Below are 57671 nucleotides of genomic sequence, written 5' to 3'. Positions count from 1 at the left end.
TTCTCATTATATTAATAATGAGAATCAATTTCAATTATATTTTTCATTTTTATTTATTCCATACAAAAAAGCACAGATGACTATACAATCACCTGTGCTTTTTTATTACTTTTTAAAAATACCAAACGGCTTTCCAACTGGTAATACAACTTTACCGAAGTGTGTATTTAACACTGCTGCTGCTGAACCATAGAAAGATAATAATGAAATACATAGTTCAGAATACGCTGCTAAATTATGCATTGCATGCGGCATAACACCTAAAGTACTTAATGAAAGACCAATAAATAAGAAATCAATAAGGACGAAAATCATAAATAATACTTTATGTGTTTCCATTGCACCAATTGTCATAAAGATTGTGAAAATCAAATATCCAATAAAGGCTACACCCAGCTGTTTTGAATCTGCAGCTTGTGCTAATTTTTCGCCAAATACTCCAAGTTGAATTAACCAAGTCATTCCAACACCTAACCAAAATAGGCCGTATGCACCGAATGCTGTTGTACCGAACGTATTGTTATGCTTTGCATCGTGAATGCACGCAAAGATTTGTGCAAATCCTCCTAAAAAGATTGCCCACGGTAATACAAGTGAAACGCCATCTGTTAAGCCTAACTTTTGAGATGATGCTACAAGTGTTACCATCGCTAATCCAAATAGACCAATTCCAGATGGATCTGCTGTTGTCATTTTCACATGATGTGTAGTAGATTGATTGCTCATATAAACCTCCTGATTATAAACATACTCGAATACAATACTTAAATCAGAAGACTATGTCAATGGTTTTTTTTGTATGTTGTCAGACCTTACTTTTTATAATGATTGAATATGCTTCCGACCACTTCATACGGTTTTATATTCACTTTTTCCAACTCGTGTATCGGCAACCACAACGGAATATAACTCCCTCTATCTTTCAGCTTGAATTCTTCAGCTTTACCACTTCCGAAAACTCCATCTATAATATGGGCATTAAAATAATACTCCGTACCTTTATACTCCACCTTTGCAATCAGATGCTCCACTTTTATATGTACCCCTAATTCTTCATAAATTTCTCGCTTCGTTGCTTCTTCAGCTGTTTCTCCTTCTTCAATTCTTCCGCCTGGAAAAACATAATATGTTTCCCCTTCTCGAATACGTTTTATAAGAGCAATTTTCCCTTCCTGCACAATGATAGCCCCGCCGCGATTTCTTATCATTTTATTACCTCAATACGAATCGCAACTGTTCCCCACTTTTTTTCTTGTTCTTTCGTATATATTTTGTATGTACTTTCTAGCATTTCCTCTAAACTATCATTTTCACAATCCAATAATTTTTTATCAATTTGTTCGTACATTGCTTTAAAGCTTTCGTATCGTTTTATTTCCGTCACTTTGACAGTAATCGTTGCTGCTGTCGTAAGGTTCGTAAATACAATATGATCGCCTTGTTTTATAAGTTGACGTTTTGCATCGTATAAACGTACTTCATATACTTTTTTTCCTGATTTAATTGACTGAAAAGGTTTATTATATAATCCCATTTTGTATATCATTCATTCCACTCCCTTTTTATTCGTTGCACCTACTAATTGTGTATTACCAATTCATACAACACAGTTCGACTTATTCCAAGTTGCATATAATGTTCCATATCCATTACTTGCTTTAGAGAGGATGCTAAATTTGTTATGTTATTTTTAAATCAAAAACCTGAATATAATAAATATGATATTGGTGATTATACTTATAGTAAAGTAGGTCCAACCATTTTTTCTTGGAATGATGAAACGAAATTAAAAATAGGTAAGTTTTGTTCATTAGGAGAAGAAGTCGTTTTCATACTTGGCGGTGAACATCGCGCAGACTGGATAACAACTTACCCATTTAATGCATTTTTTAATGAAGGAGCACATATTACTGGTCATCCTTCTTCAAAAGGTGACATCGTAGTCGGCAACGATGTATGGATTGGTTATCAATCCTGCATTTTATCTGGTGTTACAATTGGTAACGGAGCCATTATTGGGGCAAAGAGTGTTGTCACAAAAGACGTACCTCCATATGCAATTGTAGCTGGTAATCCTGCAAAATTTATTCGATATCGTTTCCCGCAAGAAACGATTGACAAACTAGAGAATCTTGCATGGTGGGATTGGGATATTTCTGTAATAAAAGGAGCCATTCCATTTCTACTTTCCAACAAAATCAACGAGTTTTTTACCTCGCCCGAAAATGAATCTATGTGATTAATACCAAAAGAGCATCCTGAAAGAATAGGATGCTCTTTTTTGTTTTATTTTTTATGTTCGTGCAACTGATTACACGGAGAACATTGAAATGGAATTTTATCTAAGCAATTAAAGTTTGTTTCACAAATTTGTTCGATCGTTGGAGCAAATAGAATGATAACCATATTACTTTCTACTATTTGTGTAACAGGTGGCAATACTGTTCCTACTTGATGTTCGAAACGAATACTCGCTTGATTTATATAATTTCCTGAACCACTTGGCGCGCTCTGAACTACTACTTGGAACGAGACTGTGCGTGCTTCACCTGGATTTAAACTTCCTATAAGAAATCCTGATACTGGATTTACATTTGGCACTAGCGTATTATCAACCTTTACAGTTCCAAGAACAAATCGAACACTACTATCTAACATATCTTGAAAACGAATATTTTGTATGATAGTATCCCCCGTATTTGTAATAACTGTCGTAAACGTAATAACATCTCCTATTGTTGCTGTTTGATGATCCGCTGTTTTTACGACTGTCGTTGAGACATTTTGAGGAATAAACGGGATAACAACTGTATTGCTATCACCTTCAACTACTACAGGCGATTCATTTGGATTCACAGTTGCAAACCCACTCGCTGTCGCTGTATTTGTAACTAAGTTATTGATTTGCCCTCCTGTTATTACAACTTGGAAATTAATAATAGCTGCATCATTTGGCTGAAAATCACCTAACGAAATACCAGTATTCGGATTAGCAAATGGAAAAGGTACATCATTTACTGTTACCGTGCCATTTATAAATAACGTATTCGGATCAATGATATCCGTTAAAACAATATTCGTCACAGGAACTGTACTATCATTTATAACAGCAATTCCGTAAGTGACAACATCTCCTACCATCGCTACTTCAAAGTTTGCTCCTTTTGCAACAAATAAGATTGCAGTATTTACTGTTACAATAACTGTATTACTCGTGTCCATCACTGTAACTGGCGGCTCTCCTGGTACTAAAATATATTCTGCTGATGCCCCAGCAACGTTCACTACTGTACCACCATCTGGAAAACTCATAATCGTAGCTTCATATGTTACAATCGCCGTCTCACCGACTGGAATGTCTAAAATCGTAAATCCAACCTGCGGATTTACTCCCGGACGCGCTACTCCATTTATCGTTACACTATTTGGTACAAAAACAGCTTCCGGAGATAGTACATCAATAAATTTAACATTCATTGCATCAGCCGTACCAGTATTTAATATGCGAACACGGTACGTTACCGTTTCTCCTACTCCAACAATTGAATGATCTACTTCTTTCAGCATATCTAAACTGCCTCTATTTACTGGTGTGACTGTCGTATTACTTGAATTCGTAATTGTAAACGGTGGTTCTCCTGGAATCAATTCGAAATCACCAGTTACTCTCGCTGTATTCATAATGCTACTAGAAGGCGGAATTGCGATTACGTTTACTTCAAATGTGATTAATAAGCTATCCCCTACTGCAAGATCAGGTAATGAAAAGCCTACAAAAGGATCTAAACCTACTTGTGGAATCCCATTTATTTGCACACTTCCTGCAACGAATTCTAAACTAGGCGATGGGACATCAATAAACTGAACATTCGTCGCAGTTACCGTTCCCGTATTTGTAACTTGCACACTATACGTTAACGTATCTCCTAATCGCGTTGCTTGCTTATTCACGGTTTTTATAACATTAAAGCGCCCTCTATTTACCCTTGTTATCGTCGTATTACTCGGTTCAGTTACTACAACAGGTGGCTCTCCTGGCACTAAAGTAAAGTTTCCTGTTATATTTGCAACGTTCGTAATTGTTCCTGATGACGGGATGGTTGTAACTATCGCTTGAAACGTCACTATAACGGTTTCACCAACGAGTATATCTCCAACTCCAAATCCAGTAATCGGATTTAAGTTTGGTTGCGAAACTCCATTTACCGTTACACTACTCGATACAAATGACGCTCCTGCTGAAATTGTATCAATAAACTGAACATCATTTGCTGTTACTGTTCCTGTATTCGTTATTTGAACCGTATACGTTAATACATCTCCAACGAGAGTAGCTGCTCTATTTACTTGTTTAATAACATTAAATCGTCCTCTATTTACAGTTGTGAGCGTTGTGTTACTTGGCTGATTTACTATAACTGGTGGTTCTCCTGGTACTAATATAAAGCTTCCAGTAACATTTGCCGTATTGGCAATTGTTCCGTTTGATGGAACACTAACAACGGTTACTTGGAATGTGACTTCTACACTTCCCCCTGGATTTATATCTGGCAGCGGGAATCCATTATTAGGATTGAACCCAGGTTGTATCACACCACCTATCGTTACACTATTCGGCACGAATGCTATAGAGGAAGGTAATACATCACTATATTGAACATTCGTCGCCGTCACTGTTCCCGTATTTTGAACTACTGTCGTATATGTGATTGTATCGCCTACTGCAACAATCGGCTCACTTACTGATTTTAAAACATTCAAACCAGATTCATTTATTTCGGTTAATGTCGTGTTACTTGTCGTCGTCTCAGTAATAGGCGGTTCTGTTTCACTTACAGCAAATGTAGCGGTAACGTCTACAAAGTTAACAACTGTACCACCTTCTGGTATGCTCGTTACCATCTCTTGATATGTGACAAGCACAAAATCATCTACAGGTATATCTGGAACTGTAAAGCCGATGAACGGATCTAATCCCGGTGCTGGTACCCCGTTTATGCTCACACTTCCCGGTACAAATGCTACACCCGCGGAAGTAGTATCTATAAATTGAACATTCGTCGCTGCCACTGTTCCAAAATTAAAAATCAATACATCATACGTTAAAATTTCTCCTACAATCGCTACTTCTTTATCTACTAGTTTTAACGGAAAAATAAACGCTATATTAATTGTCGTAACGACTAAATTTGTTAATATCGTTTCCGTAATCGGTGGTTCCTGCGGATTTGGTTGTGAAGTAAATGTAACGTCTGCATCATTTAATATGACTTCATTATCTGGAATTTCTGTAATCGTCACTCGGAACGTTACCTCAATACTTCCACCATTAATTAATAATGGAGTAACTGTAAATCCTATTTCTGGATTTACACCAAGTTGCTGCACCCCACCTATCGTTACACTATCTTCTACAAATGTCGTTCCTTCTGGTATGACATCTTGGAAGAACACATCTGTAACAGGTATAATTCCTACGTTTGAAATTAGCACGGTATACGTTAATACATCCCCAACCGCTCCAGTTGCAACGTCAACTGTTTTTGTTGCTGTTACTTCACCAGGAGGAGGTAACGGTATCGTAACTACTGTCGTATTACTTGAATTTGTTGTTGTTACAGGGGGCTGTAAAGGATTTAATAAGAAAGTAGCTGTTGCAGATGCGGTGTTTAGTACGGCTCCACGCGTGGATGGTGCAACTACTGTTACTTGGAACGTTACAGTCAATGATGTGCCAGCAGCTATATTAGGAAGCGTAAAACCTATATTTGGATCAAATCCAGGTTGAGGAGTTCCATTTATCGTTACACTATTTGCTACAAATGTTGTTTCTGAAGCAATTGGATCAATGAAAGAGACATTCGTCGCTGTTACCGTTCCATTATTTCTAATGACAACAGAATACGTGTAAATTTCTCCAAGTGCCGCTTGTTGTACAGATGAAGATTTTTGTATATTTAACTGCGCTGTGTTTACTTGCGTCACGACGAAATTGCTATTCGTAACAGTTGTTATTGGAGGATTGGCTGGATTTATAAGAAAACTTGCAGTAACGTTCGATTGGTTTCTTATATTTCCACCACTCGGAACGCTCGTCACTGTAACTTGAAACGTAATCGTAGCCGTTTGCCCGACAGGAATATTTGGTACTGGGAAACCTGCCATAGGATCCGCGCCTTGCTGAACGACTCCATTTATCGTCACACTATTTACTACAAACGCAGTACCAGACGGAATTGGATCTTGAAAAATAATATTCGTTGCAGGAACAGTTCCTGTATTTTGAATACGAATCGTATACGTTAACGTATCTCCTACACCTGCTTGTGGTGTAGTTACACTCTTTATTACATTAATTGATCCTACATTCACTCGTGTCACAACAATATTACTAATCGTTACAATTGTAATTGGCGGCTGCAAAGGACTTACTTGAAAATCAGCTGTTACATTCGCATTATTCGGAAGAACTCTATTTGGTGGTACACTCGTGATCGTCACTTGAAAAGCAACTGTTACCGTTCCTCCTAATGGAATATTAGCAAGCGGAAATCCAGTTGTTGGGTTTAAAACTGGTTGAGACGTTCCGTTTATTGTTACACTATTTGCTACAAATGTTGTTCCAGATGGAATTGGATCAAGGAATGATACATTTGTTGCTGCTACTGTTCCACTATTTTGTATACGAACTGTATACGTTAACGTATCCCCTACACCTGCTTCACTAGCACTTACGCTCTTCATTACATTTAACCCTGAAGAATTCACCACTGTCATAACAGTATTACTTGGCACTGTTACAGTAATTGGTGGCTCTGTTGGATTTACAAGGAAATCTCCAGTGACATTCGCATTATTGACGACATTATTTCCTTGGGGAATTTCATCAATTAATACTTCAAACGTAACAATTACACTCGTGCCAGTAGGCAAATTATTTAATGGGAATCCAAGTTCTGGATCTGCCCCTTCTTGTAAAACACCATTAACCAATACACTATTTTCAATAAATAAAGTCCCTTGCGGAATTGAATCTTGGAAAAACACATTTGTAGCTGTTACACTACCTGCATTAATTATTTCGATTGTATATACTAAAACATCCCCTACCGTTGCAACATCCGTATTCACTGCCTTCACAACTTCAAAGTTCCCTGATTGTACTGTTGTATTCACAACATTACTCGGAACATTGATTGTTACTGGTGGTTCACTCGGATTCACTTGAAAACTCGCTGTTACATTTGTTTGATTTAAAATATCTTCATTTTCTGGATCCTGTACAATTAATACGTCAAATGTGACTACAACTGTTTGAGCCGCAGGAATATTTGGAAGAGAAAATCCTGTATTTGGATTCAATCCACTTTGTGGTACTCCATTAATTGTTACAGAATTTGCAACGAATGAAACAGCGGAAGGAATAGGGTCTTGGAAAAATACATTTGTTAACAGTACGTTTCCTGTATTTTGGACGGCAATTGTGTATGTTAAAGTATCCCCTACCGCCGCTTGCATTGTATTCACTTCTTTTATTACATTTAAACCGCCTGTATTAACTTGTGTCACAACTGTATTCGTTTGTCTATTAATCGTTATCGGTGGCTGATTCGGAATAACGACGAAATTAGCAGACACATTTCCACGATTTGCAATCGTACCTCCTGATGGTGTAGATGTCACTCGTACTTGAAAAGTCACTGTCCTACTTCCGCCAGGAGATATATTCGCTACGGTAAACCCAGTCGCAGGATTTGCCCCAGGTTGTGAAACCCCATCTACAGTCACACTATTTAGGATAAAAGTCGTTCCAATTGGGATTGGATCTTGAAAAATAACATTCGTCGCAAGTACATTCCCGGTATTCTCAATTGTAACGGTGTACGTAAGAACGTCATTAACTGTCGCAAAAGCTCTATCTACTGTTTTTCTCGTTCTTATATCAGCTATATTAATTGTAGTAAATACAGTATTACTTGTCGCTTGGCCTGAAATTGGTTGCTGACCAGGCACTGGAATAAAGTTAAATGTTACACTCGCACGGTTTGGAATTGGATTTACAAGAGGATTAGATGTTACTCGAACTTGAAAGCGCACTACAGTCGTTTGCGAAGCATTAATACTTCCAAGATTAATACTACTTGCCGGATTTGCTCCTGGACGCGCTACTCCATTTACCGTAACACTATTTGTTATAAACGTTGTTCCAGCAGGTATACTATCAACAAAAATAACATTATTTGCAGCGACATTCCCATCGTTGGTGACATTCACTGTGTACGTTAATACATCATTAATTGTTGCCGTCTGTAGATCTACAGATTTTTGTAAACTTACATTTGCGCGATTTATCGTCGTCTGTACTGTATTTGAAGAAGCTGTACTTGTGATAGGAGGACTTCCAACAAAAGGACGGAATTGGTATGACACCATCGCACGATTTGAAATTGGATTCGGATTCGGGAATGACGTAACTCTCACTTGAAACGTGACAACTCTTTGAGCATTATTCGGTATCGTTCCTAAATTAATTCCACTAGCTGGATTGGCGCTCGGCTGAGTTACTCCACCTACTGTAACACTGCCTGCTATAAACGTAGTTCCATTCGGAATACTGTCTTGTAATACAACGTTTTCTGCACTTCCTGTCCCTGTATTCGGAACAGTAATCGTATAGGTGAGAATATCACCTACTGCTGCAACGGTTTTATCAACAGATTTAACAGGATTTATAATTGGCCCTGTCGCATCAATTTGAACACCAAAACCAGCTGCAGCATATCCATCTCCATTTGTAACGAAGCGAACAGTCGCTGACGTTTGATTATTTACTAATGATGACGAGGCATCTACATTCGTAATATCCCATCCTTGTCTTCGGACGGCTAAAGCTATCCCTAACGGCTGATTCAAATTTCCAAAGGTGCCAGTTGTATCTAAATTCCCACTATCATTACAAATTTGTGACTGAAAGAAATTATTTGCGGGATTTCTCGGTCCGAATAAAGCAACTGTAGCATTCGCATTCGGTCCAAAGCGAAGTTGATCTCCAACAATGTTAGAATCACCTTCTTGAGCAGTTACAAGTACTCTTCCTGTAACAGAACCTGTAGATGGAGTTGCGAAACCTGAAATAGTAGCATCAACTGGTGGTGATGAAGCATCAATAATTTCTTGGCCTGCATACACTGACAAATTCCGAAGTGGTAAACTTGTATTTTGATAAACTACCTCAAGCGTCCAACCAGCTGAACGACTGACCGTTGGATCAGCAGAAGTTCTTGTAGCCGGTACAGCACCCGTTGTATATGTTCCCGCTCCCCCTGTATTAACAAGATTCGTTACGTTAGCTGAACGTACGTAATAAAACTGGTTCCCTACTGAACCTTGCTGCGCAGTTGCAGGATCTGGTGTAACAGAAAACGTTCCTGCCGGTGTTGTAAATGTAATGTTATCATTTAAAAAAGCTGAAACATCCTCTGTATCGGTCCGGTATGTGCCGGCCCATACTAGTTCTGCGTATAAAATACTACTCCCTGCCGGAAGATTCAAAATTGCACTTGAAGAATTTAATGGCCAGTCATTCGTCGTTCCTGCTGGGAATCCAGGTACTTGGAGCGATGTATTTACCGTTGTAAATACATCAATCGTACCGAAATTATTATTTGGTGCAGGCGATGTAGGACTTAGTCCTAACGTGTTCCCAGTGAACGTGACGGCACCAGTTACTGTTGTTGTAAAGCGATTCATAAAAGGCACACAATCATCTCATTTCAATTATAGTAAAAAGTGCTCTATACTATAAAATGTAGACAAACTATACAATGTACGTTGTCCAACAAAATTCCACATATATGGAGAGGAGTTTACTACACTATGCGCTACGTTATCATAACAGGAACTTCACAAGGTTTAGGTGAGGCAATCGCCACACAATTATTAGAAGAAAATACAACCGTCATCTCTATTTCTAGAAGAGAAAATAAAGAGCTTACTAAACTCGCAGAGCAAAATAACAGTCATTGCATTTTTCATTCCTTAGATCTTCAAGATGTACATAAATTAGAAACTAACTTTAACGAGATCCTTTCATCTATGAAGGAAGACAATATATCATCTATTCATTTAATTAATAATGCAGGCACGGTTGCACCAATGAAGCCAATTGAAAAGGCAGAAAGCGAGCTTTTCATTACAAACGTTCAAATTAATTTACTTGCACCGATGATTCTTACCTCTACTTTCATGAGATATACGAAAGACTGGAAAGTAGATAAACGTGTTATAAACATTTCATCTGGTGCAGGAAAAAATCCTTATTTTGGATGGGGCGCTTATTGTACAACGAAAGCTGGTGTAAATATGTTTACACAGTGCGTAGCAACCGAAGAAGCAGAAAAAGAATATCCAGTAAAAATCGTCGCTTTTGCACCTGGTGTTGTTGATACAAGTATGCAAGCACAAATTCGTGAAACAAATAAAGAAGACTTCATAAATTTAGACCGCTTCATCGCACTAAAAGAAGAAGGAAAACTACTGTCACCTGAATACGTTGCGAAAGCAATTCGTAGCTTACTAGAAACTGAGAATTTCCCGCAAGGTGAAGTCATTCGAATTGATGAATAACAAAAAGGCACGCTCTAATAGCGTGCCTTTTCATTTTATTTCTCTAAAAATATAAGTACAGACTCCGCAATTTTTTCATAACCAATTTCTTGATAAATTTTATTAGACGTAGGGTTTGCTAGATCAGTATATAACGTAGTCGTCTTATATCCTTCATCTAACATACGTTGACTAAGTGCAGCGACACAAATAGATGCGTACCCTTTTTTCCGCGCTTCTTTCGGTGTATATACGAAATTAACTGTTATATTGTTTGTAGTTGGTCTCGTTTTTGCAGCTACAGAAACAAGCTTCCCATCTACTTCTAAACCAAATAGACGACGGTTCGTAATTAATGTATGAGCGGTTTGTTTCGCTTCTTCTTTCGTAGTAGGAAGCCTTACATCTTCGCAAAATTGATAAATCCACTGTTCTATTAATGGTAGCTCATCACTACCTATTTCTCGAAAATCCACATCCTCGGTCCACTTCTTCTTAACTTGTTGTAATGCATACACACCTTGCTCCATTACAACATTCGTTTTCTTATTTTCTAACACGGCAGTCTCTTCCGCTAATTTCTGTACAATTTTCTTATTACCAATCAATCCAGGAACATTTGAATATACTTTCGTTAATTTTTTTGCAAGTTCCACGATATCCTCTTCCGCAATTTCAGACGTAGCAACAATGATTTGTTTCTTTTCTTCTGTTTGAAGAAATACAACTACAATTTCTTCCTCTTGTTTTGCTACCCCCATAAATATCGGTTGTTGGACCATTTGTAATACACCTAATATGAGATTATTTTCCTGCTCATTCTTTTCTAAAAATGGTGTAACCTCTTCTTTAAAATTAAGAATCTCTTCGTATACATGTAATTGAATCATCGACAATCTCTTCCCTCTATTTATAGTTTCATTAAGTATTGGCGATTAATTCATTAAATCCCTCTTTTACGATTCAATACTATGCGAAGTTAACATATTCAAATCAGTTTCAGCTTGTAAAATTCTCTGTTTTTCTTTTTCAAATACCTCTTCTTCTTTTTGAAATGACTCTTTTCGATTTTTAATCATACGCTCCATTTCTTTTTTACTCGGTCCACCGTATACATTTCTTTTTTGAATAAATGCTTCTGGCGATATAATTTCATTCCACTCTTTTTCCAATAAATGTATTTTGAATTTTTCTTGTAAGTATATATTTACATCTTTTAAATGTAATTCATGCAGCTCCTTTTGCTGCTCCAATGACATATTCGCAATAACACTCGCTGCATGATGCGCATGCCGAAATGGAATGCTATAGTTTTTTGTTAAAACATCTGCGAAATCAGTTATCGTAATTGCATGTTTATAAGAACGACTTTTCAACGTTTCTTCTTCTACTTTCATCGTTCGAATCACTGCATTCATAATACAAAAAACACGAATGGTCTTTTCAATTCCTTTATATAAATACGGCTGCAAATCATCTTCTGTATCGACAATATCACCAAATGGTGTATTATGAATCATTTGAAATACTGTAAATGCTTCTCCTAAAGCGCTACTCGTAATCGCACGGGCGTGTTCAATGGAAACTGGATTTCGCTTTTGCGGCATAATGCTACTTATTTGTACATATGGCTTTGCAACAGTAATACCATCATATTCTTTCGTCGTTAATAATAAAAAGTCATGAATCCATCTGCTCGTATTCGTCATAATTACCATAAGTAACGAGCTAACTTCTAATAAATAATCCGCTCCAGCAACAGCATCATATGAGTTCTCAATTACATTTGTAAACCCAAGTAAATTGGCAACTCGCTCTCGTTTAATTGGGAAACTTGTTGTGGAAAGAGCGGCAGCTCCCATTGGAGACTGATTTATAAGTTTGTACGTTCGTTTCATTCGTTCTAAATCTCTCTGCATCGTATCATAAATAGCTAACGTATAATGACCAAATGTTGTGGGCTGCGCTGGTTGTGTATGTGTATAAGCTGGCATAATCGTTTCCTTATGATCAGCAGCAAGTTGTAGTATACTTTCTTGCAATAACAAATGATGCTCCATTAGTCGTAGTACATATCGCCTTAAACTCATACGATACATCGTTACACCCATATCATTTCTACTTCTACCAATATGCATATTACTTACAAAATCGCATTTCGCTTCTTGAGAAATTAAATGTTCGACTAGAAAAAAGAGATCTTCATGCTGCTCTGTATATAGCAATTGATCTTTTGGAATTCCCTCTATCTTTTTTAGTGCGTGTAATATAACTTTAGCTTCTTCCTTTTTCATTAAATTTTCTTCAGTCAGCATTGTAATATGTGCTTTATGCACTTGAAACATATCTTTTAATAAGTAATTTCGTTGAAAATGAAATACATGTTGTAATACACAATCCACATATGTTTTCCCAGGGAAATCAGCGCCTTCACTCTTTATAAACTCTTCTTTACTTTGTTTCATCACCTTTTCCCCTCTCACTTAAGTATTACTACCCATCATACCCACAGAGAGTAAAAAAGTGCTTGTACATAAAAATAAACTCGGTGCTCTCTGCACCGAGTTTACTTAATAAAAGTCGCATCATACTTATCACTTTGCAACACTTGGAAATGTAAGTTTGCTAAATGTTTCCGTATTTCTGCACTGTCGTCCTCATTTAAATTATTGGCTAAAAACACTATTTCTGTACAGTTCCCGCGTTTATCCATCGCATAAACTGCTTTTGTAACTGTCCATGGCGTATAACCATTCTTTTGCCCTGCATGTCTAAATGTTTTACGGTATTTTTTAGCACTCATATCCGTTTCAACGATATTAGCCCACACTTTTTCTTCGGCCTCTGTTAGGCCACCTTTATGATTTGCCTTTTGAAGCAGTACCATATAATCGTTTGCAGAAGCTGCTGGTAATCGATCTGACCAAATTTTATCGTAACGTTCCTCTAAATAAAGAGGTATTTCCTTCTGTAATAATGGCCCCTTCTTTTTTAAGCGTTCATGAATAATCATGGCATATTCACGATATTGTTCTTGAGACATTTCTTTTAACTTTTTCTCTATTTTATATTTCGGAACATGTAGTTCTTTATGCAAATATCCAGGGATGTATAAAGATGAAACAATCGGAAATAGCGGCTGATGTGCTGAAAGGGATAAACTTTGTAAATTTCGATTAATATTATCTAACCCTAACACTTCCATTAAATATTCAGCATTCGCATTCGAACTAAACTTAACCATTCCTTTTGCCACTTCTTCTAAAGAAACTGCCTCTTCTGTTATCTTGTCTGTCTTTTGCAAATACCTTTGCCATCTATCTTGTGCACCGCCATCTGTATTCGGCACATAATAACGATTTATATCATTAATGGAAACGAAACTAGATGGATCAATTTTTCCTTCCGTAACTTGTTTCGTATATTCAAGCGCCACAATTAACTTCATCGTACTAGCAACTGGCAATACAACATTTGGATTTACAGAATAAACAACTTTATCATTTCTCTTCACGAGAAGCGCACTATTTTTTTCATCTTTATGTTCTTCAATAAAGGATGCGATATACTGTGCATCATCATTATTTGAACTCCACACTTTTTTCACTAAAAAATTACCCGATATTAGCAAAACGAAAATACCCACAATCACTGCGCATACTATAGTTTTTTTCAAGTAAAATTCCTCTCCTATTGTATAACTCTTCTCTATCTATCTATCTCTTACAAACAAAATAATGGAGATGATTATTTTAGTAATCATCTCCATTATTTTAACTTGTATTCTCCTATTATGTCTACGTCATAATTTTCACGAAGTCTTCGAGAAATTTTTTATAATGTAATGACCAACCAATTCGCACCCAATTCTTTAAAGATTTTGCATCAGGTTGTGGACGGAAATCAGCAATACTTTCTCCCTTTGCAATCCCTACTGTATCCACATCGACACGACGGTACACATAATCCAAAATAGACGGATTCGCCGCAACCATCATTGTAACAACGTCATGTACTGGGCTACCTGTTATTTTCGGATTTAACTTTTTATACGCTTTATAATAATACGTAAATATCGGTTCAATTAATTTATTAAAATTCGTTTTAGAGTGTTTCGTAATATATTTCACCATTTCTGGCGTAATAATTGCTTCAGATGTAACGTTAAGTGGCACTAATGTCAAATTCTTGGCATTTTGCATAACTAATTGTGACGCAATCGGATCACCATGAAAATTCGCCTCTGCGACTGGTGTCACATTGCCGGGCATTAAAAAAGCACCACCCATTATATAATATTCTTTCACATACTTCATCATCGGCTTTTCTAAAATAAATGCTGTCGCTAGTGTCGTTGACCTACCAGCATCAACAATGATTAATTCTCCTTTATACTTTTCAAGAATATCAAAAAAAGCACAAAAAGGTTTTATATTTGGCGAAAAAGCTTTTGGAGGTTTAATTGGCCCTAAACCGTCTGCCCCATGAATTTCTGGATAATACGTTGTAACATCTCCGGATAAAGGAATTTTCGCACCATTAATAACAGGTATATCCTCCCGCCCTGCCATTTGCAGCAAATATGCTGCATTACTTGTCGCCTTTTCTTGTGTTACATTTCCATATCCGGTTACAACACCAACAATATCAATATCAGGATGCATAATTCCATACATGATGGCTAAAGAGTCATCAATTCCTGGGTCTCCCAAAAATAACACTTTTTTCATCGACCTCAACTCCATCCCCTCAATTGTTATTAATTTATGAATAACCTTACATATACAGAATAAAAAAGAATAAATTCACACAAAAAAACGTAGTCCTCTATAAGGACTACGTTCTTCCTCTAACCTATACTGTTTTTCTTCACAGCACTCATACTTCCAATGATATAAGCGATAAACGCAAAACAAATTGGGAAGACAACTGTATGTATACCGAACGGATTTGGATAGAAAAGATGAATACACATATATGAGCCTACCCCAACTAAAATAGAGGCAAGCGCTCCTGTTGCATTTCCTTTTCTCCAATATAACCCTAATACAATTGGCCAAATGAATGCTGCTTCTAATCCACCGAAAGAAAATAAATTTAACCATATTAAAAAATCTGGTGGTTTAATTGCTGCTGCATAAACGAGCAGCCCTACGATACCAGTAATCCACAAACTTCCTTTTCTGATCGTACTGTCTGCTGCATCTTTATTTATGTAATTTACGTATATGTCTTTAATAATTGATGAACTTACAAGTAACAATAACGAGTTTACTGTAGACATAATTGCTGCCATTGGCGCGGCTAAAAAAACTCCGGCTAACCAAGGTGGCAACACTTCCATCGCGAGTAGCGGCATTACTTTATCTGGTACCGTTATACCCGGAAGTACGACTCGTGCAAATACACCTGTTAAATGCATACCAATCATAATTGTACCTACAACAACCGTTCCAATTATTAACGCTTGATGCATAGCTTTTGAATTTTTATAAGACATGGCACGCACGCTAATTTGCGGTAAACCAACAACACCAATTCCAATTAAAATCCAAAATGATGTCACATATGATTTCGTTAAACTACCATCCGCTCCGAATGGTGTAATTAAATTTGGATTGATTTGAATAAGCTCCTGCATAATCTTTTCAATTCCACCACCAGCAATGACAGTAGCAATTAAAATGATTGTCGTTCCAACTAACATAATGATTCCTAATAACGTATCTGATAAAGCAACTGCACGAAACCCACCAATTAATACGTACACAAGTACAGAAAAAGTAAATAAAAATAGTGCTGTTGTATAAGATAGACCCGTTAGCGATTCAATTAATCGTCCACCGCCGACCCACTGAGCTACTGTTGCTGAAAATAAGAAGATAATTATACATAACGCAGAAAGTATAACAACTGCTTTATTATTGTATCTTCCCTTTAAATAATCGATAAGAGTAATAGCTTCCATCTTCCTAGCGATAATTGCAAACTTTTTACCGATAACCGTTAAAACGATATACCCTGTTACAACTTGAATCGCAGATAATAATACCCATCCGAGGCCCATATTGTACGCAATACCTGGACCACCAATAAAGCTACTAGCACTACCGTACGTAGCAATCATTGTCATCGCTAATAATAAACCGCCAAGTTCACGCCCACCAAGAAAATATTCTTGTAAAAATTTATTATTAGCAGTCGCTTGTACGCGTCTTGAAGCATATACACCAATTAAAAACACAACGATAAATGAAATTATCATTGGAATGATTACATACCAATTCATCTATTATTCCTCACTTTTTTCTTCCTCATCGAGTGAAATATCTTGAAATACAAAACGAACAACTAAACTAAGTAAAATAACCATAACGACAAATCCAACGATACAGCTATAAAAAAACCATGCTGGAAAACCGAATACATATGTATATTCACTTGGATTTTCACTACCAAGCCCATAAGCAAATCCGTACCATATTATAAAATTAATAATAGCAAGTCCAAGGCCAATTAACGCTTCTCTATGGGCGATTCGAAAGCGTGGATCATCATGATAATCCTTCATTTTTCTCCCTCCTCTCACGATGTATTATTGTACCATTGTTCTTCTAGTTTTTCCTACTAGAAAGCAAAAACAAGCAGGATTTTTTATAATCATATAGAAGACTCTCTTACATTACATATTTTTTACAATTGTAACACAAATGAAATTTGAATTTTCAGTATTTGTTAATTATGATTAAAATTAGAGGCTTTCCATCTAGTTCCCACATCCTTGATTTCGGAATAAACGCCGTCTCGTACTGCGTTTACATTATATTTTCAAGGGGGTTATACAATGAGTCAACTAGCTGTAAATCTTCATGAAAAGGTAGAAAAGTTTCTTCAAGGTACAAAAAAGTTATATGTGAATGGATCTTTCATCGAAAGCGCTTCCGGTAAAACATTTAAAACACCTAACCCAGCAACCGGCGAAACACTTGCTGTCGTTTCTGAAGCGGGTCGCGAAGATATTCATAAAGCTGTCGTTGCAGCTCGCATGGCTTTTGATGAAGGCCCTTGGTCTCGCATGAGCACTGCTGAGCGAAGCCGTCTTATGTACAAGTTAGCTGATTTAATGGAAGAACATAAAGAAGAGCTTGCACAGCTTGAAACGTTAGATAACGGAAAGCCAATTCGTGAAACAATGGCAGCAGACATACCACTTGCAATTGAGCATATGCGCTATTATGCTGGCTGGGCTACGAAAATCGTTGGTCAAACAATTCCTGTTTCCGGTGACTACTTTAACTATACACGCCATGAGGCTGTTGGTGTCGTCGGTCAAATTATTCCTTGGAACTTCCCTCTTCTTATGGCAATGTGGAAAATGGGAGCAGCGCTTGCTACAGGATGTACAATCGTTTTAAAACCTGCAGAACAAACTCCACTATCCGCTCTATACTTAGCTGAATTAATTGAAGAAGCTGGATTCCCGAAAGGTGTTATTAATATCGTTCCTGGATTTGGTGAATCAGCTGGACAAGCTCTTGTTAATCATCCACTCGTTGATAAAATTGCATTTACTGGTTCTACTCCAGTAGGTAAACAAATTATGCGACAAGCATCTGAATCATTAAAACGTGTTACTTTGGAGCTTGGCGGTAAATCACCAAATATCATCTTGCCAGATGCTAATTTATCTCGCGCGATTCCTGGTGCACTTTCTGGTGTTATGTTTAATCAAGGACAAGTATGCTCTGCTGGATCACGCTTATTTGTTCCGAAGAAAATGTATGATAATGTCATGGCTGATCTCGTCCTCTATTCAAAAAAACTAAATCAAGGTGTCGGTCTTAACCCTGAAACAACAATCGGTCCTCTCGTTTCCGAAGAACAACAAAAACGTGTAATGGGCTACATTGAAAAAGGAATTGAAGAAGGCGCTGAAGTACTTTGCGGAGGAAGTAATCCATTCGACCAAGGCTACTTCGTTTCTCCTACAGTATTCGCTGACGTAAATGACGAAATGACGATTGCAAAAGAAGAAATTTTCGGTCCAGTTATTTCTGCAATACCTTTTAACGATATTGATGAAGTAATTGAACGTGCAAATAAATCACAATTCGGCTTAGCGGCTGGTGTGTGGACAGAAAATGTTAAAACAGCACACTATGTTGCAAGTAAAGTACGTGCTGGTACTGTATGGGTAAACTGTTATAACGTCTTTGATGCAGCATCTCCATTTGGAGGATTTAAACAATCCGGTCTTGGCCGTGAAATGGGATCTTACGCATTAAATAACTATACAGAAGTGAAGAGCGTTTGGCTCAACTTAAATTAATGAAAAAAGAACCTGGCCTATCCGGTCAGGTTCTTTTCATTATGTATTCCTTTAAACTTGTAGTCCTCCGCTCACATTCAATACTTCTCCTGTAATATAGGATGCGTATTCTGATGCTAAAAAGGCAGCTGCGTTCGCAATATCTTCTGGCGTTCCAATTCTACCAACTGGAATCGCACCGACCATCTTTTCTTTCACTTTATCTGGTATCGTTTTTGTCATATCTGTATCCATAAATCCTGGGCAAATCGCGTTACACGTAATGCCGAAACTTCCAACTTCTTTCGCTGCCGTTTTCGTTAAACCTACAACGCCTGCCTTCGTAGCCGCATAATTTGCTTGACCTATGTTTCCTTCTCTACTAATTGAAGATATATTAATAATGCGTCCATACCCTTGTTGTCTCATGTAAAGAAGCGCTGGTTGCATACAATAAAAAACACCTGTTAAATTTACTTGCAGTACTTGTTCCCATTCTGGTTTCTCCATTTTATGTAACATAGCATCTCGCGTAATTCCTGCATTATTTACTAAAATGTGCAGTGTACCAAATGTTTGGACAGCGTATTCAATTAAGGACTTCGCATCATTTTGATTACTCACATCACAACGATACTGCTTCACTTCATATCCTTCATCTGATAATTCACGTGTCGTTTTTTGTAGCTTCTCTTCATTTACATCGCTAATTAATACTTTAGCCCCTAGTTTTGCATAAACCCTTGCAATCTCTTTTCCAATTCCCTGTGCAGCTCCTGTTACTACAGCTGTTTTCCCATTTAAAAACTCCATCCCTATCCCTCATTTCTATTACTTATACTGTATATTTCGGCTCTTTACTTCCCAATTCCTCTTTGTATAAAAAAGTCTATTTGTGTCAAACTAACTTTGCAACGTCGCATAAAACACAAGGAGATTGTGTCGAATGAACAAAAAAAATTTCAAGCAAAACAAAGCTGCTGATGGCATTGATGTTGAGTTCTCTCGTGAACTCGCTGACCACAATGACTTAGAAGCAAACGCACGTGCAAATGCCGCTGATGCACGTCAAAAACGCCAGTCAACAGAAAAATAAGGAACGCACAACCTTATTCTTTTCAACAGGGACCTACTACCCAACAAAAATAAACCGAGAGATATCTCTCGGTTTATTTTTGATATTGTTTTATATAATGTGCCAAAGTAAGTAGCGGATATATATGAGCGTAGCTATGGTAATAAATATAAAACCCACCTGGTAAACCTGTTCCGGTAGGATATTTTTCATTCACATAAGGATTCGCAAGCAAATATGAAATACCTTTTCGAATAGCTGGTGTTTCTTTATCATAGTAAGAAATGAGAGCATCTAACGCCCATGCTGTTTGGGATGGTGTACTGAATGGTAAAGTAACGAACTTTTTTTCCACACTACTGTGGCACGATTCCCCCCACCCACCATCTTCATGCTGTATATGTTCCAGCCATAAAGCTGCTCGTTTCATTGATGGATTGCTAGATGGAATTCCGAGTGACCGTAAACCAGTCATAACAGCCCACGTACCATATATATAACAAATCCCCCATTTCCCATACCATGATCCATTTTCTTCTTGCACATTCATTAACCAATTTATCGCACTTTGTTTTTGTTTCTCAGGCAATTCATTTTGCGCGTATGTCCCGAAAAGCTCTAACACTCTTCCTGTAATATCTGGTGTAGAGGGATCTGTAATCATATCGCTTGCATTTTCGATTGGTAAATTTGCTAATAAATTACTCGTCACACCTTTTTCAAACGCTCCCCAACCACCATCATTATTTTGTAATCCTTTAACCCAATTGACCCCTTTCTTCCAAGCATTATCTACATTTTCGTTCCCTCTACTTCTTGCCAACGCTCTTAGCACAGCTGTTGTATCATCGACATCTGGAATTGTCGTATTCACATCCGAAAAACCCCAACCGCCTGGAGTCAGCGCCGGAGCATGTACGCTCCAATCAGCTTTTTTTGTATGCTGTTTTTTTAATACATACGCTGCTGCGTGTTGAATCATCTTATTATCTTTCGAAGTGTAGGCCTCTTGTAACGTATAGCTGAGTAAAGCCGTATCCCATACAGTTGAAGGAGAGTTTTGCAAATGATTCCCTCTTTCCATCTTCCATATATAAGATGTTATCCCTGCTATAGCTTTTTGAATCATTGATGATTGAAGAGAATGTCCTAACGCGAGTAAAGCATAAATCATATAAAATGAGGCAGTTGCGTAACTATATAACGTTCCATTTTCATCAATACGCTCTTTCATAAAACGTTCGACTTCCTCATATCCTTTATGGTGTAAAGAAAGTGGATACGATATGATTTGTTTTACATCACTTAATAACGTTTGAAACAACGGAGACCGCTCCTCCCGAAACCATTCCCCGCCCCCGCCTGCGATATGATTTAAATTTGGCAGTAACTTTTTTCCTACTCGAAATCTTTTATTTAAACAAACCATCATCGGAATTAAATGGATACGTGCTGAGCTACTCAATTCAAATATACTGAGGGGTGAATCATTTTGCAGAAACATAATAGGTGTTGGCAAATGAAAAAGCGAAGGGTATTCATATTCTCCATGAATTGCTAATAAAAACTTCGTCATAAAATGAGCACGCGCCACGCCTCCACGTTCCTTAATAAACATTTCGGCCCGCCTCATATTCGCATCTTCTTTTGTATATTTTTTTGAAGCTAGTAAGGCAGCATAAGATTGAATTGTAGCAGATAAATTGCCACCCACTTCATCTTCATACAATTTCCATGTTCCTTCATTTGTTTGAAGTGATGCTAATCTTTTTACAAACGGTTCTATTTCTTTATCTCTACCTAATAATTTTAATAAAAAAATCATATGGCAATCTGTTAATGGTGCTCCTTCAAAACAAAACTGCCACGTACCATCTTGCCGTTGCATCGTTTGAAGTGCAGTTGTTCTTCTCGCTATTTCTTCATGCACTTTTTCATATAATAACAAGTTACTCACCCACCCTTTCGAAATCCGTATAACGATATTCAAAAAGGTAGCTAAATATGTATGAAAACAAAGAAAAACAGAACATATAAAATGTTCTGCTCATAAGCAATATCCCACTCCGACAATAATCCCTACTAAAGCACCGACTACTACTTCATACGGTGTATGCCCGACAAGTTCATTTAACTTCTTATATTCTGTTTGTCTACCGTGAAAGAACTCATTCAATATTTTCGCTTGTTTACTAACTGCAAGTCTTACTCCTGAAGCATCATACATAACAATTATTGCAAAGATAGCAGCAATAGCAAATAAGGTACTTTCCACACCTTCCACAACGCCAACACCTGTCGCAAGTGCTGTAACAGTTGAAGCATGAGAACTCGGCATCCCACCTGAAGCGAAAAACTTTGCAAAATCAAATTCACCCGTTTTGAATAATTTAAAGACTACTTTCGTTAATTGTGCTAGAAACCATGAAATTACAGCGGCCATAAGCGGATCATTATGTAAAATTGTTTCCACGTTCTCAGCTCCCTACTGACTATAATGGAAATCTATATAGTATCAGTATAAAGAAAAATGCGTAGAAAATACTACGCATTATGATACTTTTGCTGATTTATTTTTTATAAATTTCGGTTGTTTCTGCACTAAAAACTTTGTTTTCGCTATTGAAAACACAAATAATGCAACCCATATACAGAAAAACGCCATCATATGAGTAGATGTGAAATGTTCACCAAATACAAATACACCTAAAATTAAACTAATTGTTGGTGCAATATATTGTAAAAATCCTACCATATAAAGCGGAATAAGTTGTGCTCCTTTTGCAAAGTAAAAAAGTGGTAAAGCAGTAACAATGCCCGCTCCTATTAATAGTAACGTTGATAACATGGAAATAGATCCAAATGAACCGAAGCCATGTGCTCCAGTCATAATAAGATAAATAACTGCAAACGGCGTCACTAACATCGTTTCCATCGTAAGACCAATTGTCGCATCATAGTTTAACAATTTTTTCGTTAATCCATATAATCCAAATGAAAAGGCAAGTGATAAAGAGACCCACGGAATAGATCCGAAACGGACTGTTAAAATGATAACCCCTACTCCAGCTAAACCAACTGCAACATATTGCCAAAAGTTTAACTTTTCCTTTAAAACGACTGTACCAAGTAAAATACTAATAAGCGGATTAATATAATATCCGAGACTTGCTTCAATGACATGATTATGATTAACGGCCCATATGTAGACAAACCAGTTTCCACTAATCAAGACTGAAGCTATTGTTAATGACATTAATAATTTAGGTCGTTTAAAAAGATTCACGAACTCCCCAATAAACTGACGAAATCTCTTCGTAACACCTAATACAAGTAACATAAAAACGAACGCCCAAACAATGCGGTGTGCTAATATTTCATCTGCGGGAACTTCCTCAACCCATTTCCAATAGATTGGTAGGATTCCCCACATCGTATAAGCACCCGCCGCATATATAATCCCTTTTTTTTGCTGTGCTGATTGACTCCCCATCTTCCCTTTTCTCCTCTTCTCATTTTTCTCCATTATACGGTCCCGCATGCTCACTTTACCAATAATCAATCTGCAATTCTTTCGACATTTCTCATACAGCAAAAAGTAAACATGCTGTTATAACGACAAGTAACGGTATACCGAAAACAAATTTCTTTTTATGTGTTTTATGATGAAACATATACATACCGATCCAAGCACCAACTGCGCCTCCAGCTGCCGCTGATAAAAACAACGTACTTTCTGGCGTTCTCCACTGTTTCTTCTTCGCTTTTCGTTTATCAAGCCCCATAAGGCTAAAAGCTATAACGTTAATAATAATAAAATAAATCCATTTCATCGCTTTCTCTCCCTATGAAAAATTCGCTTAATCGTAACATGAAAAAACGATGGAAACAACTTAAGAACGCTTTTTATTAACTAGTTACCTTCATGTTTATATAACCAACTAAAATCGCAGTTAAAGCAATTAAATAGAAAGATGTTATGAGCAGAATTTTATATTTCATTCCCTTCCCCCACTACCATATCATCGAAAAAACTTCTCTCAATCTCTTTTTCATCAAAATGAAGAACTGCCATTAGCCCTACATATAAAGAAACGAAATTTAGAAACCATTCGCCATTTTCATCTTTGTTAGCTAAACATTTAAATATCTCTTGAAATTGCATACGCTCATCTGCAGCAACAACCGGACGCACACCAAAATATTTCAATACGAGATTCAGCTTCAGCTGCACGGATAATGATAAAATATATTTTAATAGCTCCGTATAATGAGCAACATTTTTTTGACTATATAACTTCACAAGTTTTTGATGTAAATTAGAAATCGATAATTCTGCTTCCGTCACTTTTGTTGCTTCTACCATTTCAATCATCTTTTTCATATCCATTACATTTACCCCCTGTTACAAAACATAGGCCAAAGCGTATTTATTTGATAACTAGCAATAATTGAGTATTTCTCATCTCTCGTTCTTCTTCACTAACTAAGTCATACTTTTTTAAAAGATGAAAGATATCGTTTAATATCTCCTGTGAATGATTACATTGCAAAAATCCTTTCAATCCTGTAAAAATCACTTCCGGTAAAAAACTCTTCTGACTTTCAAGCTTATTCATTACATCTTCCATAGAATGATCGATATTACACGCCATAAAAAAATCCCTCCCCTATCCTTTATAAATAATATCCTCCGCTAACGATGTAAACACTTCTCCTACAAGAGAGTCTTCATCATATACAGATGAACCGTTATTTTCTTCTCGTTTTGCAAAAGGCACTTGCGCAATCACTTCTGTTTGCAATTGTTCTGCAAGCATTTCGCCGCCACCTTTTCCGAAGAGATAATTTTTTGATCCATCTTGTTCTTCATAATAAGCCATATTTTCCACAATACCTAAAATCTCGTGTTTCGTATGTTTTGCCATAACACCTACTCTAGATGCCACGAATGACGCTACATTGTGTGGTGTTGTAACGATAATTTCTTGCGCCTGCGGGATCATTGCTGCAACATCAATAGCAACATCTCCTGTACCAGGTGGTAAATCAAGAAGTAAATAATCTAATTCTCCCCAGTGCGTATTCGCAAGGAAATTTTGAATCCATTTATTTAACATTGGCCCGCGCCACATAACCGGGTTATTTCCTTCCGTAAAAAATCCCATCGACATGATTTTCACACCGTGACTAACGACTGGAATTGCTGTTTGATCAATCATCGTCGGTTTTTGATTCGTTTCCATCATAGCTGGAATGCTAAAACCATATATATCTGCATCTAATATCCCCACTTTTTTGCCCATACGAGCTAAAGCAGTTGCAAGATTAATTGTCACTGTTGATTTTCCGACTCCACCTTTACCGCTCGTTACAGTAATAAATCGTACCCCTGAATCAAGTCGAAGCATGCTCGGCATACCAGTTTCTGTTCTTGTATCTTTCTTTAACTTCTCTGTTAGCGCAGCTCGTTCTTCTTGTGTCATAGAACCAAATGTCAAATCTACCTTAGATGCACCTATCGCCTGAAGAGACTCTTCCACATCTTGTTGAATTTTTGCTTTTAATGGACAGCCTTGAATCGTTAGCACTACTTCAAGTTTAACCTCTGTTCCATTCATTTGTATATTTCTAACCATATTTAATTCTACAATACTTTTGTGTAACTCCGGATCCTCTACATGTTTTAATGCGTTCATTATTTGCTCTTGCGTAATCATAGCACTCATCCCTTCTCGTATTCGAATTTATATACAACAGCTTCTTGGCGAAATAGCTTATTATCCCCCGCTAACAGGCGGAATGAATGCGACTATATCTCCAGCTTTTATCATCTCTTCATCCGTTACAAATTCTTCATTAACAGCCACCATCACTTTATCAAGCGATTGTAAACAATAACTTGCTTTGAGCCATTCTTTTAATTGCTCCACTGTCATTTCTTGTTTTTCTAAAATTACGAATCGATCCGATCCGACTTCCTCACGCAAATTTGCGAACAATAAAATTGTAATCATCTTCTCATTCTTCCTTCTTCGGTTTTCCTTCTGGATATGCCGTATTTTCAAGTTGATCTCCAATCCACATCGTTCCATCTTCCCAAAATTCTTTTTTCCAAATTGGGACAATTCGTTTTATACGTTCAATCGCATATTCATTCGCTTCATAAGCTACTTTACGATGCGGTGATGAAACTGCAATGACTACCGCAATATCCATGATTTCTAGCCGCCCTACACGGTGTGTAATTGCAACTATTGCGTCCGGCCACTTTTCATTTATTTCTTCACCAATTCTTGTAAGTTGTTTTACTGCCATCGGTTTATATGCTTCGTACTCTAAATGTAGCGTTCGTTTTCCTTTTGTAAGTTCTCTCACCGTACCAATAAATGTTGTAATTGCACCTGCTTCTCTTCTTGCGACTTTATTCGTTACTTCTTCAACTAAAATCGGTATATCTACAATTTCAAATAGTGCTTGTCCCATTAGAAACACCTCTCACTTTATCCCGCTTTAACGGGCAGTAAGACCCTCCACCTCAAAATTCAGCGAAAGCAAAGAAGTTAGTTGGGGGTCGGGCTGCCCATAAAAGTCCGATTGATTCAACTAATAATCAGTGGGGATGAAGAAACCTCCCACTGATTAAAGTTTCACTTTAGAAAATGTCCAAGGCCATTCACTACCTCCATTATCTTCCAGCAAAAGAACATCTACGAACATATCTTTTTTATAACCTCTCGTACCACCTGGAAGTACAATAAATATATTTGTCTCTGCTAGGGAAGAAACCGAGCTAGATTTATCAAACCCTGACGGATAAGCAATTAATTGCCCTTCGTTATATGTCAGTTTTGCTCGCACAAATCTTGTAAATGGATTTGGTTTTAAAAAATCTTCTCCTAATAACGCTTTTTCTCTTTTCAGATGTGCTTTTTCACTAAACATATACGTCCGAATACAAGGTCTTACAAACAATTCAAATCCTACGTAACAAGCAGATGGATTTCCTGATAAACCAAATAATAACTTGCCATTTAATTGCGCTACAGTCGTAACACTCCCTGGCCGCATTGCAACTTTATTGAAAAGAACAGAGGCACCTAACTTTTCGTAAATAGCTGGTAAATAATCGTAATCTCCTACTGATACTCCGCCTGTTGTAATGAGCATATCTACTTGGCTTAACGCTTCTTTTACAGCTGTAAAACATGTATGAAAATCATCGCTAAACTTCCCGAAATATTTTACTCTGCCGCCCGCTCTTCGAATTTGAGACAATATCATATACGTATTACTATTTCGGATTTTCCCTGGCTGTAATGAATCATTTACATCCAGTAATTCACTACCGGTCGCTAACAATCCAATGACAGGCTTTCTCGCCACTGGTACCTCACTATAACCGAACGTAGCAAGAAGAGCTGAAATACCCGGATGAATGTATGATCCTTTTTTTGCAAGAACCGTTCCTTTACGAGCATCTTCACCTTGAAAAGAAATATTGTCGCCCGTTTTGAACGATCGCTTCACTTCCATATAATTGTTGCCAGCTTTCTCATATTGACGAGTCAGCTCTAACATAACCACCGCATCACACCCATTCGGAATTTGCGCTCCCGTCATAATTCGAACTGCTTGAAACGGACCTACTTTCTCGTGGAATATTGATCCCGCACCAATTTCACCAATTACTTCAAATACAATTGGCGTTTCATAACTTGCTATATTCGTATCTTCTGCTCTAATAGCAAACCCATCATACGGTGAACGATTGAATGAAGGTACATCATGGTCAGCTACTAAATCCTCTGCTAATATACGTCCGTAAGCTAATTCAATAGGTAGTAGCTCCTTTAATCCCTCATTAGCAAATCCCATTACTTTACGAACAGCTTCTTCAACCGTAATTGGCACTCTTCTTTCCATTATTGACAACCCTTTCTATTAACCGAATACGCGATAATATAATTGTTTCGCTTTCGAAATATCATTTGTGCCATGAATGAAAACACGACCGTCTCGAAAAATAACGACGCGGTAATCATCTCGTTGGCAAGATAGTAAATACGGATTCCGATCTACCTGCCCCAGTTTTTTTAATACTTTTTCTATATCGTCAAAATCGTACTTTCTATTTTCTACCGGCCTAATTTGCACTGTATTTCTTCCGCATAAAGCAGCTATCTTCGTTTGGTTTTCGTATGATAAATAAGGATAAGTTCGATTTAAGCCGCACGAAGGGCAATCGTCTGTTTTGATTTTCCCTAGTTTTATAAAATGGTTTTGATTACTCCATATATCAAACATGAAAAATGTTTTTCTAATTGCTGCGAAATCTCCTACTAAAATTTTGAATGCTTCCGCCACTTGATATGCTGCGACGATTTGCACAGTCGGGCTAATAATTCCGGCAGTATCACATGTCACACCTGTAACAGGAACGTTCTTCAGCACACAATGTAAACACGGTGTCTCTTGCGGAATAATTGTATAACTCATACCGTACGATCCAACGCAAGAACCGTATACCCACGGGATATTATGTTTTTGTGATAAATCATTTATTACAAATCGAATATCGAAATTATCTGTTGCATCAATTATTACATCTACATTTTTTAATAGGTCTTCCATATTTTCTGCAACTGCATCCATTACGAAAGCATGTATTTGTACTTCCGAATTAATTTGTTCTAGCCGATTTTTTGCAGCAATTGCTTTCGGTACTTTCTCTCTCGCATCTTGTTCAGAGTACAAATGTTGCCTTTGTAAATTACTCCATTCAACGTAGTCACGATCAATAATCGTCAACTTGCCAATACCTGCACGTACGAAACTTTCGGCACTTGCACTTCCTAATGCGCCTGCTCCTACAATTAACACATGTTTATTTCGAATTTTTTCTTGTCCCTTACTCCCAATTGGTTTGAACAACTGTTGTCGTGAATACCGCTCAGCCATTACATACCCTTCCTCTCACGAACTCTATTTCATATTAGAATGTTGTTTTTGATAACAAGCAAAGTAAGCAAACCCAACAAATCCAGCTCCCCCAATTACATTTCCGATAAAAACAGGAACAAAATTTCTAGCAAGATCCATCCACGTCAGATGCCCTGCGAAAATAACTGCTGAAATAACAAACATATTTGCTACCACTTGCTGAAATCCAATCACTACAAATGCCATAATTGGAATCCAAATTCCGATTATTTTCTCGATAAAATCACTCGTCCCATAAGCGAGCCAAAGCGCAAGACAAACGAGCCAATTACATCCAATCGCTAAAATTAAAGTTCTCCCAAACGTTTCATGTAACTTTCCTTCTGCTATCGCTACCGTTTTATTTAAATACTCTCCCTCTGTTAATCCGCCAAGATGACCGAAACAATACGCAACAAAAATAGCTCCCACAAAATTCATAAAAGTAATCCAAACCCAATTATTTAGTACACTTACTAATGTAATTTTCTTTGCATAAAGCGCCATAGAAAGTGACATCATATTTCCGGTAATTAATTCTCCTCCTGCTAATACGACGAGCATTAATCCAATAGGAAAAACCGCTCCTCCTACAATATTGACTAAACTACCCCAGCGCTCAGGTAAATTACCTAAAACGCGAATGTTAAGCAAAAAACCTAACGAAATAAACGCTCCTCCTAAAAAACCGAGAATAAGCATTGCTGGCAACGTCTGACTTACTTTTTGAACACCGGCCTCAATTACAAGCTCAGCAATTTGTTCCGGTTTATGAAATGCCATTACTAATTCCTCCATTTTCTCCAAATAAAAAAGCAGCTTCAAAAAAACTCCACAAAAATAAAGGTTTTTGAATGCTGCTTAATTTCTCTGCACATCTTTTACAGAGATATCAATCATCACTTTTACTATAAAATAGAAAATCTACAAACGTTGCATACTTTCCATTTTGTATATAATTCACCATAGCGTCACTCTTATATATCAACCACCAATATGTGACATTTCAATTTTAGGCGCTCTTTTTTTACTTGTATGACTTAAGCGTTCCTCTGAATAACGATCTTCTCGATTGTTCCATATATCACGTACGATATATGTTATTTCCTCGTCAGTGTATCCACATCGAAGTAGTTCTCTCAAATCATTTCCTTTAGAAGCGAACAAACAAGTATATAATTTTCCTTCTGCAGAAATACGTGCTCTCGTACATGAGGAACAGAAGGAATCTGTTACTGATGAAATAATACCTATTTCTTCATCACTTCCAATATAACGATAGCGAGTCGCAACCTCACCTGCATAATTCGCTTCTATCTGTTCTAATGGCATAACTTGATGAATGGCATCTACTATTTCTTGTTTCGAGACGACCTCTTTTAACTCCCAGCCGTTATAATTCCCAACGTCCATATACTCAATAAAACGAAGAATATGCTCATTTTCTTTAAAGTATTGCGCCATCTGCAAAATGTCCTGTTCGTTTTTTCCCTTTTGAACGACCATGTTTATTTTAATTTTCATACCAACTTCAGCTGCAGCCTGTATTCCTTCTAGAACCCTTTGCACTTTACTTCTATTACCATTCAAATAGAAAAAACGATCTTCTTCTAAGGAATCTAAACTAACTGTCACACGTGATAAACCAGCCTTATATAAATCAGGAGCAAACTTTTTCAGTAACGATCCATTGGTTGTTAAACCGATATCCTCCACACCATCTATATTATTAAGGCGCTCAATAAGCTGCGGAAGACCTCTTCGAAGTAACGGTTCTCCGCCCGTAATTCGTAACTTTCTTACACCTAAAGAAACAAAAATACGTGTTATCCTTTCAATCTCATCAAAAGATAAAATTTTATCATTAGACAAAAACGAATAATCAGGACCAAATATTTCTTCTGGCATACAATAACGACAGCGAAAATTACAGCGATCAGTAACCGAAATACGTAAATCCTTTAAAGGACGTTGTAGTTTGTCTAATGTGACAGGTTTCATATTTATTGCCTCGCTTTTACTTATTTTATATTTAATACACGTTCTGGATGCGTATATACATTTAAGGATTGATTTCGAATAAACCCTATCGTAGTAATACCTAACTCTTCTGCTAGCTGCAAAGCCAACTCGGTTGGAGCTGATTTTGACAGTATAATTTCACAACCGATTTTTGCGACTTTCAATAATATTTCCGAAGAAATACGACCACTAAAAACAATGATTTTATCGCTTATAGAAATATTATTTTTTAAGCAATATCCGTAAATTTTATCTAATGCATTATGTCTACCGATATCCATTCGGCTTAAAACAATACCATTCACATCACACAAAGATGCATTATGAACGCCGCCTGTATGACGAAATGTCTCTGCAGATTGCTGCATTTCTTTCATTAACCGAAAACAATCTTCTGCAGCAACCTGTACATGTACACCATTCATTTTCTTTGCGCTTAGGGCATCACTTGCAAAAACAAACCCTTGTCTACTCATACCACAGCACGATGTAATATATCGTTTATTTTGCATTTGTTCGTAATACGGATTCACTTTTGTCGTCGTGACATGTACAAATCCTTCTTTCTCCTGTACCCATATGTTATCAATATCTTCATACTTCCGAATGATTCCTTCAGATGCTAAGAAGCCTACTACCATATCTTCTAAATATTCTGGAGTACTAACCATTGTAACAAACTCCTGTCCGTTCATTTTAATCGTGACTGGAAACTCTGTTACAATGCTGTCCTCTATTTGCTTAAACGCCCCTTGTTCATAACGAAAGATTTCTCTTTCTACCTGTATCGGTTTCACGATCAGTATCCTTCTCTCACGTTATATTTTTATCAAAAACGAATACCGAAACTGCAATATCTTCTTCTACTTTCATATCTGAAAACAAATTCACTAATTTCGCTCCAACAAGGTCCTCCAAATGTTCACGGGAATTCGCAGCATACACTTCTTGAATCATTTTCGTTCTAGCCAAATGAACCATTTCCGCACCGTCCATCGTACTTGAAATAAATTTTTCAGTAGGTGTTAAGTTTCCGTAAAGGGTCGCAATCGCCATATTTTCAGCAAAAACAGTATGAATTCGTTCTGGTCCTTTTCCGAAAAGTTCCTTTCGAAGTTTTCGTATCATATCATTAAATTCATGTACTTTTTTTGACATACAATTATACCTCCCAAAAATCCTCATTTTACTTTATTATATATTTTACCAAAATGACCCTTCCGCCCAAACTATTTCGTACAAACATTTAGGCGAAAAGATTCACTTCATGAAGATTATTCGTCTTTTAACCCTTTACCCATACCTTTTAAGAAATGAAGCCCAAACCCTATAGCACGGTTAATATCTGGGTCTTTCAATACTTTCATAAGATCAAATACTCCTACTTTTTTATTACTTTCTAGATGTTCATTACCTTCTTCTAACCCTACTAATAAACTACCTATAAGCTTTTTCGTAAGTTCCGGATCTAGTTCTGTTAAAGCACCCGCAGCACCCATCATATTATTAATTAAATTTGTAACAGGCTCACGAGTCACTTGGCCAAGAACAATTTTGGCGATTGGTTCTTTCGCCTTTAACATAGAATTTGCAGCTTCTAGCATTCCGATGTCATTTAATTCACCAACAATATTAAACATTTGATTTAAAGCTTCTTCATTATTAGCTAGAAGCTCTTTTAAATCATCTAATTTTTGCTGTTTTATTTCTTCCTCAGTTAATTCTTGTTTTTGAATCATTTTTATAGGTGCAGCCATATTTTTCTCCTCCTACTTATCCGTTAAATGCACATACCCTGGACGTGCCCACTTACGCTGTACCTCAATACCAGCTTGAGGATGACGTTTTTTATTACGTGGGTTCGCTTTTGGCATCGGATTTTCACCCTCAACTTCTAGCACTTCCATACGCACTTTCGTCTGTTTATAAGCAGGTGTGTTCGTACGCGTATCAACTGCAGGACCTGTTAAGAAATTAATTGCTGTTTCATTATCTGTAGAGTTCATCGGTAAATATAATTCATTCGCTTTTACACGATCTGTTACAAGTGCGCGTAATTTTAATGCTCCAAAAGGAGAGACAAGACGAACTAATGAACCTGTTTTCACTCCACGTTCTTTTGCAAGCGCTGGAGAAATTTCAACGAAAACGCCAGGTACTTTCGTTTGAATACCCGTTGATTTATTTGTCATATTCCCTTCATGGAAATGCTCAAGCATACGACCGTTATTAATGTGAAGATCGAACTCCGCTGGGAATTCAGCTGGACGTACCCAATCAGCAATCGCAAAACGAGCTCTTTTATCCGGGAAGTTAAATCCATCTTGGAACAGAAGTGGTGTATTTGTTCCATCAAAACTTCCCCAATGGAAACTATTCCATCCTTCAAGTACTTCATAATTTGCTTGTGAAAATAGTGGTGATAAATTTGCCATTTCAGCAAAAATTTCACTTGGATGGCTATAATTCCAGTTTGCACCTAATTTATTCGCAATCTCCTGCACAATCCACCAGTCTGGCTTCGCATCTCCAAGCGTAGGAAGAACTTGATACAATCTTTGTACACGGCGCTCTGTATTTGTGAAAGTACCTTCTTTCTCAAGAGACGGTGCTGCCGGTAATACAACATCTGCATATTGAGCAGTTTTAGATAAGAAAACATCTTGCACAACGAAGAAATCAAGGCTTGATAACACTTCATGTACGTGGTTCGCATTAGAGTCTACAAGAGCCATATCCTCTCCGACAAGATACATTGCTTTCATTTTCCCTTCGTCAATTGCATGTAGCATTTCAATATTATTAAGACCAGGTTCACTATTAATTTTCACTCCGTAAGCCATTTCAAATTTCGCACGTTCCATATCGTTAGTCACGTGCTGATATCCAGGAAGCCATCCTGGTAAAGTACCCATATCACAAGCACCTTGTACATTATTATGACCTCGAAGTGGATATGCACCAGCACCTGGACGACGATAATTACCTGTTGCAAGAAGTAAGTTTGAAATCGCAGCGGAAGTATCCGATCCTCCTGTATTTTGCGTTACTCCCATTCCCCAAAGGATGCATGTACCATCTGCATCACGAATCATTTCAGCCATTTGAATAAGTGTTTCTTTTGAAATACCAGTCATTTCTTCTGCATATTCAAGTGTATATTCTGTAAGACTCTCTTTGAAATCTTCAAAGAAGTTTACATTCTCATCAATAAATCGTTGATCGTGCCAACCTTGATCAATCATATATTTCGTAACAGCCATTAACCATACTTGATCTGTTCCTTGTTTTGGACTAATAAAGACGTCTGAACGCTCTGCCATTTCTGTTTTACGAAGGTCAGCCACAATTAATTTTTGTCCGTGTAATTTATGCGCACGTTTAATACGTGTAGCTAGAACAGGATGACCTTCTGTCGGATTACAGCCTACAATCATAACAAGACCGGATTGTGCGATATCTTTAATCGTTCCTGCATCTCCGCCCATACCAATTGTACGGAATAATCCGTCTGTCGCTGGTGATTGACAATAACGTGAGCAGTTATCAATATTATTCGTTTCAAATACTTGTCGGGCTAATTTTTGAATAACATAATTGTCTTCATTCGTAATTTTTGATGAAGAAATAAAACCGATAGCATCTTTACCGTACTCATCTTTAATCGATCCTAATTTACTTGCAACTACATTCAGTGCTTCTTCCCATGTAGATTCAACAAACGCTCCATTTTTACGAATTAAAGGTTTCGTAATTCGTTCCTTAGAATTTACGAAATCCCAACCGAATTTCCCTTTTACACAAGTAGAAATTGCGTTAACCGGCGCATCAGAAGAAGGTTGTACTTTAAGAATTTTGCGCCCTTTCGTCCACACTTCAAATGAACAACCTACACCACAAAATGTACATACTGTTTTCGTTTTTTTCGTACGAGTATCACGCATGGCCGCTTCCACTTCTGATACTGCAAAAATGCCGCTATATCCAGGCTCAACTTCTTTAATTAAATCTACCATCGGTTCAAGAATATCTGGTTTTAATCCCGTCATAAATCCAGCTTCACCAAGCATCGTTTTCTCCATTAAAGCGTTACAAGGACAAATGGTTACACATTGACCACAGCTCACGCATGAAGAATCATTAATATTTACTCCTTCATCCCAAATAACTCGTGGGCGTTCCGCTTCCCAGTCTATTGATAACGTTTCATTTACTTGTAAGTTTTGACACACCTCAACACATTGACCGCATGCAATACATTGATTAGGGTCATAACGATAAAACGGATGCGTCATATCAACTTCACTTACATCTACTTTCGGTTCATACGGATATTTTTGATGTTCAATCTCCATTAATTCTGCTGTATTATGCAGTTTACAGTTCCCATTGTTGTTGTCACATACTGTACAGTATAATAAATGATTTTCTAGTAACCGATCCATCGCCTCTGTTTGTGCTTCTTTCGCACGACCAGAAGCCAGTTCAATGTCCATACCTTCCATCGCAACTGTCGAACAAGAGCGCATTAACTTTCCGCCAACTTCTACAATACAAGTATCACATGTTTGAATAGGATCTACTTCAGGCACGTAACAAATTTGCGGATGTTCAATCCCGTTCTCATTAATAACACTCAATATCGTTGAACCCGGCTCCGCTGTATACTTTTTTCCGTCAATTGTAATATGAACCATGTTGTCATTCATGGTCTTTCCCCCTTTTTGAGAATAAAAAAACTCCACCACGAAAATATACGCACCACATTTCGGCACGTTATTATCATGGTGGAGTAGTTTATTAGCACATCTTGCTAAAATACCAATCCATTTATTCATAAATAAAACGATAGATTCATAACAGGTCATATCACGATTCCATCTTTAACACTATAATTATAGCGTTAAAGCTAAAAATATACAATATAAAATTTAAACTACGCATATGTCCGTATAGAACTATCCATAATAACCCATATAAAGTGAAACTTTAATCAGCCCTCACCAATCGGACTTTTATGGGCAGTTGATCCCCCACCTAAATTCTTTGCTTTCGCTGTATTTTGAGGTGGGGGTCTTACTGCCCATTAAAGTGGGATAAAACATAACAAGGAGTAAGCGAACAAATGGGGTCTTTTAATAAATGGATACGTGGTGAAAAATCTTTTTCTGTACAAGAGCAAGCTGATCACATATTAAATAAATCTATCTCTTCTTCTCTTTCCCTTAATCTAAAGCACTTGTCCAAACTGTTTAGCGATATTCCAGAATTAATTACACGCACTTTTCCATTAAAAAACGGAAAAGAAGCCGCTCTTATATATATGGAAGGACTTGTAGATAAAACTGTTATTAACATTGATATTCTTCGTCCCCTCCTATTTACAGAATGGAATGAGGACGATTTTTGGGAATCTTCCGTTACAATCGGAAATGTAAAAAAAGTTCAGCAGTGGTCAGAGATTGAACAGTCTCTTTTACATGGCAAAAGCATTTTATTTATAAATGGACAACTTACAGCGTTAGAACTTGATACGCAATCCGCGCCTAAAAGAAGTATTGAAGAACCTACAACAGAAACTTCTATAAAAAGCTCACACGAAGGATTTAATGAGGTAGCGAGCGACAGCCTTGCACTTATTCGTCGATATATTCCAAATCGCGAATTGAAAGTGAAGGAATTCACTGTTGGTGAACGAGCTACTTCAAAGGTTTTTTTGCTGTACCTAGCAGATATTGCAAACGAGGATGTCGTACAAGAAATGGCATGCCGCATCGAATCAATCAAAGTGGATGCCATTATTACTACCGGGGAATTAGAAGGGTTTGTTGAAGATAATTCCTATACTCTCTTTCCGCAATTATCTATCACTGAACGCCCTGACACAACGGCCCATCATATTCTAGATGGACGAATTGCTGTTGTTGTAGATCGCTCACCAGGCGTATTAATTGGACCTATGACCTTTTCAGCTTTTTTTCAGACGATAGATGATTACAGCTTCAGGCCAATGGTTCCATCATTCATACGATTACTTCGTTTCACAGGATTATTTATAGCAATATTTGCTCCAGCTCTTTATATTGCTATGATTTCCTTCCATTATGAAGTGATTCCACTTAAATTATTGTTAACAATTGGAGAATCTCGGGCTAAAATTCCTTTCCCACCTATATTAGAAGCACTTTTAATGGAATTAGTACTTGAAATGCTCCGCGAAGCTGCAGTTCGGCTTCCTGGTCCCGTTGGACAAACGATTGGCGTCGTAGGAGGGATTGTCATTGGGCAAGCTGCTGTTCAAGCAGGAATAGTAAGTAATGTTATGGTTATTGTCGTATCTATTACCGCCGTCGCTTCTTTTATCATCCCCAATCTGGAAATGTCAGCAGGAGTTCGGATTCTTCGCTTTCCAATGATGATAAGCGCTTCTTTATTTGGGGTCATTGGAATTATGGTTGGAATGGCCGTTATCATCATCCATATTCTTTCTATGGAATCACTTGGCGTTCCTTATGGTAGTCCTTTTTCTCCGTCATTTGTTATGGATTTAAAAGACGTTCTTGTACGTTTACCATGGAAACTAATGAAGAAACGACCACTCTCTCTTAACTTAAAACAAGAAAATCGACAACCGGATATAGAAGAAAAGGAGGAAGATAAGTGACAAAGCGTGCAAAGAGGGAGATTAGTTTATTTCAATACATTTTAACGATTAGTGGTGTTCAAGTTGGATTCGGTGTTCTTACACTGCCACGTGAAGTTGCAAAAGGGGCGAATACAGATGGATGGATGTCTATTATTATCGGATGTGCTATCACTACTTTAGTCAGTCTATGTATTATAAAAATTATGGAAAAGCATCCTGGATATACTTTACTTGATGTGCTAACTCGTTATCTTGGGAAGTGGCTAGGAAGAGTAGGAATGATTTTTTGGATTTTATATGCTGTTCTTGCAGCTGTTTCCTTAATTTTCTCCCTCTTATACGTTATTCACATTTGGATTTTACCTAGATCTCCAATGTTTTTAATTATGATGTTACTATCCATTCCAATGGTTATGCTCGCATGTAAAGGTGTTCTTATTATTAGTCGCTTTGCCGTTTTTACTGTCATCTTTACACTTTGGATGCCATTATTATTATTTATCCCACTTAAAGATGGGCATTGGGTTTATCTTCTTCCTCTCCTTAAAGAGGGATGGATACCCGTTTTCAACACAGTAAAATCAACTATTATTGCCTTTCTCGGATTTGAGTTTGCATTCGTCCTTTATCCTTATCTCAGTAATAAGTCATCTGCCAAAAAAGGGATTGTTCTTGCGAATTTGATTACGCTATTTGTCTATCTTCAAGTCACGTTTGTCTCTTTTGTTTATTTTAGTCCGGATGGTATAACAAAGTTTTTATGGCCCACTCTTTCTCTTGTTACACCATTTCACTTTTCATTTCTTGAACGGTTTGAAATTATCTTTTTGTCATTTTATCTCTTCATTATTTTTGATTCTTGTATTCCCTATATTTTCACTGCTTCAGATGGAATCAATCAATTACTTAACAAAAAAGGGAATTCATTGCCTGTTTGGTTTTTATTATTCGGGTGTGTTTTCGTTTTATTCTTTTATATCCCATCCTCGTATCAAATAAGTGCATTGCGAGAATTTTGGGGAACTGCAAGTTATTTTATCGTATTTCTATTCCCAGTCGTATTTCTCTTATACATGACACTTTATCAGCATTGGAAAAGGAGAAAAATTTAAATGAGACGCTTTAATTTCACTATATTTTGCTTTCTCATAACCTTTTTAACAGGATGTGGAGGAGATCGGCTCGACTTAGAAAAACAATCCATTTCATTAATTTACGGGTTTGACGCAAAAGCAAAAGGAAAATTAATTGTATACCACGTAAACCCTATTTTTAATGAAGATGTAGAAAAAAAGTTCGAAACTCATGAAGCAATAGTACATACACCTCGAGAAGCAAAAGCTACGTTTAATAGTTCAAGTAGTGGTTTAGTATCTACAGAAAAGTTACAGCTCATTTTATTTAGCACGAAGTTTTTAAAACAAGAAGGAGCTATGCCTTATCTTGATGTTTGGTATCGCGATCCTAAAAATACAGGAAATATGCGTATGGTTGCAGTGGACGGTCCAATTTCTTCCGTTATATATAATAACTTTAAAGATAAGCCTGCACTTCCTGAATATTTAACAGCTTTAATTAATACGAACAAACTATACAATCGAACCGCGTTTACGACATTCCATGAATTTCATAGGCAAACTTTTAATAAAGGTATAACACCTGCTATCTCAGAAATAAAAAAAGGTAAAAAAGATGTGATTGTTACCGGCTCTGCACTATTAACTTCTCGCGGCATCTATAAGATGTCTTTAAATCGATATGAAAGTGCCCTTCTTCTTATGTTGCAAAAGAAAGCGAATATACCCGTTTCACTTACCCTGAAAATCCCTTCTCATTCAGTTGAAAGTAATAGTCATCTAAAAGATACCGTCGGCGACGATTTCGTAACAATAAATGTTCTTAGCATCAATCGTGATATCCATACAGGCTATAACGATAACCACTTTAAATTTAATATTGCAATGGATTTTAAAGTTTCCGTATCTGAACTTACATTCAACATGGATATAGATAAAGATAGAAAAAAATTAACTTCACTTATTACAAAACAACTAAACAAAGATTTAAACGATTTAATCCACAAAATTCAAAAACAGCAACTTGATCCATTCGGATTTGGTGATTATGCGAGAGCGTTTCAATATAAGGAGTGGAAAACGGTTGAAGACGATTGGCCGAGTGCCTTTTCAAAGGCTAATGTGAAAGTAGCACCTACTATTAAAATTTTAGAGAATGGGATTATTAAATAATAAAAACACGCTACCTGTTCTTATAAGTAGCGTGTTTTTATTTACATTACAATTATTATTTCAATGGACTATACTCTATTTCCATTTCTAACATTACTGTGTTTTTTAGCATATACAAAATATATAAATACACCTATTATTACCCATGCTACAAAACTAATTAACGTAAGCTCAGAGAGGTTCAAAGCTAAATATATACAACTTACTATTGAAACGATTGGTAAAAAAGGTACTAGCGGCGCACGGAATGGCCTTTTCATATTAGGATGTGTCTTTCTTAATACAATAACAGCTATAGATACAAAAACAAATGCTGTTATCGTTCCCATATTCACTAAATTAGCTAATAAATTCAAATCCACTAATCCTGCTAATAAAGCTGCAATAATACCTGTAACCCACGTATTAAAAAATGGGGTTTGTAAACGTTTATGTACACTTGAAAGTCTTTTTGGTAACAACCCATCTCGACTCATCGAATAAGATACACGAACAAATGCAAACATAGCTACTAATAGAACTGTCGTTAGCCCCGCTATCGCCCCCACCGATAACAATCCAGCAATTCTATCTTCTCCCACAATACGCAATGCATATGCAACTGGATCAGCGACATTCAACTCCGTAAACGGAACCATTCCAGTTAATACAAATGAAACACCTACGTATAGAATGGTACAAATGAACAATGAAACCAGTAGCCCAATTGGCACATTACGTTGTGGACGCTTCACTTCCTCTGCAGCTGTTGCAACTGCATCAAATCCTAAAAAAGCAAAAAATACAGTAGCAGCACCTCCTACTACACCATGAAAACCAAAAGGTAGAAATGGTTGCCAGTTCTCTGGTTTTACATATTGTGTCCCTACAACAATAAACCCTACAATAACAGCCAGTTTAATAATAACCATTATATTATTTATTCGTGCACTTTCTTTTGCACCACGACTTAATAAAAATGTAACAACTAAAATAATAAGAACTGCTGGCAAATCAATAATTCCACCCTTTCCCATACCAGGTGCCGAAGCAAAGATCGTAGGGATGTGAATATTAAACCCTAGTAACAATGACTGAAAATACGCTGACCATCCTGCAGCTACCGCAGAAGTCGCTAATAAGTACTCCAACATAACGCACCAACCGACTATAAATGCAAAAATCTCACCTAGTGTCATATATGTATATGAATATACACTTCCCGAAACTGGAACTGTAGAAGCAAATTCAGCATAACAGAAAGCTACACACGCACATACAATCGCCGCTAATATAAACGATAATACAATCGCTGGGCCAGCATGTTTCGCTGCTACAATACCTGTTAATACGAAAATCCCTGTACCAATAATTGCTCCAATCCCTAAAAGAGTTAAGTCAATTGCACCTAAAGTTTGATTCAATACTTTTTTCTTTTCTTCATCCATTGTTTTCTTTATTAAAAGACTCATTCATTGAAACCTCTTTTTCAAGTTTATCTCTTACTTATTGCAATCTTTATTACTGTTCTGTTTAAAAAATAAAAATATACATAATTCACTCTCCATAAACTTAATAATTTAATAAAAGACTGAAAAATCAATCTTTTTAAACTGTAGTAAATTGTAAAACAATTAATTCAGCAACACATCACTAAGAATGCTGATTGAATTTATCATACAATTAATTATATTGTCAACAATAAAATTAATTAAACAATAACGGTTAATTATGTATCAAATGTTATTTTTAAACATAATTATTTTCTTGAAAACATTGTTCCTTCTCATCTTTATATTTATACTCATTTTTTTATATTGATTTTTATACATTTTTCATTATATGAAATTTAAGAAACATCATCGTATCCTTAACTGAACTGTTATCTTCAAATAACAATCCAGTTAAGGATATGGAACCATTTAAAGCAAATAAAAAGTGCAGATTTTCATCTGCACTTTTTTTATTCTTCTACTTCAGCTTCTGCACTGTTATTTTCAAGATGTTCCTTCTGAGCCTTTTCTTGTAGCTCAGCTGAAATCATTCCATAATAAATTTCTGGATACAATCCAAATATTTGATATACACTTCCTAAAAACGGCATCGGAATCCCTCTTTTCTAAAGTTGTATTGCCACTTTTAAGGATTCCCTTTTCATTCATTATACATTCGTTTTTGGCGTTTCCTCTTCATCATGAACGCTTAATAAATTTTGCCACTTTTTATAAGGAGCACTATTTGGATCTACATAGCCTTTCGCGTACGAACGATCCCACAATTGTTTAATAAACATTTCTTTCTCTTTCTTTGCAACCATATCGGCACCTGTACCGTAATAGTTTTGGAAATACAATTCAATTTCATCAAGGAATAATCTTAATAATTCATCAGAAGTTTCTTCTAACGTTGGATCATATTTCGCCTCACGGTCATACATTAAAATCATATCTAAAATATTATGGACATGCTCTTTACGAAGCCATCTAATATCTTGAGCACCTAATACGAACGGATGTGTATATAAATGTCCGCCCTGTATCATAGCTTTTTCTTGTTCTTCTTCAAATCTGGACAAGATGTTTTCATAAATAAACGGATTATGAAGCAATGCTCTGTGTAATTTGTAACTTTCATTTGAAATATTTTTTCCCATCGACTGAATTAAGAAACTACGTCCAACGCCGTTATATTGATACACGAACTGACCATCAACAGCAACTAAACTAATCCAGCGATACATATACGCGTATAGAAGAGCTCGATTACATTTATCGTAATCCAATTTCGTTTGCGTTGCATTTAAGTCTGGCATGAATGCTGGTAAGTGCCAATACTTATCTAAATGCGGCGTTAAACTAGATTTTTTACTATTCAACTTGTTCACACGGCGATAGTATGACTGAAAATAATCACCTTTATCATTCATAAATCCATTTGCAATATGCCCTGAGGAAAGCTTAGGAAAGTCTTGCAATGATAAACCATAATGCGCACGATAACAAATGACTTCAAATGGCGAAAAAGCTTCATGTACTGTATCTTTTTCTTTAAACATTTCTTGAATTAATTCTTCTTGCAGTTCTTTCTTTAAGGATGGATGTATACCCCAATATTGTAATTCCCTATGGTGGGAAACTTTCGGAACGAATGGACTTGCTAAATGAAACAAGTCTTCAATTTTTTCACGAACGTATTCATCACGATCACGCTTCTTATAATCCGCTTCTTTTCGTAATGCCTCAACGATATTCAGCTCTAATTTATCACGATAGCGGATTTGTAATTCATCATAGCAATAACTTAGTATGTGCTCACGATAAAAGTCTTCTACCTTTTTCGATTGAATCTCTTCTGTTTTCGCATCCCGGCAATATTCCCCGTATAAACTCATATAAATTTCCGCAGATATATCTTTCGGTAATACACCTAAATTCAAATGTTGCTGCATATCTAGCCATATCTTTTCTTGCAACTTCTCTTCAGCTAATACGTATACATTCGTTGGGTTTGTTTTCCCTTCAAATTCCTTGCTTCGTTTTTGAATTTCAAACAATAAATTTTCACGCGTTTCATGTAAATTATCAAAAAACCTTTCCCAATATTGAATCATTTTATTAACTGCTTGATAAAGTGATTGATAAACGAGTTCTAATAGCATTTCTTTACGATACTCGTTTAATTTGTGTACGTACTGCGTTACAATATCTTCAAATTCTTTTTTAAACAAACGCTGCTGATTATTCATCATTTTTCCAAACCAGCCTTGTTGCTGCGCGATTTCTACTCGGCGAACAGCTGTTACCGTTCCATCAATATTACTCACATTAAATTTCTTATCGTAGTTTTGAATTAAATTACGCTTTTGCTCATTATTTTCATGTAGTCGATTCATTTTCTCAACTAACTGCTTTCGAATTTCATACAACATAAAACGAGCTGATACTGGATGCACAGGATCTGTTTTCTTTAAAAACCATGTATTTAATTGATAGGACTGCCCTTCAGAACCACTTGGTGAAAAACGGTCTGATTCAATCATGTCATACAATAGTGTCGTTACATGCTCATGTACACGGCTCGGAATCGCATACGCATATAAACGAATCGCATGATCCACCCTTGCTACTTCACCTTTCATTTGCTCCATCATTTTCAGTTTCGCAGCCGAAATTTTACACTCGTGCTGCAGACGGTTTAATTCCTCATCTTTTTGCACCGTACGCTGTACATAGCTTTCTACAGCCTCTAAAAACAGTTTAGATTTCGCCACACCAACTTTACCGCCCTCTGCTCCTTCACGCGTTTCATTGTACATTTGTCTATAGAAAATATGGGCCTGTTCTGGACGAGTAGCAAGATGTTCTAAGTCTTCTAAATAACTTTTCCCACGCTCTGGCTTTTCACGTTGCATCCCACGTTTTACATCTTGATCATATCTTTGCTTCTTCTCTTGAAACAATTGATCTAAATGCAGCCACGATTCATCTAAACCTTGCACAGCCCATTTTAAAGCACAATATTTTAACACGTGCTCATACGGATAAATAATCTTGGCCGTTCCTGCCCCGCAATATCGCCCTTTCCCGCTTGATTCTGCTAATTGTTGAATTTGATTATCTTCCTGTGCAAAATGATTGGCAGACATCGGACTAAATAACTGTAAATAAATCGTATTTACCATTTGCTCCATATAATCTGATAAATTGTGCAGATGGTGTCCATGTAGATTTTCGTAATCGTATAAGAAACAATAATTGTACGGTAAATGATGTTGTTTAATCGTATGATTCGTTCTTCCTTCTTCATCTACTTGATCAGGTCGATATTCTAATTCAATTGTAACACCACCACGTTTGGATAATTCTCCAGTAGAACCGAGTGTAATGGCATGTAATTCTTTTAACGAAGCATAGCCGTTTGCTTGCACCGTTTCAAACTCTTTCGCACTAACCGTTCTCGTCTTAACTAAAACGTCCGGCATTAAAAACGCACCACGAATTAAAATGTTGTGATGCTGCAGTTTTTTCCGAAGCATTTCACGTAAATATAATGCAATTTGTAGAAACATCCCTGAACCTGTTCCGCCCGCTAGTGATGTTACGATAATGACACGCACTCCATATTCCGTTTGATCGCTTGTAACCGGAAAAATTTTCTCGATTTCTTGCCAAAAGGATGTCAATTTATCTTCTTTCATCGCAGCAAGTAACGCTAAACGGGAAATGACACGTAACTGTCCTGCCCCTTCTGTCAGTGGTTTATCAAGTATAGTCGGGTCCATCGGAAACCACTCTGGAATCGTTGGATCTCCCGCAATATACTCTCTTGGCGTTTTACTAGAACTCGTTTGCGTCTTAAACTTTCGAATATGATCAAATTTACTCAATGTATTCACATCTGTATCAAATACGTGCATTGCTACCTTTTTTCGGCGCTCCTCAGGTAGCCTTTCATATATTTGATGTGTCACAGTACTACCGATTCCACCTAAACCAATTAATATCGTTGGAACTTGTAACGTCATGTGAACCACCTTCCTATTCTTGCTTGTTTGAAAAGAGGGGGAGAAAGATGAGACTCCCTCCTTTTCCATACCTACTATTCACACTCATATTTGTAAATTTCTTTACCATACCCTCTATCAATTACTAAAAGTTCATTTGGATATAGCGTCTTATGTTCCATTCCAACCTCTTCCTCTGTTATAAACATTCCATCAATAATCATTCCTACTACTTGTGACTCTTTCGCTACAAATATCGATTTTGATCCTTTCTTCGCTATAAACGTAACGGATTGCACAGTCTTTCTTTCTGCTCGGAATGGAATGCCAAAATAGTGTTTCCACCATTTATTTTTAAGTAATTCTGGTTCAGATTGATATAACCAATCTTTCGCTACCTCTTGATCCCATTCGTAATACAATAGTGCTTTTCGGTGAAATCTTGGACGGATAATCCATCCTAAAACGATTATTCCTACTACTAACAGTAATAAAGTGATAGGAATAACAAACTTAAAAATAAGCGCATATTTTTCATAAAACGGTGCATTTTGAATATGAAGTGATATATTTTTCTTTACTTCTTGTAATTTTGAATCTTGTATAGTGATGGTAGCATCTACGGTGCCAGTATCTGTAAAATTGAATGTATCGGAGTAATGAGGGCGAGGATAAATATAAATTTGATTATCCTGTTGTTTTATTTCATAGTTGATTGATTGTTTAGATGTGACACCAGTAGATTTTAATAGTTTCTTTACAGCTTCTTCTGTCATCGGCTTACCATCTAACTGTGGTTGTATAATAAACGGTTTACTATTCTCTAAATTCGTTACTTTTTCTTCATAATCTTTCGTTATCGTTTGCAGTGATAATTTTGGTTTTTCCGTTACTTCGATTTTAAATTCTTTCGTCTGTCTGTAAAATCCCTTTATGTTCATATGAACTTTCCCGCGCACTAATCCTTTATCAACCTTCATTTCGTAGTAAAATACATGTTTTTTATCGTCCCACTTCATCGGGTACTGTTTTCCGTCTATTTCTACTTCTGCCTGAAAATATGAAGACTGAATTGGTAATTCCGTAGGCTTCGCTTCAATAACAGCAGTAACACCTTCGTACATTTTTCCCACATTTTTTTGACTACTATCGTCTTTGTCATAAGTAGAAACAGTATAGTTAAGCGCCGGTTCAACTAGTACTTGTAGTCCTTCTTTCTCAATATCTCGATCCACTTCTATCGTATACGTTCCTGGTTTAATAACTTCCTGATTTTCCGTACTTATATGAACTATATTTCCGAATAATTTCGCTTCTCCTGGTGCATGTATGGAATAGGAAGATTGTAATTGTAACGGTTTAGAAATTTGTGTGACCTGATAATTAGACAAAGAAGGTGATTGTCGTACAAGCGTCATGCGCTTTAACGGAAATGGTGTTGTAATCTCTACTTTCTTCCCTACTACTTTCGTTTTTACAATCGATTCAACAGAAGAGAACGGATCACGATTTGCAACTAATGCTGCCACTTGATTGACGCTTTTTACAATACCATCCTCTCCACTAGATGGCATCGTAACTCCGTTTATCTCTTTCTTCCATATTTCTTTAAACGTATTTAGTTGTGCCTTTTCTTGCTGTCCTAAATCCTCTTCCATCGTAATTAAAATTGGATGTAGCGATATCTTTTTTGTATCCATTTCTTTCTTAAACTGTGCTAACTTCTGTGTAATTTGTTCTTTTCCGCCAACCTTATCTTTCTCTAAATCATTAAATGCCCCGTCAGTTAAGACAATAAGCCAAAATTCACGTTTTCCATCTATATCTGCTTCCTTTTTTATAGATTGCATCGCCGTTTCTACTGCGCTAAACGGGGTATTTAAATACGTTTTCCATGCTCCAATTCCCTCAATTTCTGTTTGTCTCTTATCCTTCGTTAACGAAATGTTTAATGGATCATTCGGCTTGCTCATTGGAACATAAGAGAATTTATCTTTTTCATCTAATAGCGCAACTAAACTTTGCAAAGCATAATTGGCATATTTCCAGCGATCGTTATTTCTCATGCTGCCCGAATCATCATATACAAGTGAAACGACCCTTTCCTTTGCCTCCTCTCCTTTTGCAAAAGTCCAAAAAGGATGTAACCATATAAATAGAAACAACATGAATGTGGCACAAATTCGAATTTTCATGATGAGGCTTCGCCACCTTTGTAGACAAATTCCTATGTTTAAATTTATGAGAGGATACAAGATATATGACTTGTATTTTAGGACAACTAGCTCATCATAACTTTATTATGTAAACAGTTATATATACTGAATATGATTCCTTCTAGCGTTTTCTATCCGATAATATAAGTAAAAAAGCCTGTTTAAGCTCTACACTTAAAACAGACTTTTCCTACTTTTCACATTGAAAACAAACATCAAAAAGTTTGATTTTGAATTAACACATCACTTCAATTGTAAATCCACCAGGTGCTTCCACATAAAACGTATACGCATGTGCATGCTTAGGAGCCTCAACCAAAAATCCAGCTTCCTTCAACCTTTGATTTATCTTATTTACTTGTTCTTCACTTTCTTGAGGAAACCCTACATGAAATGTTTGCGGATAATGTACGTCTTTCCCTTTCATTAACGTTAATATAAACCCATCATTATCACGCAAAACTGCAAAACCATTTCCCCTTGTTCCGCTACAAGTTAAACCAAAATATTTTTCTAAAAACTCTCTAGCAGCTACTACATCTGAAACTGTTAAATTAAGATGTTTAATTTCCAAACCGTCACCTTCTTTCTTAATTTTCTAACATTTTATCATACAAATAAAAAACACGCCTTTCACAGCGTGTTTCATTGCTTCACATACACTTCAACAATCGGATTATCTTTATTATCCGCATGTAAGCGTAAATTCTCTTCACTTGTACTATAAATGCTAGCTAATAACATAATCGTTAACACATTAGGAGTTTTTGCATCGCTCCCGTATTTCCTTTCCAGCGCTTCCTTATATTCAAAATCCAAATCCCCCTGCACATATGTATACACTTCAAAACCATCTTCTAAATTGCAAACTACTGTATCAATAATATCTGCCCCAACTTGCTTCTTCATTTCCTCTCGCAAAGCTTCAATAAACTCTTCCCACGGTACTTCGTATATCTGAAACTGATCTGTAGATTTCATTACTTTTTCCTCCTTATATATCCTTCTCCTATATTTCCCCTTTCTATAACAATTATGATAGATAGGACATTCGTACAAGCCGCACTTGTCCCCATTACATATCGTATTACTGTAATGGGGAAGGAGGAAAGAATATGCATAGACAAAAATGTTACGATACGTGCCAACGTTATTTCGGTAAAGTCGTTCGAATTGAAGATCGTGATGGTCGTATTCATTTAGGCAAAATAATTGATCTGACAAAAAGCTCTGTATGGATTGAACCAGTGCAACAGCGCTCATCTTTTGATACAGGATTTGGATACTATGACGCATATGCAAACGGTGGCTGTGACCTTTGTGGTGGCATTAGCAGATGTGATAGTTGCGGATTTGGTTGTGGTGGTGGATTCAGCGGCTGTGGATGTGGCGGTCGTGGTTGTGGTAGTTGCGGCGGATGGGGAGGCGGCGGTTGTGGCTGGGGCGTCGAACTCGGATTTGGTTTCATCTTCGGAATTACATTAGCTGCATTATTTTTCATTTAATATAGTAAAGAGTTGACTATCTTTAGTCAACTCTCTTTCTTTATTTTTCACATATAAAAATACGATGACCTAAAATATGTTGGTACATAAGTCGTACATTTTCATGCTGTACCCATGCCTCATATAACTCATTCGGGACAAATTGTGATACATTCCATTCTGGCTCTTCTATATAGCCAGAGATCGTTTCTGCAATTGTACCGCCGCCAGCAATTGTAATTCTTTTAAAATTTGCTTTCTGAAATAATTGTACCCATTCATTCTCAGTTAATAGTTCTTTCATCCCGTATAATCGGGCAATTTTTTCTTCCTCATTCTTCTCAATGTGCCTATCAATAATCATTTCAATGACAACAAGCTTGCCATCCTTCTGTAATACACGATAGCACTCCGAGATAACTCTCTCTTTCTCTGTAAAAGCGAGTATCGATTCTCCGAGTACGAACTCAAATGAGTCATATAAGCAAGGTAATTGCTCTACATTCCCTTCAATTAATTGAATGTCTATTCCTTCAAACGACCATCTATCTTTCGCCTTTTGAATCATAATCTCATTCTTTTCAACCGCCGTTACTTTATAACCATACTCTTTTGTCATGTACGCCGCTGTTTTCCCTGTACCGCAGCCGATTTCAAGGACATTTGCACCATATTTAAAAGGCAATTGTGCTAACAACTGTTTTGTTAACGTAAAACCACCAGGATGAGCACTTCCTATTCCGTAATAAGCTAGGAAATCGATGTAAGTATTTCGTTTCATGGGATTCTCCCTTTTTTATTTTATATATTCGAAGAAGGAATAAAAGTGCATAGAAAAAGCATTTTCAAGTGCTCTAATACCGCAACTTGAAAATGCTTTTTCTTTTTATCTCACTATTCACCAGGCAGCCAGATTAAGGTTTCCCTTTATTATTTCTCTTCTACATACGCCCATTTGAAACTATATTCTGGACTAATGTTATGTTTCACAATTCCCTTTATATTTGGTTTCATTACATATGATCTAGCATTTTGATATAAAGGTACGAGTGCTACATCTTCTTCAAGTAACACTTTCTCAGCCTTTCCTAACTCTGTCCAGCGTTTTTTTGCATCAGCCATCCATTCTGTCTTACTTTTAGTAATAACGTCATCATATTTTGAATTTGAGTAGCTCATCTGGTTCTGAGAATTTGTCGTTTCAAACATATCAAGATACGTCATTGGATCCGCATAATCTGGATTCCAGCCACCATATGAAAAATCATAATCTTGGTCTGATTCTAATTTTAGTTTTTGCTTAAATGGTTGCAGTTTAATATTTACTGTCACGCCTTTTAGATTCTTTTCAACTTGATCTTTTACATACTCCCCAACTTTTTTCGCATTACCAGTATCATAATTTAACAGTTCAATTGTTACTTGATCTTTTCCAAGTTCTTTTTTCGCTGCTTCCCAAGCTGCCGCTGCCTTTTTGGAGTCTTGTTTTAAACCATTCTTAAACGTTTCTGCGAAATCTTTACCGTCTGGTCCACTAGCTAAACCTTTTGGTACTAAGTAATCTACTGGTTTTGAACCATCATTTAAAATGACATTCGTTAAAGCTTTCTTATCAATTGATAATGCAATTGCTTCACGTAATTTTTTGCTCTTTAATGGTGTATCTTGCCCACCACGTTTTTGGTTTAGACGTAAATAAAATGTACTCGTTTCCGAATATGTGCCAAACTCCTCTTTATTATTTCTATACTTATCAACAAATTCACCTGATAAAAGTGCGAAATCAATTGCACCTGTATCATATAAATTTACTCTAGTAGCTGGTTCTTTTACTACACTAAAGTTGATTTCATCTAGTTTTACAGTCTTTTTGTCCCAGTACTGATCATTTTTCTTTAATTTCCAGCCTTGCTCATGCTTCCAATCAGTAAGAATAAAAGGTCCGTTATATACTGTTGTATCAGATTCCAAACCGTATTTATTCCCTTTTTCTTTTACGAATTTTTCATTTAATGGATAGTATGACGCAAATGCCATTAAATTCAAGAAATATGGTACTGGTCTTTCTAGTTCAACTTCAAGCGTATAATCATCTACCGCTTTTACACCTAACGTAGAAACTTCTGCTTTGCCTTGATTAATTGTTTCTGCATTTTTAATATAGTAAGCAATAAATGCATACTCAGCAGCTGTTTTTGGATCTACTAGACGTTGCCATGCAAATACGAAATCTTTCGCCGTTACTGGATCACCATTTGACCACTTTGCATCTTTACGTAGTTTAAACGTATATTTTTTACCGTCCTCGCTTTTCGTGCTAGATTCTGCTACAGCTGGGATTGGCTTATTATCTTTATCAAGGCGATATAAGCCTTCCATCGTATTCCCTAAAATTTGTGCACCAAGCGTATCTGTACTTTTTGAAGTATCCATTGTCGGAATTTCATTCGTTTCTGTACGATTTAGCACTTGCTTTGCCGCATATTTAATATCAGATTTTTTCTCTTCTCCACCATTATTAGACGTTGTAGTCGGTTTCTTCTCCCCACCAGATCCAGAAGAGCATGCTGTTAAAGCCATACTCATTGCTAAAACTGGCGCTACAACTGCCGTGAACTTTTTCATCTTTTTCTTCATTCTTGTACCCTCCCCTATTATATGTACGAAACTAACTTTGAGAGATTTTCAGTTAACTTAGTGATTAGTACCTGTTCACCAATAAACATTCTGTTAATTACCTTCACTTTTGAAGTTTCAATTATTTTATTTTTATAGTAACTATGTATTTTACTATTATTACTATACGAATTCTCCCCCATCTACTATATGTCAGTACCACTTTTCTTATTCTTCTCTATTTAATTAAATTGAATAGTAAAAGAGCGTTTTAAAAGTAATGTATCTACTTTTAAAACGCTCTTTTTTATTATTTCCCTTCCGTTACATAAGCCCACTTAAAGCTATATTCTGGACTAATGTTATGTTTCACAATTCCTTTTACATTCGGTTTCATTACATACGCTCTACCAGTTTGATATAAAGGAACTAATCCTGCATCTTCTTCAAGGAATAATTTCTCTGCTTTTCCTAACGTTTCCCAACGCTTCTTCGGATCAGATAATAATTCATTCCCTGCTTTTGCTACCATTTCATCGTATTTTGGATTCGAATAACTCATTTGGTTATACGGGCTCTTTGATTCAAACATATCAATAAATGTCATTGGATCCGAATAATCTGGGCTCCAACCTGCAAACGAAACTTCATAATCTTGTGCAGACTCTAATTTTAGTTTTTGTTTGAACGGCTGAATTTTCGTGTTAACCGTTACACCTTTTAAGTTTTTCTCAATTTGGTCTTTAAAGTAGTCAGCAATTTTTTTCGCAGTTCCATCATCATAGCTTAGTAATTCAATTGTCACTTGATCTTTTCCAAGTTCTTTTTTCGCTGCTTCCCAAGCTGCTGCACCTTTTTTCGGATCATATTTCAGACCATTTTTAAATGTATCTTGGTAATCTTTACCGTCTGGTCCTGTCGCAAGTCCTTTTGGTACTAATTGATCGGTTGCTTTTGAACCGTTATTTAAAATAACGTTTGCTAAACCTTTTTTATCAATTGATAATGCGATTGCTTCACGAAGTTTTTTGCTCTTTAACGGTGTATCTTGTCCGTTACGCTTTTGATTTAAACGTAAGAAGAATGTACTTGCTTCTGAATACTCACCGTATTCCTCTTTGTTTGATTTATATTTATCAACGAATTCTCCAGATAGTAATGTAAAATCAATTGATCCTGTATCATATAAGTTTACTTTCGTCGCAACTTCTTTTACTACACTATAATTAATTTCTTCTAATTTTACAGTCTTATTATCCCAATACTTATCATTTTTCTTTAGCTGCCATCCTTGTTCATGTTTCCATGAAGCCATAACGAACGGTCCGTTATACAACGTTGTATCTGCTTCTAAACCGAATTTATCTCCTTTTTCTTTTACGAACTTTTCATTTAAAGGATAGTAGGATGGAAATGCCATTAAATTCAAGAAATATGGTACTGGCTTTTCTAATTCTACTTCTAGCGTATAATCATCTACCGCTTTTGCTCCTAATTCTGTTGCGGCTTTTTCACCTTTATTAATCGCTTCTGCATTTTTAATATAGTAGGCAATAAACGCATATTCCGCAGCTGTATTTTTATCCAGTAGGCGCTGCCATCCGTATACGAAATCTTTCGCCGTTACAGGGTCACCATTCGACCACTTTGCATCTTTACGTAATTTAAATGTATATTTTTTGCCATCCTCGCTTTTCGTACTAGATTCTGCTGCAGCTGGGATTGGCTTATTATCTTTATCTAATCGATATAAACCTTCCATTGTGTTCCCTAAAATTTGAGAACCTAATGTATCAGTAGATTTTGAAACATCCATCGTCGGAATTTCTTGATTCTCTGTACGATTTAACACTTGTTTCGCTGCGTATTTAATTTCTGATTTTTTCTCTTCCCCACCACCACTAGACGTCGTAGTTGATTTCTTCTCCCCACCAGATCCAGAACACGCTGTCAACGCCATACTCATCGCTAAAACTGGCGCTACAACCGCCGTGAACTTTTTCATCTTTTTCTTCATTTTTGTACCCTCCCCAATTATATGTACGAAACTAGTTTTGATAGATTTTCTAATAAACAGTTATCAGAAAATTCTTATTAATTAATATTCTACTAACTTTTCAGATTTTGTAAAGTTATTTTTAAAATATTCTAAAAATTATTTTTTTGTGATAGTAAAAAGTATTTTTTTACTATCATCACTATACAAATTCTTCCTATTTACTATATAAGTACTATTCCCCTTGTGCTTATTGGTTTGTTTACAATTTAATCTCATAATAAAAAAGCATTCCAAAAGTAGTCTACTTTCGGAATGCTTTTTTATTATTCAGTTACATAAGCCCATTTAAAGCTGTACTCCGGACTAATATTATGTTTAACAACCCCTTTTACAGTCGGTTTCATTACATAAGATCTAGCATTTTGATATAATGGTATAAGTGCTACATCTTGCTCAAGTAATAATTTTTCAGCTTTTCCTAGTTCTTCCCAACGTTTCTTCGCGTCACTCATTAACTCTCCGCCAGCTTTTTTAACCATTTCGTCATATTTCGCATCAGAGTAGCTCATTTGGTTGTGAGAGTGATTAGATTCAAACATATCTAAATATGTCATTGGATCTGCATAATCTGGGCTCCATCCACCATATGAAATATCATAATCTTGCTCCGATTCTAATTTTAGTTTTTGTTTAAACGGCTGCAGTTTAATATTTACTGTTACACCTTTTAAGTTTTTCTCAATTTGATCTTTTACATATTCCCCAACTTTTTTCGCATTACCAGTATCATAGTTTAAAAACTCAATTGTAACTTGATCTTTTCCAAGTTCTTTTTTCGCTTCTTCCCATGCAGCAGCTGCTTTTTTCGCATCTGGCTTAATACCATTTTTAAATGTTTCTTGGAAATCTTTCCCATCAGGTCCGTTTGCTAACCCTTTAGGTACTAAGTAATCAGCCGGTTTCGATCCATCATTTAAAATAACATTTGCTAAATTCTTTTTATCAATCGATAAAGCAATTGCTTCACGTAATTTTTGGCTCTTTAATGGTGTATCTTGTCCACCACGTTTTTGGTTTAAACGTATGAAAAATGTACTTGGTTCTGAATATGTTCCAAACTCCTCTTTATTATTTCTATATTTGTCAACAAATTCTCCAGTCAATAAAGAGAAATCAATTTGCCCACTATCGTATAAATTCACACGAGTTGCTGGCTCTTTTACAACACTAAAGTTAATCTCATCTAATTTCACAGTCTTTTTATCCCAATATTGATCATTCTTCTTTAGTTTCCATCCTTGTTCGTGTTTCCAATCAGTAAGAACGAATGGACCGTTATAAACTGTTGTATCAGATTCTAAACCGTATTTATCCCCTTTTTCTTTGACGAACTTTTCATTTAGTGGATAATACGACGGGAATGCTACTAAGTTTAAGAAGTATGGTACCGCTTGTTCTAATTCTACTTCAAGTGTAAGATCATCAACCGCTTTTACACCTAATGTAGAAACTTCTGCTTTCCCCTGGCTAATTGCTTCTGCATTTTTAATCGGGAATGCGATAAATGCATACTCAGCAGCTGTTTTTGGATCTAATAGACGTTGCCATGCAAATACGAAATCTTTCGCTGTTACAGGATCACCATTTGACCATTTTGCATCTTTACGTAATTTAAATGTATATTTTTTACCATCCTCACTCTTCGTGCTTGACTCTGCCGCAGCTGGGATTGGTTTGTTTTCTTTATCTAATCGGTATAAACCTTCCATTGTGTTCCCTAACATTTGAGAACCTAAAGTATCTGTACTTTTCGAAGTATCCATTGTTGGAATCTCATTCGTTTCTGTTCGATTTAGCACTTGTTTCGCTGCTAATTTTCCTTCTGATTTGCTATCCCCGCCAGAGCTAGAATTTGTGCTTGTCTTCTTATCTCCACCTGATGTAGAACATGCTGTCAATGCCATACTCATTGCTAAAACTGGTGCTACAACTGCTGTTAGTTTTTTCATTTTTTTCTTTTTCACTTTCTGTACCCTCCCTAATTCTTAACGCTCTCATTTAAGAGTTTTCTGATAATTCTGTTTTTCTTTATATATTTATCAGAAGATTCTTATTAACTATTATTCTACTAATTTTTCGAGTTTTGTAAAGTGTTATTATTGAAAATTTTTAAAAAATTATTTTTTTACAGTAATATTCATAAAAATTCCATACTCTTTCGAAACATTATATCTCATTGAATTCTATGTATTGATTTAATAGTCTTTATCTTCCTACACTATAAAACACTTGTAAATTATTGTTAATAAATAATGTATATCGTAACAAACCTCTTTTCTACAAAAATAAAAAGCAGACATTATGCCTGCTTCAATTCTCCTCAATCTGCTTTTCACTTAATCCTAAATGTGTTCTAAGCGTATTACTCAAACTCTGTAGATCTTTTTTATTAGGATTATAATAATATACACGTTGCCCATTTGGACCGTTAGGTAAATATAAATCATCACCAGCTAATTGTATTTTTTCAACTGAACCGTTTAAACCGTATTTATAAAATGATAAAATATCATCCATTACTAAGTTTGTTTTAAAATCGCCGTCAACCGCCTCAACTATTTTTTCTAGCTTCGTAATCGAGCCTACACTTTTTAATTTACTTAACATCGCTTCAATAACAAGTTGTTGACGCTGACCTCTCATTGCATCACTATCAATATGACGCGTCCTTGCCAGTGCAAGTGCTTCTTCCCCTGTTAATTTTTGTATTCCCTTTTTCAAATGGATTGCGCCAGGTTCATCTTTACTATTTTGCTCCGTAAATTCAACTGGGACATTTACTTCAATCCCATCTAATCCATCAACAATTTTAGTAAATGAATTAAAATTAAACTTCACAAAATAATCAACAGGCACTTGTAACAATTTTTCTACCGCTTCCACTGAAGCTTGCGGTCCTCCATCTTTACCATTTTTAACGAAACCACTTCCATATGCATGTGTTATTTTATCTTTTTTCTTTTCAACTGGAACATATGTATATGTATCACGTGGTATGCTCGTTAATTTCACTGTCTTATCATCTTTATTAAAAGTAGCTAACAGTAGTGCATCTGTATGAAAAGCACCATTATACTCCTTTTGTCGTTCTTGATTTTCATCAATTCCCATAATTAAAAGTGAAACATTATTTGTAATTGGTTTTACGGCGTTCTCACGTAAGTTTGATTTTTCACCACGCGCTAAATTCAAACTAGACTTTTGTACGAGATTAGAAGTTTTCATATATACATAAGTACCATATCCAACTCCGCCAAATAGTAATACTACTAACAGGACACTTATTATCATTGTCTTTTTATATTTTCTTTTATTTTTCTTTTCTCTTGAAGAAGAGTTATTCTCCATATAATTCCCTCCGTTTTCTATTCATCTAATATGTTTTTCAATTTTTTATAATTAACGCTATCCTTTTGAAATACATTCTCTTTCAACCCTTTGTTTATTTGTATCCATTCAGTCGTAATCGAATATTGAATCATACCTTCGTGGAAACTAAGGAACTTTAGCATAATCCCCGTATTTTTCTCTACAACCATTTCAAATTTCCCTCTTAAATCTTCAGATGTACTTACAGGCATTTCTATGTTTATTGTCCCTTCTATTTTGTAGCAATCCAGTCCCAGATACTTCGTTTCTTTATAATTCCAATCTTTATATCGAATTAATAGATCAGCAAATTCTGATTGAATACTATACTTAGAGAATCCCACATATTCATCATCATATCTTTTTTTCTCACCTGATTTTCTCAATAATCTTTCCGTAGGATTTAATTTTAATAGTTCATAGTTCCTTTCTTTCGGGCTCCATTTTGTCTCTTTATATGTATACTTCTCATCATCAAATTCTTTTTTCTTGCCCTCGTTATATATAATTGTTCGTTTGTTCGTTAGCTTATCTTCTTTCGAAGAGATACCTCTTTGT

Annotated in this window: 48 protein-coding genes (1 of these 48 only partly in view); 8 read left to right on the top strand and 40 right to left on the bottom strand. The window is 36.3% G+C overall.

What is annotated here, in order from left to right; genetic code table 11:
• Nucleotides 1-105: 105 nt before the first annotated feature.
• The 3 genes from ILT06_RS13765 to ILT06_RS13755 all read right to left on the bottom strand — a co-directional run bounded on the left by ILT06_RS13765 (nt 106) and on the right by ILT06_RS13755 (nt 1546).
• Entirely contained in the window at nt 106-726 is a 621-nt protein-coding gene (locus ILT06_RS13765; protein ID WP_000070921.1) for an acetate uptake transporter, read from the bottom strand.
• A gap of 86 nt (nt 727-812) precedes the next feature.
• Nucleotides 813-1208, bottom strand: coding sequence for an NUDIX hydrolase (locus tag ILT06_RS13760; protein WP_098102254.1), 396 nt, complete (start codon nt 1206-1208; stop codon nt 813-815).
• Nucleotides 1205-1546 carry an ASCH domain-containing protein gene (locus tag ILT06_RS13755; protein WP_098102256.1) on the bottom strand — a complete coding sequence of 114 codons (342 nt, stop codon included), beginning with the start codon at nt 1544-1546 and terminating at the stop codon, nt 1205-1207. The genes ILT06_RS13760 and ILT06_RS13755 overlap by 4 nt, the downstream gene beginning before the upstream one ends.
• A gap of 135 nt (nt 1547-1681) precedes the next feature.
• Between ILT06_RS13755 and ILT06_RS13750 the strand changes: the two genes are divergently transcribed.
• Nucleotides 1682-2239 (top strand): CatB-related O-acetyltransferase, encoded by a 558-nt coding sequence (locus ILT06_RS13750; protein WP_000898178.1) that lies wholly within the window; start codon nt 1682-1684, stop codon nt 2237-2239.
• Nucleotides 2240-2286: 47 nt separating this feature from the next.
• Here the strand turns inward: ILT06_RS13750 and ILT06_RS13745 are convergent, their stop codons facing one another.
• On the bottom strand, nt 2287-9759 hold the full coding sequence (locus ILT06_RS13745) for a DUF7507 domain-containing protein (RefSeq protein WP_222655194.1): 7473 nt from the start codon (nt 9757-9759) through the stop codon (nt 2287-2289).
• Between the two features lie 117 nt (nt 9760-9876).
• Between ILT06_RS13745 and ILT06_RS13740 the strand changes: the two genes are divergently transcribed.
• Nucleotides 9877-10626, top strand: a complete 750-nt coding sequence (locus tag ILT06_RS13740) for a (S)-benzoin forming benzil reductase (RefSeq protein WP_001271045.1) — start codon at nt 9877-9879, stop codon at nt 10624-10626.
• Between the two features lie 35 nt (nt 10627-10661).
• Here ILT06_RS13740 and ILT06_RS13735 read toward each other — a convergent pair whose 3' ends face one another.
• From ILT06_RS13735 to ILT06_RS13710, 6 genes are all read right to left on the bottom strand, one after another.
• Entirely contained in the window at nt 10662-11495 is an 834-nt protein-coding gene (locus ILT06_RS13735; RefSeq protein WP_222655193.1) for a GNAT family N-acetyltransferase, read from the bottom strand.
• Nucleotides 11496-11561: 66 nt separating this feature from the next.
• Nucleotides 11562-13070 (bottom strand): argininosuccinate lyase, encoded by a 1509-nt coding sequence (gene argH, locus ILT06_RS13730; RefSeq protein WP_098102262.1) that lies wholly within the window; start codon nt 13068-13070, stop codon nt 11562-11564.
• Nucleotides 13071-13171: 101 nt separating this feature from the next.
• Entirely contained in the window at nt 13172-14281 is a 1110-nt protein-coding gene (locus ILT06_RS13725; RefSeq protein WP_222655192.1) for a serine hydrolase, read from the bottom strand.
• 121 nt (nt 14282-14402) lie between these two features.
• Nucleotides 14403-15335, bottom strand: a complete 933-nt coding sequence (locus ILT06_RS13720) for a nucleoside hydrolase (protein WP_000756434.1) — start codon at nt 15333-15335, stop codon at nt 14403-14405.
• A gap of 119 nt (nt 15336-15454) precedes the next feature.
• Nucleotides 15455-16894: a sodium/pantothenate symporter gene (gene panF / locus ILT06_RS13715; protein WP_001104842.1), complete on the bottom strand. Its 1440-nt coding sequence runs from the start codon at nt 16892-16894 to the stop codon at nt 15455-15457.
• Between the two features lie 3 nt (nt 16895-16897).
• On the bottom strand, nt 16898-17176 hold the full coding sequence (locus ILT06_RS13710; protein ID WP_098102264.1) for a YhdT family protein: 279 nt from the start codon (nt 17174-17176) through the stop codon (nt 16898-16900).
• 273 nt (nt 17177-17449) lie between these two features.
• On the opposite strand from ILT06_RS13710, the gene dhaS reads away from it, so the two are divergent.
• A complete protein-coding gene (gene dhaS, locus ILT06_RS13705; protein ID WP_222655191.1) occupies nt 17450-18934 on the top strand; it encodes an aldehyde dehydrogenase DhaS in 1485 nt (494 codons plus the stop codon).
• Between the two features lie 51 nt (nt 18935-18985).
• Here dhaS and fabG read toward each other — a convergent pair whose 3' ends face one another.
• Entirely contained in the window at nt 18986-19726 is a 741-nt protein-coding gene (gene fabG, locus ILT06_RS13700; protein WP_000395032.1) for a 3-oxoacyl-ACP reductase FabG, read from the bottom strand.
• 133 nt (nt 19727-19859) lie between these two features.
• Here fabG and ILT06_RS13695 point away from each other — a divergent pair, with 133 nt between their 5' ends.
• On the top strand, nt 19860-20009 hold the full coding sequence (locus ILT06_RS13695) for a YfhD family protein (protein WP_001035806.1): 150 nt from the start codon (nt 19860-19862) through the stop codon (nt 20007-20009).
• Between the two features lie 73 nt (nt 20010-20082).
• On the opposite strand, the gene ILT06_RS13690 is transcribed toward ILT06_RS13695, so the two are convergent.
• The 17 genes from ILT06_RS13690 to fdhF all read right to left on the bottom strand — a co-directional run bounded on the left by ILT06_RS13690 (nt 20083) and on the right by fdhF (nt 35701).
• Nucleotides 20083-21936, bottom strand: coding sequence for a terpene cyclase/mutase family protein (locus tag ILT06_RS13690; RefSeq protein WP_064476942.1), 1854 nt, complete (start codon nt 21934-21936; stop codon nt 20083-20085).
• 99 nt (nt 21937-22035) lie between these two features.
• A complete protein-coding gene (locus ILT06_RS13685; RefSeq protein ID WP_000447816.1) occupies nt 22036-22461 on the bottom strand; it encodes a divergent PAP2 family protein in 426 nt (141 codons plus the stop codon).
• 78 nt (nt 22462-22539) lie between these two features.
• Complete coding sequence (gene rarD, locus ILT06_RS13680) at nt 22540-23481, bottom strand: EamA family transporter RarD (protein ID WP_222655190.1); 942 nt, start codon at nt 23479-23481, stop codon at nt 22540-22542.
• Nucleotides 23482-23572: 91 nt separating this feature from the next.
• A complete protein-coding gene (locus ILT06_RS13675) occupies nt 23573-23821 on the bottom strand; it encodes a DUF1294 domain-containing protein (RefSeq protein ID WP_222655189.1) in 249 nt (82 codons plus the stop codon).
• 158 nt (nt 23822-23979) lie between these two features.
• Nucleotides 23980-24378: a hypothetical protein gene (locus tag ILT06_RS13670; RefSeq protein ID WP_222655188.1), complete on the bottom strand. Its 399-nt coding sequence runs from the start codon at nt 24376-24378 to the stop codon at nt 23980-23982.
• A gap of 40 nt (nt 24379-24418) precedes the next feature.
• Entirely contained in the window at nt 24419-24643 is a 225-nt protein-coding gene (locus ILT06_RS13665; protein ID WP_222655187.1) for a group-specific protein, read from the bottom strand.
• A gap of 15 nt (nt 24644-24658) precedes the next feature.
• Nucleotides 24659-25708 carry a P-loop NTPase gene (locus ILT06_RS13660; protein WP_222655186.1) on the bottom strand — a complete coding sequence of 350 codons (1050 nt, stop codon included), beginning with the start codon at nt 25706-25708 and terminating at the stop codon, nt 24659-24661.
• Nucleotides 25709-25768: 60 nt separating this feature from the next.
• On the bottom strand, nt 25769-26005 hold the full coding sequence (gene moaD / locus ILT06_RS13655; RefSeq protein WP_098102267.1) for a molybdopterin converting factor subunit 1: 237 nt from the start codon (nt 26003-26005) through the stop codon (nt 25769-25771).
• A 4-nt stretch (nt 26006-26009) separates the two neighbouring features.
• The gene (gene moaE, locus ILT06_RS13650; protein ID WP_222655185.1) at nt 26010-26474 is read right to left on the bottom strand and encodes a molybdopterin synthase catalytic subunit MoaE; all 465 of its coding nucleotides are present in this window, start codon (nt 26472-26474) and stop codon (nt 26010-26012) included.
• Between the two features lie 156 nt (nt 26475-26630).
• Entirely contained in the window at nt 26631-27914 is a 1284-nt protein-coding gene (gene moeA / locus ILT06_RS13645; protein WP_098103032.1) for a molybdopterin molybdotransferase MoeA, read from the bottom strand.
• A gap of 18 nt (nt 27915-27932) precedes the next feature.
• A complete protein-coding gene (locus ILT06_RS13640; RefSeq protein WP_098103033.1) occupies nt 27933-28949 on the bottom strand; it encodes a molybdopterin-synthase adenylyltransferase MoeB in 1017 nt (338 codons plus the stop codon).
• A 24-nt stretch (nt 28950-28973) separates the two neighbouring features.
• Complete coding sequence (locus tag ILT06_RS13635) at nt 28974-29753, bottom strand: formate channel (protein ID WP_098103034.1); 780 nt, start codon at nt 29751-29753, stop codon at nt 28974-28976.
• A gap of 201 nt (nt 29754-29954) precedes the next feature.
• Nucleotides 29955-30971, bottom strand: a complete 1017-nt coding sequence (moaA, locus tag ILT06_RS13630; RefSeq protein ID WP_222655184.1) for a GTP 3',8-cyclase MoaA — start codon at nt 30969-30971, stop codon at nt 29955-29957.
• Nucleotides 30972-30991: 20 nt separating this feature from the next.
• Nucleotides 30992-31789 carry a formate dehydrogenase accessory sulfurtransferase FdhD gene (gene fdhD, locus ILT06_RS13625; protein WP_222655183.1) on the bottom strand — a complete coding sequence of 266 codons (798 nt, stop codon included), beginning with the start codon at nt 31787-31789 and terminating at the stop codon, nt 30992-30994.
• 16 nt (nt 31790-31805) lie between these two features.
• The gene (locus ILT06_RS13620) at nt 31806-32150 is read right to left on the bottom strand and encodes a Na-translocating system protein MpsC family protein (protein ID WP_222655182.1); all 345 of its coding nucleotides are present in this window, start codon (nt 32148-32150) and stop codon (nt 31806-31808) included.
• Between the two features lie 116 nt (nt 32151-32266).
• Nucleotides 32267-32749, bottom strand: a complete 483-nt coding sequence (locus ILT06_RS13615) for a helical membrane plugin domain-containing protein (RefSeq protein ID WP_000729894.1) — start codon at nt 32747-32749, stop codon at nt 32267-32269.
• A 12-nt stretch (nt 32750-32761) separates the two neighbouring features.
• Nucleotides 32762-35701 (bottom strand): formate dehydrogenase subunit alpha, encoded by a 2940-nt coding sequence (gene fdhF, locus ILT06_RS13610; RefSeq protein ID WP_222655181.1) that lies wholly within the window; start codon nt 35699-35701, stop codon nt 32762-32764.
• A gap of 416 nt (nt 35702-36117) precedes the next feature.
• On the opposite strand from fdhF, the gene ILT06_RS13605 reads away from it, so the two are divergent.
• Genes ILT06_RS13605 through ILT06_RS13595 form a run of 3 tightly spaced genes read left to right on the top strand, consistent with a single transcriptional unit; the run spans nt 36118 to nt 39887 of the window.
• A complete protein-coding gene (locus ILT06_RS13605) occupies nt 36118-37656 on the top strand; it encodes a spore germination protein (RefSeq protein WP_088047038.1) in 1539 nt (512 codons plus the stop codon).
• Nucleotides 37653-38750 (top strand): endospore germination permease, encoded by a 1098-nt coding sequence (locus ILT06_RS13600; protein WP_088047037.1) that lies wholly within the window; start codon nt 37653-37655, stop codon nt 38748-38750. Before ILT06_RS13605 ends, ILT06_RS13600 begins: the two co-directional genes overlap by 4 nt.
• Nucleotides 38751-39887: a Ger(x)C family spore germination protein gene (locus ILT06_RS13595; RefSeq protein ID WP_088047036.1), complete on the top strand. Its 1137-nt coding sequence runs from the start codon at nt 38751-38753 to the stop codon at nt 39885-39887. It abuts the gene before it with no gap.
• 68 nt (nt 39888-39955) lie between these two features.
• Here ILT06_RS13595 and ILT06_RS13590 read toward each other — a convergent pair whose 3' ends face one another.
• The 6 genes from ILT06_RS13590 to ILT06_RS13565 form a co-directional block, all read right to left on the bottom strand.
• Complete coding sequence (locus ILT06_RS13590) at nt 39956-41338, bottom strand: APC family permease (protein ID WP_098103038.1); 1383 nt, start codon at nt 41336-41338, stop codon at nt 39956-39958.
• Between the two features lie 491 nt (nt 41339-41829).
• The gene (locus ILT06_RS13585) at nt 41830-41970 is read right to left on the bottom strand and encodes a hypothetical protein (protein ID WP_001116184.1); all 141 of its coding nucleotides are present in this window, start codon (nt 41968-41970) and stop codon (nt 41830-41832) included.
• 57 nt (nt 41971-42027) lie between these two features.
• Nucleotides 42028-45390 (bottom strand): tubulin-like doman-containing protein, encoded by a 3363-nt coding sequence (locus tag ILT06_RS13580; protein ID WP_064476957.1) that lies wholly within the window; start codon nt 45388-45390, stop codon nt 42028-42030.
• Nucleotides 45391-45464: 74 nt separating this feature from the next.
• Nucleotides 45465-47564, bottom strand: a complete 2100-nt coding sequence (locus ILT06_RS13575; RefSeq protein ID WP_064476958.1) for a vWA domain-containing protein — start codon at nt 47562-47564, stop codon at nt 45465-45467.
• A 256-nt stretch (nt 47565-47820) separates the two neighbouring features.
• Nucleotides 47821-48159 carry a VOC family protein gene (locus ILT06_RS13570; RefSeq protein ID WP_048562601.1) on the bottom strand — a complete coding sequence of 113 codons (339 nt, stop codon included), beginning with the start codon at nt 48157-48159 and terminating at the stop codon, nt 47821-47823.
• A 71-nt stretch (nt 48160-48230) separates the two neighbouring features.
• Nucleotides 48231-48566 (bottom strand): hypothetical protein, encoded by a 336-nt coding sequence (locus ILT06_RS13565; protein ID WP_064476959.1) that lies wholly within the window; start codon nt 48564-48566, stop codon nt 48231-48233.
• Nucleotides 48567-48700: 134 nt separating this feature from the next.
• On the opposite strand from ILT06_RS13565, the gene ILT06_RS13560 reads away from it, so the two are divergent.
• Entirely contained in the window at nt 48701-49090 is a 390-nt protein-coding gene (locus ILT06_RS13560) for a hypothetical protein (protein ID WP_064476960.1), read from the top strand.
• Nucleotides 49091-49130: 40 nt separating this feature from the next.
• Here ILT06_RS13560 and ILT06_RS13555 read toward each other — a convergent pair whose 3' ends face one another.
• The 6 genes from ILT06_RS13555 to ILT06_RS13530 all read right to left on the bottom strand — a co-directional run.
• Entirely contained in the window at nt 49131-49850 is a 720-nt protein-coding gene (locus ILT06_RS13555; protein WP_064476961.1) for a class I SAM-dependent methyltransferase, read from the bottom strand.
• A 149-nt stretch (nt 49851-49999) separates the two neighbouring features.
• Nucleotides 50000-51706, bottom strand: coding sequence for a peptide ABC transporter substrate-binding protein (locus ILT06_RS13550; protein ID WP_064476962.1), 1707 nt, complete (start codon nt 51704-51706; stop codon nt 50000-50002).
• A gap of 289 nt (nt 51707-51995) precedes the next feature.
• Complete coding sequence (locus tag ILT06_RS13545; RefSeq protein WP_064476963.1) at nt 51996-53702, bottom strand: peptide ABC transporter substrate-binding protein; 1707 nt, start codon at nt 53700-53702, stop codon at nt 51996-51998.
• 305 nt (nt 53703-54007) lie between these two features.
• A complete protein-coding gene (locus ILT06_RS13540; RefSeq protein ID WP_064476964.1) occupies nt 54008-55708 on the bottom strand; it encodes a peptide ABC transporter substrate-binding protein in 1701 nt (566 codons plus the stop codon).
• Between the two features lie 346 nt (nt 55709-56054).
• Nucleotides 56055-57092: an LCP family protein gene (locus ILT06_RS13535; protein WP_064476965.1), complete on the bottom strand. Its 1038-nt coding sequence runs from the start codon at nt 57090-57092 to the stop codon at nt 56055-56057.
• A 17-nt stretch (nt 57093-57109) separates the two neighbouring features.
• Nucleotides 57110-57671: the 3' portion of a hypothetical protein gene (locus ILT06_RS13530; RefSeq protein WP_064476966.1), read on the bottom strand. The gene runs 437 nt beyond the window's last position; 562 of the gene's 999 nt are visible here — the last part of the coding sequence; the start codon falls outside the window, past its right edge; its stop codon occupies nt 57110-57112.

The organism is Bacillus sp. 17RED48 (assembly GCF_019837545.1).
GTDB classification, from domain to species: Bacteria; Bacillota; Bacilli; order Bacillales; family Bacillaceae_G; genus Bacillus_A; species Bacillus_A wiedmannii.
Note: the sequence above shows the minus strand (reverse complement) of the source record. Positions and strands in the feature narration are given on the sequence as shown.

Coding starts and splice junctions, on each gene's coding strand:
- ILT06_RS13765 (WP_000070921.1), bottom strand. CDS start 726: ATGAGCAATCAATCTACTACACATCATGTGAAAATGACAACAGCAGAT.
- ILT06_RS13760 (WP_098102254.1), bottom strand. CDS start 1,208: ATGATAAGAAATCGCGGCGGGGCTATCATTGTGCAGGAAGGGAAAATT.
- ILT06_RS13755 (WP_098102256.1), bottom strand. CDS start 1,546: ATGATATACAAAATGGGATTATATAATAAACCTTTTCAGTCAATTAAA.
- ILT06_RS13750 (WP_000898178.1), top strand. CDS start 1,682: ATGTTATTTTTAAATCAAAAACCTGAATATAATAAATATGATATTGGT.
- ILT06_RS13740 (WP_001271045.1), top strand. CDS start 9,877: ATGCGCTACGTTATCATAACAGGAACTTCACAAGGTTTAGGTGAGGCA.
- ILT06_RS13735 (WP_222655193.1), bottom strand. CDS start 11,495: ATGATTCAATTACATGTATACGAAGAGATTCTTAATTTTAAAGAAGAG.
- argH (WP_098102262.1), bottom strand. CDS start 13,070: ATGAAACAAAGTAAAGAAGAGTTTATAAAGAGTGAAGGCGCTGATTTC.
- ILT06_RS13720 (WP_000756434.1), bottom strand. CDS start 15,335: ATGAAAAAAGTGTTATTTTTGGGAGACCCAGGAATTGATGACTCTTTA.
- panF (WP_001104842.1), bottom strand. CDS start 16,894: ATGAATTGGTATGTAATCATTCCAATGATAATTTCATTTATCGTTGTG.
- ILT06_RS13710 (WP_098102264.1), bottom strand. CDS start 17,176: ATGAAGGATTATCATGATGATCCACGCTTTCGAATCGCCCATAGAGAA.
- dhaS (WP_222655191.1), top strand. CDS start 17,450: ATGAGTCAACTAGCTGTAAATCTTCATGAAAAGGTAGAAAAGTTTCTT.
- fabG (WP_000395032.1), bottom strand. CDS start 19,726: ATGGAGTTTTTAAATGGGAAAACAGCTGTAGTAACAGGAGCTGCACAG.
- ILT06_RS13695 (WP_001035806.1), top strand. CDS start 19,860: ATGAACAAAAAAAATTTCAAGCAAAACAAAGCTGCTGATGGCATTGAT.
- rarD (WP_222655190.1), bottom strand. CDS start 23,481: ATGGGGAGTCAATCAGCACAGCAAAAAAAAGGGATTATATATGCGGCG.
- ILT06_RS13675 (WP_222655189.1), bottom strand. CDS start 23,821: ATGAAATGGATTTATTTTATTATTATTAACGTTATAGCTTTTAGCCTT.
- ILT06_RS13670 (WP_222655188.1), bottom strand. CDS start 24,378: ATGGATATGAAAAAGATGATTGAAATGGTAGAAGCAACAAAAGTGACG.
- ILT06_RS13665 (WP_222655187.1), bottom strand. CDS start 24,643: ATGGCGTGTAATATCGATCATTCTATGGAAGATGTAATGAATAAGCTT.
- ILT06_RS13660 (WP_222655186.1), bottom strand. CDS start 25,708: ATGATTACGCAAGAGCAAATAATGAACGCATTAAAACATGTAGAGGAT.
- moaD (WP_098102267.1), bottom strand. CDS start 26,005: ATGATTACAATTTTATTGTTCGCAAATTTGCGTGAGGAAGTCGGATCG.
- moaE (WP_222655185.1), bottom strand. CDS start 26,474: ATGGGACAAGCACTATTTGAAATTGTAGATATACCGATTTTAGTTGAA.
- moeA (WP_098103032.1), bottom strand. CDS start 27,914: ATGGAAAGAAGAGTGCCAATTACGGTTGAAGAAGCTGTTCGTAAAGTA.
- ILT06_RS13640 (WP_098103033.1), bottom strand. CDS start 28,949: ATGGCTGAGCGGTATTCACGACAACAGTTGTTCAAACCAATTGGGAGT.
- ILT06_RS13635 (WP_098103034.1), bottom strand. CDS start 29,753: ATGGCATTTCATAAACCGGAACAAATTGCTGAGCTTGTAATTGAGGCC.
- moaA (WP_222655184.1), bottom strand. CDS start 30,971: ATGAAACCTGTCACATTAGACAAACTACAACGTCCTTTAAAGGATTTA.
- ILT06_RS13620 (WP_222655182.1), bottom strand. CDS start 32,150: ATGTCAAAAAAAGTACATGAATTTAATGATATGATACGAAAACTTCGA.
- ILT06_RS13615 (WP_000729894.1), bottom strand. CDS start 32,749: ATGGCTGCACCTATAAAAATGATTCAAAAACAAGAATTAACTGAGGAA.
- fdhF (WP_222655181.1), bottom strand. CDS start 35,701: ATGAATGACAACATGGTTCATATTACAATTGACGGAAAAAAGTATACA.
- ILT06_RS13605 (WP_088047038.1), top strand. CDS start 36,118: ATGGGGTCTTTTAATAAATGGATACGTGGTGAAAAATCTTTTTCTGTA.
- ILT06_RS13595 (WP_088047036.1), top strand. CDS start 38,751: ATGAGACGCTTTAATTTCACTATATTTTGCTTTCTCATAACCTTTTTA.
- ILT06_RS13590 (WP_098103038.1), bottom strand. CDS start 41,338: ATGAGTCTTTTAATAAAGAAAACAATGGATGAAGAAAAGAAAAAAGTA.
- ILT06_RS13585 (WP_001116184.1), bottom strand. CDS start 41,970: ATGCCGTTTTTAGGAAGTGTATATCAAATATTTGGATTGTATCCAGAA.
- ILT06_RS13580 (WP_064476957.1), bottom strand. CDS start 45,390: ATGACGTTACAAGTTCCAACGATATTAATTGGTTTAGGTGGAATCGGT.
- ILT06_RS13575 (WP_064476958.1), bottom strand. CDS start 47,564: ATGAAAATTCGAATTTGTGCCACATTCATGTTGTTTCTATTTATATGG.
- ILT06_RS13565 (WP_064476959.1), bottom strand. CDS start 48,566: ATGAAATCTACAGATCAGTTTCAGATATACGAAGTACCGTGGGAAGAG.
- ILT06_RS13560 (WP_064476960.1), top strand. CDS start 48,701: ATGCATAGACAAAAATGTTACGATACGTGCCAACGTTATTTCGGTAAA.
- ILT06_RS13555 (WP_064476961.1), bottom strand. CDS start 49,850: ATGAAACGAAATACTTACATCGATTTCCTAGCTTATTACGGAATAGGA.
- ILT06_RS13550 (WP_064476962.1), bottom strand. CDS start 51,706: ATGAAGAAAAAGATGAAAAAGTTCACGGCAGTTGTAGCGCCAGTTTTA.
- ILT06_RS13545 (WP_064476963.1), bottom strand. CDS start 53,702: ATGAAGAAAAAGATGAAAAAGTTCACGGCGGTTGTAGCGCCAGTTTTA.
- ILT06_RS13535 (WP_064476965.1), bottom strand. CDS start 57,092: ATGGAGAATAACTCTTCTTCAAGAGAAAAGAAAAATAAAAGAAAATAT.